The organism is Cellulomonas sp. T2.31MG-18, from assembly GCF_964266755.1.
GTDB lineage: Bacteria > Actinomycetota > Actinomycetes > Actinomycetales > Cellulomonadaceae > Cellulomonas.
In genome coordinates this window covers 448,497-505,641 of sequence record NZ_CAXWGW010000002.1, presented here as the reverse complement: position 1 = coordinate 505,641, position 57,145 = coordinate 448,497, and the positions used below count along the sequence as shown (strand labels likewise).

The 57,145-nt window shown below is 72.1% G+C and carries 49 protein-coding genes (1 of these 49 running past the window's edge); 18 read left to right on the top strand and 31 right to left on the bottom strand.

The features are described 5' to 3' along the window. On the bottom strand, positions 1-764 hold the 5' portion of the coding sequence (locus tag ACFQTY_RS10205) for a siderophore-interacting protein (RefSeq protein ID WP_378100000.1). Its footprint begins 16 nt before the window's first position; the window shows 764 of its 780 coding nt (coding positions 1-764); its start codon is at positions 762-764; its stop codon lies beyond the left edge, outside the window. A 265-nt stretch (positions 765-1,029) separates the two neighbouring features. Between ACFQTY_RS10205 and ACFQTY_RS10200 the strand changes: the two genes are divergently transcribed. Next, complete coding sequence (locus ACFQTY_RS10200; RefSeq protein WP_378099998.1) at positions 1,030-1,350, top strand: DUF6966 domain-containing protein; 321 nt, start codon at positions 1,030-1,032, stop codon at positions 1,348-1,350. Between the two features lie 76 nt (positions 1,351-1,426). On the opposite strand, the gene ACFQTY_RS10195 is transcribed toward ACFQTY_RS10200, so the two are convergent. Next, on the bottom strand, positions 1,427-2,143 hold the full coding sequence (locus ACFQTY_RS10195) for an SDR family NAD(P)-dependent oxidoreductase (protein ID WP_378099996.1): 717 nt from the start codon (positions 2,141-2,143) through the stop codon (positions 1,427-1,429). 101 nt (positions 2,144-2,244) lie between these two features. Here ACFQTY_RS10195 and ACFQTY_RS10190 point away from each other — a divergent pair, with 101 nt between their 5' ends. Continuing rightward, entirely contained in the window at positions 2,245-3,087 is an 843-nt protein-coding gene (locus ACFQTY_RS10190; protein WP_378099994.1) for a helix-turn-helix transcriptional regulator, read from the top strand. Here ACFQTY_RS10190 and ACFQTY_RS10185 read toward each other — a convergent pair. Next, positions 3,084-3,677 carry a TetR/AcrR family transcriptional regulator gene (locus ACFQTY_RS10185; protein ID WP_378100721.1) on the bottom strand — a complete coding sequence of 198 codons (594 nt, stop codon included), beginning with the start codon at positions 3,675-3,677 and terminating at the stop codon, positions 3,084-3,086. The genes ACFQTY_RS10190 and ACFQTY_RS10185 overlap by 4 nt on opposite strands. A 96-nt stretch (positions 3,678-3,773) precedes the next feature. Between ACFQTY_RS10185 and ACFQTY_RS10180 the strand changes: the two genes are divergently transcribed. Next, on the top strand, positions 3,774-4,934 hold the full coding sequence (locus tag ACFQTY_RS10180; RefSeq protein ID WP_378099992.1) for an epoxide hydrolase family protein: 1,161 nt from the start codon (positions 3,774-3,776) through the stop codon (positions 4,932-4,934). Between the two features lie 54 nt (positions 4,935-4,988). On the opposite strand, the gene ACFQTY_RS10175 is transcribed toward ACFQTY_RS10180, so the two are convergent. The 7 genes from ACFQTY_RS10175 to ACFQTY_RS10145 form a co-directional block, all read right to left on the bottom strand. After that, positions 4,989-6,023 carry an RDD family protein gene (locus ACFQTY_RS10175; RefSeq protein WP_378099990.1) on the bottom strand — a complete coding sequence of 345 codons (1,035 nt, stop codon included), beginning with the start codon at positions 6,021-6,023 and terminating at the stop codon, positions 4,989-4,991. Between the two features lie 101 nt (positions 6,024-6,124). Then, on the bottom strand, positions 6,125-7,006 hold the full coding sequence (fdhD, locus tag ACFQTY_RS10170) for a formate dehydrogenase accessory sulfurtransferase FdhD (protein WP_378099988.1): 882 nt from the start codon (positions 7,004-7,006) through the stop codon (positions 6,125-6,127). Further along, the gene (nrfD, locus tag ACFQTY_RS10165) at positions 6,994-8,259 is read right to left on the bottom strand and encodes an NrfD/PsrC family molybdoenzyme membrane anchor subunit (RefSeq protein WP_378099986.1); all 1,266 of its coding nucleotides are present in this window, start codon (positions 8,257-8,259) and stop codon (positions 6,994-6,996) included. The genes fdhD and nrfD overlap by 13 nt, the downstream gene beginning before the upstream one ends. Beyond that, positions 8,256-9,218 (bottom strand): 4Fe-4S dicluster domain-containing protein, encoded by a 963-nt coding sequence (locus ACFQTY_RS10160; protein WP_378099984.1) that lies wholly within the window; start codon positions 9,216-9,218, stop codon positions 8,256-8,258. The genes nrfD and ACFQTY_RS10160 overlap by 4 nt, the downstream gene beginning before the upstream one ends. A 1-nt stretch (position 9,219) precedes the next feature. Beyond that, positions 9,220-12,483, bottom strand: a complete 3,264-nt coding sequence (fdh, locus tag ACFQTY_RS10155) for a formate dehydrogenase (protein ID WP_378099982.1) — start codon at positions 12,481-12,483, stop codon at positions 9,220-9,222. Positions 12,484-12,549: 66 nt separating this feature from the next. After that, positions 12,550-12,855 carry a hypothetical protein gene (locus ACFQTY_RS10150; protein WP_378099980.1) on the bottom strand — a complete coding sequence of 102 codons (306 nt, stop codon included), beginning with the start codon at positions 12,853-12,855 and terminating at the stop codon, positions 12,550-12,552. A gap of 154 nt (positions 12,856-13,009) precedes the next feature. Then, on the bottom strand, positions 13,010-13,939 hold the full coding sequence (locus ACFQTY_RS10145; protein ID WP_378099978.1) for an alpha/beta hydrolase family protein: 930 nt from the start codon (positions 13,937-13,939) through the stop codon (positions 13,010-13,012). 139 nt (positions 13,940-14,078) lie between these two features. On the opposite strand from ACFQTY_RS10145, the gene ACFQTY_RS10140 reads away from it, so the two are divergent. Both ACFQTY_RS10140 and ACFQTY_RS10135 read left to right on the top strand, forming a co-directional pair. Beyond that, positions 14,079-14,690: a TetR/AcrR family transcriptional regulator gene (locus ACFQTY_RS10140; RefSeq protein ID WP_378099976.1), complete on the top strand. Its 612-nt coding sequence runs from the start codon at positions 14,079-14,081 to the stop codon at positions 14,688-14,690. Positions 14,691-14,732: 42 nt separating this feature from the next. Beyond that, positions 14,733-15,641: an alpha/beta hydrolase gene (locus tag ACFQTY_RS10135; protein WP_378099974.1), complete on the top strand. Its 909-nt coding sequence runs from the start codon at positions 14,733-14,735 to the stop codon at positions 15,639-15,641. Here the strand turns inward: ACFQTY_RS10135 and ACFQTY_RS10130 are convergent. Then, the gene (locus ACFQTY_RS10130) at positions 15,584-16,807 is read right to left on the bottom strand and encodes a sensor histidine kinase (RefSeq protein WP_378099972.1); all 1,224 of its coding nucleotides are present in this window, start codon (positions 16,805-16,807) and stop codon (positions 15,584-15,586) included. The two genes, ACFQTY_RS10135 and ACFQTY_RS10130, sit on opposite strands and share 58 nt — an antisense overlap. Before the next feature lie 236 nt (positions 16,808-17,043). Further along, a complete protein-coding gene (locus ACFQTY_RS10125) occupies positions 17,044-17,730 on the bottom strand; it encodes a response regulator transcription factor (protein WP_378099970.1) in 687 nt (228 codons plus the stop codon). Between the two features lie 94 nt (positions 17,731-17,824). On the opposite strand from ACFQTY_RS10125, the gene ACFQTY_RS10120 reads away from it, so the two are divergent. Beyond that, positions 17,825-19,240, top strand: a complete 1,416-nt coding sequence (locus tag ACFQTY_RS10120) for a DUF2079 domain-containing protein (protein WP_378099968.1) — start codon at positions 17,825-17,827, stop codon at positions 19,238-19,240. Positions 19,241-19,280: 40 nt separating this feature from the next. On the opposite strand, the gene ACFQTY_RS10115 is transcribed toward ACFQTY_RS10120, so the two are convergent. Beyond that, on the bottom strand, positions 19,281-19,652 hold the full coding sequence (locus ACFQTY_RS10115) for a VOC family protein (RefSeq protein WP_378099966.1): 372 nt from the start codon (positions 19,650-19,652) through the stop codon (positions 19,281-19,283). Between the two features lie 114 nt (positions 19,653-19,766). Here ACFQTY_RS10115 and ACFQTY_RS10110 point away from each other — a divergent pair, with 114 nt between their 5' ends. The 3 genes from ACFQTY_RS10110 (at position 19,767) to ACFQTY_RS10100 (ending at position 22,667) form a co-directional block, all read left to right on the top strand. Further along, positions 19,767-21,266 carry an MFS transporter gene (locus ACFQTY_RS10110; RefSeq protein WP_378100719.1) on the top strand — a complete coding sequence of 500 codons (1,500 nt, stop codon included), beginning with the start codon at positions 19,767-19,769 and terminating at the stop codon, positions 21,264-21,266. A 75-nt stretch (positions 21,267-21,341) separates the two neighbouring features. Further along, complete coding sequence (locus ACFQTY_RS10105) at positions 21,342-22,157, top strand: isocitrate lyase/phosphoenolpyruvate mutase family protein (protein WP_378099964.1); 816 nt, start codon at positions 21,342-21,344, stop codon at positions 22,155-22,157. A 120-nt stretch (positions 22,158-22,277) separates the two neighbouring features. Beyond that, complete coding sequence (locus ACFQTY_RS10100) at positions 22,278-22,667, top strand: hypothetical protein (RefSeq protein WP_378099962.1); 390 nt, start codon at positions 22,278-22,280, stop codon at positions 22,665-22,667. A gap of 48 nt (positions 22,668-22,715) precedes the next feature. On the opposite strand, the gene ACFQTY_RS10095 is transcribed toward ACFQTY_RS10100, so the two are convergent. The 13 genes from ACFQTY_RS10095 to iolC all read right to left on the bottom strand — a co-directional run bounded on the left by ACFQTY_RS10095 (position 22,716) and on the right by iolC (position 40,026). Next, the gene (locus ACFQTY_RS10095) at positions 22,716-24,914 is read right to left on the bottom strand and encodes a DEAD/DEAH box helicase (RefSeq protein ID WP_378099960.1); all 2,199 of its coding nucleotides are present in this window, start codon (positions 24,912-24,914) and stop codon (positions 22,716-22,718) included. Between the two features lie 338 nt (positions 24,915-25,252). Then, positions 25,253-25,519: an HPr family phosphocarrier protein gene (locus tag ACFQTY_RS10090; RefSeq protein ID WP_378099958.1), complete on the bottom strand. Its 267-nt coding sequence runs from the start codon at positions 25,517-25,519 to the stop codon at positions 25,253-25,255. 60 nt (positions 25,520-25,579) lie between these two features. Further along, positions 25,580-26,473: a PRD domain-containing protein gene (locus ACFQTY_RS10085; protein WP_378099956.1), complete on the bottom strand. Its 894-nt coding sequence runs from the start codon at positions 26,471-26,473 to the stop codon at positions 25,580-25,582. Between the two features lie 11 nt (positions 26,474-26,484). After that, complete coding sequence (locus ACFQTY_RS10080) at positions 26,485-27,942, bottom strand: glycoside hydrolase family 1 protein (RefSeq protein WP_378099954.1); 1,458 nt, start codon at positions 27,940-27,942, stop codon at positions 26,485-26,487. Further along, complete coding sequence (locus tag ACFQTY_RS10075; RefSeq protein WP_378099952.1) at positions 27,932-29,935, bottom strand: beta-glucoside-specific PTS transporter subunit IIABC; 2,004 nt, start codon at positions 29,933-29,935, stop codon at positions 27,932-27,934. The genes ACFQTY_RS10080 and ACFQTY_RS10075 overlap by 11 nt, the downstream gene beginning before the upstream one ends. 124 nt (positions 29,936-30,059) lie before the next feature. After that, positions 30,060-31,613, bottom strand: coding sequence for an alpha-L-fucosidase (locus ACFQTY_RS10070; RefSeq protein WP_378099950.1), 1,554 nt, complete (start codon positions 31,611-31,613; stop codon positions 30,060-30,062). A 44-nt stretch (positions 31,614-31,657) separates the two neighbouring features. Continuing rightward, positions 31,658-32,647 carry an inositol 2-dehydrogenase gene (gene iolG / locus ACFQTY_RS10065; protein ID WP_378099948.1) on the bottom strand — a complete coding sequence of 330 codons (990 nt, stop codon included), beginning with the start codon at positions 32,645-32,647 and terminating at the stop codon, positions 31,658-31,660. Between the two features lie 28 nt (positions 32,648-32,675). Further along, entirely contained in the window at positions 32,676-33,602 is a 927-nt protein-coding gene (locus tag ACFQTY_RS10060) for a TIM barrel protein (protein ID WP_378099946.1), read from the bottom strand. Positions 33,603-33,728: 126 nt separating this feature from the next. Next, the gene (locus ACFQTY_RS10055; protein ID WP_378099944.1) at positions 33,729-35,228 is read right to left on the bottom strand and encodes a CoA-acylating methylmalonate-semialdehyde dehydrogenase; all 1,500 of its coding nucleotides are present in this window, start codon (positions 35,226-35,228) and stop codon (positions 33,729-33,731) included. Between the two features lie 34 nt (positions 35,229-35,262). Beyond that, a complete protein-coding gene (gene iolD, locus ACFQTY_RS10050) occupies positions 35,263-37,218 on the bottom strand; it encodes a 3D-(3,5/4)-trihydroxycyclohexane-1,2-dione acylhydrolase (decyclizing) (RefSeq protein ID WP_378099942.1) in 1,956 nt (651 codons plus the stop codon). Then, entirely contained in the window at positions 37,215-38,162 is a 948-nt protein-coding gene (iolB, locus tag ACFQTY_RS10045; RefSeq protein WP_378099940.1) for a 5-deoxy-glucuronate isomerase, read from the bottom strand. Before iolB ends, iolD begins: the two co-directional genes overlap by 4 nt. Next, positions 38,159-39,055, bottom strand: coding sequence for a deoxyribose-phosphate aldolase (locus ACFQTY_RS10040; RefSeq protein ID WP_378099937.1), 897 nt, complete (start codon positions 39,053-39,055; stop codon positions 38,159-38,161). The genes iolB and ACFQTY_RS10040 overlap by 4 nt, the downstream gene beginning before the upstream one ends. Then, a complete protein-coding gene (gene iolC, locus ACFQTY_RS10035) occupies positions 39,052-40,026 on the bottom strand; it encodes a 5-dehydro-2-deoxygluconokinase (RefSeq protein WP_378099935.1) in 975 nt (324 codons plus the stop codon). Before iolC ends, ACFQTY_RS10040 begins: the two co-directional genes overlap by 4 nt. Before the next feature lie 232 nt (positions 40,027-40,258). On the opposite strand from iolC, the gene ACFQTY_RS10030 reads away from it, so the two are divergent. The 3 genes from ACFQTY_RS10030 (at position 40,259) to ACFQTY_RS10020 (ending at position 43,572) form a co-directional block, all read left to right on the top strand. Then, positions 40,259-40,996, top strand: a complete 738-nt coding sequence (locus ACFQTY_RS10030; RefSeq protein WP_378099933.1) for a GntR family transcriptional regulator — start codon at positions 40,259-40,261, stop codon at positions 40,994-40,996. 381 nt (positions 40,997-41,377) lie between these two features. Then, positions 41,378-42,427, top strand: a complete 1,050-nt coding sequence (locus ACFQTY_RS10025) for a transaldolase family protein (protein ID WP_378099931.1) — start codon at positions 41,378-41,380, stop codon at positions 42,425-42,427. Positions 42,428-42,543: 116 nt separating this feature from the next. Continuing rightward, the gene (locus ACFQTY_RS10020) at positions 42,544-43,572 is read left to right on the top strand and encodes an SIS domain-containing protein (RefSeq protein WP_378099929.1); all 1,029 of its coding nucleotides are present in this window, start codon (positions 42,544-42,546) and stop codon (positions 43,570-43,572) included. A 66-nt stretch (positions 43,573-43,638) separates the two neighbouring features. Here ACFQTY_RS10020 and kduI read toward each other — a convergent pair whose 3' ends face one another. Genes kduI through ACFQTY_RS10000 form a run of 4 tightly spaced genes read right to left on the bottom strand, consistent with a single transcriptional unit; the run spans position 43,639 to position 47,324 of the window. Beyond that, positions 43,639-44,466 carry a 5-dehydro-4-deoxy-D-glucuronate isomerase gene (gene kduI / locus ACFQTY_RS10015; protein WP_378099927.1) on the bottom strand — a complete coding sequence of 276 codons (828 nt, stop codon included), beginning with the start codon at positions 44,464-44,466 and terminating at the stop codon, positions 43,639-43,641. Between the two features lie 47 nt (positions 44,467-44,513). Then, positions 44,514-45,278 carry a 2-dehydro-3-deoxy-D-gluconate 5-dehydrogenase KduD gene (gene kduD / locus ACFQTY_RS10010; protein ID WP_378099924.1) on the bottom strand — a complete coding sequence of 255 codons (765 nt, stop codon included), beginning with the start codon at positions 45,276-45,278 and terminating at the stop codon, positions 44,514-44,516. Further along, positions 45,278-46,168, bottom strand: a complete 891-nt coding sequence (locus ACFQTY_RS10005) for a fumarylacetoacetate hydrolase family protein (protein ID WP_378099922.1) — start codon at positions 46,166-46,168, stop codon at positions 45,278-45,280. The genes kduD and ACFQTY_RS10005 overlap by 1 nt, the downstream gene beginning before the upstream one ends. Before the next feature lie 13 nt (positions 46,169-46,181). After that, positions 46,182-47,324 (bottom strand): glycoside hydrolase family 105 protein, encoded by a 1,143-nt coding sequence (locus ACFQTY_RS10000; protein ID WP_378099920.1) that lies wholly within the window; start codon positions 47,322-47,324, stop codon positions 46,182-46,184. A gap of 118 nt (positions 47,325-47,442) precedes the next feature. On the opposite strand from ACFQTY_RS10000, the gene ACFQTY_RS09995 reads away from it, so the two are divergent. From ACFQTY_RS09995 to ACFQTY_RS09985, 3 genes are all read left to right on the top strand, one after another. Next, a complete protein-coding gene (locus ACFQTY_RS09995) occupies positions 47,443-48,276 on the top strand; it encodes an IclR family transcriptional regulator (protein ID WP_378099918.1) in 834 nt (277 codons plus the stop codon). A 116-nt stretch (positions 48,277-48,392) separates the two neighbouring features. Beyond that, on the top strand, positions 48,393-51,482 hold the full coding sequence (locus tag ACFQTY_RS09990; RefSeq protein WP_378099916.1) for an alpha-mannosidase: 3,090 nt from the start codon (positions 48,393-48,395) through the stop codon (positions 51,480-51,482). Positions 51,483-51,585: 103 nt separating this feature from the next. Beyond that, positions 51,586-52,683 carry an ROK family protein gene (locus tag ACFQTY_RS09985; protein WP_378099914.1) on the top strand — a complete coding sequence of 366 codons (1,098 nt, stop codon included), beginning with the start codon at positions 51,586-51,588 and terminating at the stop codon, positions 52,681-52,683. Here ACFQTY_RS09985 and ACFQTY_RS09980 read toward each other — a convergent pair. Next, on the bottom strand, positions 52,676-53,620 hold the full coding sequence (locus ACFQTY_RS09980; protein ID WP_378099912.1) for a BadF/BadG/BcrA/BcrD ATPase family protein: 945 nt from the start codon (positions 53,618-53,620) through the stop codon (positions 52,676-52,678). The two genes, ACFQTY_RS09985 and ACFQTY_RS09980, sit on opposite strands and share 8 nt — an antisense overlap. 286 nt (positions 53,621-53,906) lie before the next feature. On the opposite strand from ACFQTY_RS09980, the gene ACFQTY_RS09975 reads away from it, so the two are divergent. The 3 genes from ACFQTY_RS09975 (at position 53,907) to ACFQTY_RS09965 (ending at position 57,145) form a co-directional block, all read left to right on the top strand. Further along, positions 53,907-55,187: an ABC transporter substrate-binding protein gene (locus ACFQTY_RS09975; protein WP_378099910.1), complete on the top strand. Its 1,281-nt coding sequence runs from the start codon at positions 53,907-53,909 to the stop codon at positions 55,185-55,187. Between the two features lie 138 nt (positions 55,188-55,325). Next, complete coding sequence (locus ACFQTY_RS09970; protein ID WP_378099908.1) at positions 55,326-56,258, top strand: carbohydrate ABC transporter permease; 933 nt, start codon at positions 55,326-55,328, stop codon at positions 56,256-56,258. Further along, on the top strand, positions 56,255-57,145 hold the full coding sequence (locus ACFQTY_RS09965; protein ID WP_378099906.1) for a carbohydrate ABC transporter permease: 891 nt from the start codon (positions 56,255-56,257) through the stop codon (positions 57,143-57,145). Before ACFQTY_RS09970 ends, ACFQTY_RS09965 begins: the two co-directional genes overlap by 4 nt.

Sequence of the window (57,145 nt, the reverse complement as noted above, 5' to 3'; positions counted from 1 at the left end):
TCCGCCTCGACGTCGGCCTTCCACTGCGGCTTCTCGGCCCGCCAGCCCTCGTCGTCCCGGCCCAGCCGCCAGTAGCCGGAGATCGACGCCGCCCGGTCGCGCGGCACCTGCCGGTCGGCCAGCAGGTGCCGGCGCAGGGTGCGGACGAAGCCCGCCTCGCCGTGCAGGAACACCTGGGGATCACCGGACGGGAACGCCATCGCGGTCACGGTCTCCACCAGGAGCTCGCCACGCGGGCGGCCGTCCCGGTGCAGCCAGACGACCTGCGCGGACGGCGGCGCCTGGATCGCCACCTCGTCGTCCGGCCCCTCGACTTCGATTACCGCCCGTGCCGCCGCCCCGGCCGCCAGCCGCTCGACCGCGACGGCGATCGCCGGCAGCGAGCTCTCGTCGCCGACCAGCAGGTGCCAGGCGGCCGCGGGATCAGGCTCGTACCCACCGCCCGGCCCGATGAGCTGCACCTGGTCACCGGCCTGCGCGGCCTGCGCCCACGGTCCGGCCAGCCCCTCCGCACCGTGCACCGCGACGTCGATCGTCAGCTCCCGCGCCGCGGCGTCCCACACGCGCACGGTGTATGTACGGCGCGCCGGCCGGTCCTGCTCCGGACGCGGGAAGACGAGCTTCACGTACTGGTCGGCGAGCCCGTTGGCGGTGAACCCGGCCAGCCCGGGACCGCCGAGCACCACCCGGACCATCGAGCAACTCAGCTGCTCCTTGCGAAGGACGGTCGCGACGAACGGTTCGGGACGCTCAGCAGACGGCACCCCGCGAATCTACGTGGCCGCCCTGTGTCGACTTCTCCTTCATGACGCCTCGGAAAGGCGAACGCGCGACGGCGCATCGCCGCACAAGGGCGCCCGCGATCGAGGTGGAGACTCAGGCCCGCGTGAATCCGCGAGGTCGCCGGGCTGCCTCTTCCAGCGCCGGCGCTCGGCGCGGCGCGGAGTCCAGCTCCGCCAGCAGCCAGTCGAACTGCTCGGCGGGCATCACGGTCACATCCGGGTCAACAAGCTCGCTAGCGTCTGGGATGTGCCCGATCCGGTCGACTCGCTCGTCGACTCGCTCATGGAGTCCATGACCGCGCTGATCGAGGTTCTCCGGCTTCACGACGAGCCATTCTGGGCGAAATGGATGTCCGACGACATGCGGGCAGTCGATCGCGGTGACGCGCGAGCGCTCGACCACATCCTCGCGGCGTACGGCGGCATGGGGAGCGTGAACGACCTGATCCTGGACCGGATCAGCGGCCGCATCCTCACTGGAGACGAGCGAGTCGCTGCCAACGAGAACCTCAGGGCTTTGCTCTCCCGCGTCTACGACCTTGCGCGCTCGCTACGCAGAGAGGTGTAGCCCGGTCCGGCTGCGGGTCGACGACTGATGTCTCGCGCGGCGACCCGCGGCTGGTGTTCCCCGCTTTCGCCGTCGGCTACCAGCCGAGCTCGCCGAGGTCCTCCTGGAAGGTGCCCGTAGGCCCGTCGGCACCGATCATCGCCAGGCGCGCCACCACCGCGGCGCTCTCGGCCGCCGGCCGTCCCGGGTGGTCCTTGACGCTGCCTCCACCGAGCTCCGTCGCCGTGATGCCCGGCTCCACGGCGTTCACCTTGATGTCCGGGTACGCCATCGCGTACTGGACGGTGAGCATCGAGACGGCCGCCTTGCTCGAGCCGTAGGCGATCGAGACGAAGTGCGAGGCCGGCCGGGACGGCTCGTGCGTCGCCCAGAAGGAGCCGAGCGCGCTCGACACGTTGACGACGACCGGGTTCGCGGACTGCTGCAGGAGCGGGAGCGCGGCCTGCGTCACCCGGACGATGCCGACGGCGTTGGTGGCGAACACCTCGAGCACGCTCGGGCCGTCCAGCGCCTCCTCCATCGGGTTGCCGGGCACGCGCTTGGCGATGCCCGCGTTGTTCACCAGCACGTCGAGGCCGGTGCCGGACTTCGCGATCGTCGTGAACGCCGCGGCGACCGAGGCGTCGTCGGTGACGTCGAGCTGGACGTACCGCGCGCCGAGCTCGTCGGCCGCGGCGCGGCCGCGACCCTCGTCGCGGGAGCCGATCCACACGGTGTGGCCCGCGTCGAGCAGGATGCGGGCGGTCTCCTTGCCGAGGCTCTTGTTGGCCCCGGTGATGAGCGTTGTTGTCATGCCCCGAGCCTGCGGCGGCCGCGTGCCGGTAGGCAGTCGCCTGGCGTTCGTAGGACTGCCAGGGCCACGACAGGACGACGACGCGGGCCCAGACTCGCACCGTGGAGGAGTGGGAGTTCGGCCGGACGGTGCGTCGGTGGCGCGAGCGGGTCGCACCCGAGTCGGTCGGTGTGCGGCTCGGCGGTCGGCGCCGTGCACCGGGGCTGCGCCGCGAGGAGCTCGCCGGGCTGGCCGGCATCTCCGTCGACTACCTCACCCGCCTCGAGCAGGGCCGGGCCACGTCGCCGTCATCCCAGGTGGTCGAGGCCCTGGCCCGCAGCCTGCGGCTGTCCGACGCCGAGCGGGAGCTGCTGTTCCGGCTGGCCGGCCTGTCGGCGCCCGGCCCGGGCATCGTCCCGACGCGCATCACCGCCAGCGTGCAGCGGCTGCTCGACCGCTTCGTCGGGATCCCGCTGGTGGTGTACGACGCCGCGTGGAACCTGGTCGTCGCGAACGCCCCCTACGACGCGCTGATGGGCGAGACGTCCGCGCTGCGCGGCAACGAGCGGAACGGCGTGTGGCGCAACGTCATGGGACCCGCATCGCGCGCCCGGCAGACGCCCGCCGAGCACGACGAGCAGGTCGCCGGCCTCGTCGCCGACCTGCGCATGACCGCCGCTCGGTACCTCGCCGACCAGGGACTTCGCCGGCTGGTGGCCGACCTGCGCGCCGCGAGCCCCTGGTTCGTCGAGCTGTGGGAGACGGCACCCGACCCGGCACCGGCCGAGCCCTCCCGGCACAAGGTGATCGACCACCCGACGGTCGGGCCGATCACCGTGGACTGCGACACCCTGGTGGTGGCCGGCGACGACCTGCGGATCATGGCCTACACGGCCGAGCCGGGGTCGGAGGACGCCGAGCGGCTGGAGCTGGCGATCGTGCTGGGGACCCAGGCTCTCGCCTAGCGACCCGATCCCTGGGCCAGCGCCTTCGCGCGTGACTCCGGGACTCCCAGCAGCAGCAGGGTGGCCACGGCGACCGAGGCGGCGTCGACCTCTGTCGGGGACGACGCGTCGTCGGCGATGGTGAAGACGGCGGACCAGGCGGTCTGGCTGAGGACGCCGGCCGGCAGGTGCCGCCCGATGACACCGGCGTCCTGACCTCGTCGGACCAGGTCGGCGAGGGCGTGCTCGACCTGCCCGAGCAGGGCGTGGATGTCCTCCCCGAACTCGCCGCGCCGGAGCACCACCATCACGCGGTAGCGGTGCACCAACGGCCAGAGGCGGGCGACGAAGTCCGCCCACGCCACGTCGGCCGCCTTGTCTGTGGGGGCCTCCTCGGCCAGGACCGCCTCGATCTCGCTCACCGCACGCCGCGCGAGTGCCAGCACCAGGTCCGACCGGGACGGGAAGTAGCCGTAGACCGTCCGCCGGACCACACCGGCGGCCGAGGCGACCTCGCCCATCCCGGCGTCCGGCGTCGTGCCGAGCACCTCGACCGCCGCGGCGAGGATCCGGTCCCGTGTGTCACGACGGCCCGAGGACTGGTTCTGCACGCTCAAGGATTGCACACCCGTGTGCAATCGACCTACTCTGCACACCGGTGTGCAACGCCGATCACGGCATGCACGGAAGTCGAGGAGAACCGCGAGATGACCACAACCCCTGCCGCACCGGCGGACGTCCGCCCGTTCCGTGTCGCCGTCCCGGACGCCGAGCTCGACGACCTCCGCGAGCGACTGGCCAGGACCCGCTGGCCCGACCGGGAGACCGTCGCCGACTGGTCGCAGGGTGTCCGCCTGGACAACGCCCGATCGCTCGTCGCGTCCTGGCAGCACGACTACGACTGGCGCCGGTTCGAGTCCGCGCTCAACGCCTACCCGCAGTTCCTGACGACGATCGACGGGCTCGACATCCATTTCCTCCACGTCCGGTCGAAGAACCCAGGAGCACTGCCTCTGCTGCTGACGCACGGCTGGCCGAGCACTGTCGCCGACTTCCTGGGCCTGATCGGACCGCTGACGGACCCCGTCGCGTTCGGTGGGGACGTCGCCGACTCCTTCGACGTCGTCATCCCCTCGCTCCCGGGATTCGGGTTCTCCGGAAAGCCGACCGAGCCGGGCTGGAACGCGTCCCGGATCGCCCGCGCGTGGACGGAGCTGATGCGCCGGCTCGGCTACTCACGCTGGGCGGCGCACGGCGGCGACTGGGGCGCGGTGGTCACCACCGAGCTCGGTGTGATGCAGCCCGACGGCCTGCTCGGGATCCACCTGAGCACGCCGTACGCCTTCCCCGACCCGATTCCCGAGACACTGACCCCCGAGGAACGGCGCGCGGTGGACGGCCTCGCGTTCTACGGCGGCCCGCTCGGCGGGTCCAACCACGTGCAGGGCACCAAGCCGGAGACCGTGGGCTTCGCGCTGGCGGACTCACCAGCCGGTCAGGCGGCGTGGATCTACGAGAAGTTCCAGTCCAAGACGGACAACCAGGGGCTCGCCGAGGACGCGCTCAGCACCGACGCCATCCTCGACACGATCTCGCTCTACTGGTTCACCAACAGCGCCGCGTCATCGGCGCGCATCTACTGGGAGAACCGGACGGCCACGATGGCCGGCCCCAAGCTGACGCTGCCGGTCGCGGTCACCGTCTTCCCGAGGGACATCCCGCTCCTGCCGAGGACCTGGATCGAGGACACCTACAGCAACCTGATCCACTTCGGCGAGGCCGAGCGGGGCGGCCACTTCGCTGCGCTCGAGCAGCCGGAGATCCTGGTCGACGAGCTCCGCACCGGCCTGCGAAGCCTCCGGGCGTAGGAGCTCTCTCGTTCGCACTCGCCTGCACCGCGATGTGCCGAGGCTGGCGAGGCGTCAGCTCGCCGCCGCGGACCAGTCCTCGGCGCGGACGGTGCAGGACGCCACGGTTCTCTCCCGAACAACGATCGCCGACCGGGCGGTCCAGCTCTGGCCCGCGTTCGCCAGGTCCGACGTGGACAGCGTCGCGGGACCCAGCTCGAGGGGACCGGCGGCCCCGACCCCCTCCCCCATCTCCTGGTTCACGGTCGTGACCACCACGCCCGACGCGTCGAGCAGCTCGGTGCGGATGCCGGTCGGGGACGACAGGTCGCCGGCCGGACCGTCCCAGCGCCAGGTGATGCTGAGGCGGTCTTCCGCGTGGCGTGCCGCCGGGCGGGTGACCCAGAGCCGGCGCTCCTGTGACCACGAGATGTCCCGGGACGCGGTCGCGGTCGCCACATCCAGGCCTGTCTGCGCCGCGCAAGGGAACACGGCGGTGCCTATCCAGCCGGTCGACGTCGTCGTGATCGCGAAGCCCACGCCGAGCGTGCACACCGCGACCGACCCGGCCGTCACGAGAGCCGATCCCGTCCGGGTGGGGCGGGCATGGCCGACGAACCACGGGTGCGGGGGCGTGTCCCTGGTCTGCAGCACCAGCGTGCCGAGGAGCGAGTCGGCGAAGGTCCTGCGCTGCGGGTCCCACAGCGGCCGCAGGTAGCCGATCAGCAGGATGGCGTCGAGCAGGTGCGCGACCACCCGCAGAGCCGAGGTGACCAGTCCGACCGGTCTGCCGGTCGACGCGCTCACGACCGCGATCCCGACGACCCGCTTGCCCGGCGTGGCGCCGGTGTACCCCTGCAACGCCATGAGCGCGACGACGAGCGCGACCAGGATCGGGCTGCTGACCCACGAGACGCCCTCGGCGACCGACGACCCAGGCGGCACGGGCGTGAGCGACGGCGCCTCGCTGCCGCTGCCGAGCACCAGCCAGGTGGCACCCGTGAGCACGGCGCCGTCGAGCAGCGCCGCGACGACGCGCCGTCCCCAGTCCGCGTACGGCGGGACCAGGGCGCCGGCGAGCGGCAGCTCCAGCGCCGGGGCCAGGCTCACACCCGGATCCTGACAGAGTCCGCCCCGGCGCCGTGGCGGTCTGCGCGGGGAACCTCAGCCCGACGTCGCGCCCCGCACGCGCGGTCGACGAAGCGCTCAGGTCAGGGCACCGGCGTGAGGCCGTCGGCCGCCGCGGCTCGGTCCGGCGAGCGGACCCGCTCGGCGCCCGTGTAGACGTTGAACGTCGGCGGCCGGACGAACCCCAGCAGCGTCATCCCGACCTCGTCGGCCAGCTCCACCGCCAGGCTCGACGGCGCGCTCACCGCGCTCAGCACCGGGATGCCGGCGAGGTGCGCCTTCTGCACCAGCTCGAACGACGCACGGCCGCTGACCTGCAGCACCGTGTCGCGCAGCGGCAGCCGTCCCTCGAGCAGGGCCCAGCCGACCACCTTGTCGACGGCGTTGTGCCGGCCGACGTCCTCCCGCACGCACAGCAGGTTGCCGTCCAGGTCGAACAGGCCCGCGGCGTGCAGGCCGCCGGTGTCGTCGAACAGGCGCTGGGCGGCGCGCAGGCGGTCGGGCAGGGTGACGACGAGGGCCGGGTCCAGGGGTGCACCCTCGGACGGGGACACCCGCGGGAATGCCGACCGGGCGCGGATCGCGTCGATGCTCGCCTTGCCGCAGATGCCGCACGAGCTCGTCGTGTAGAAGGAGCGCGCGACGTCCCGCGGGACGACCGGCACCGTGACGGAGACGTCCACCACGTTGTAGGTGTTCACGCCCTCGTCGGTCGCGCCGGCGCAGTAGCGCTGGGTCCGGATGTGCTCGACGGAGCTGATGATCCCCTCGGTGACCAGGAAGCCCGCGACCAGCTCGAAGTCGTGGCCGGGGGTCCGCATGGTCACCGAGATCGCCTCGCCGCCGACGCGGATCTCCAGCGGCTCCTCCGCCACCACCGTGTCGGGCCGGCCGAGGGTGGTCGCGGTGCCGTCGTCCGCCACCGTCACGCGGACCAGGGGGACGCGGGAGGTCAGGCGGCCCACTCGTCGGCCCTCCCCTGCGCGCCGCCGGACGACGAGCCCGACGACGACGCCCGCTTCTCCAGCCGTTCCCGCTGCGGCTGCACCACGTACTTCGGGTCCTGGGTCGAGGCGACTCCCGCCTCGAAGATGCCGAACCGCGTGCACGCCGAGCCGGCCATCGCCGCCAGCCCGCCGACCACCGCGGCGGCCCGCGACCAGCGCCCGCCGATCCCGCCGACCACGGCGCCACCCAGGCTCAACGCCTCGGCCGCGCGCATCAGCGTCCCGGCCTTGCCCTGCCGCAACGTCTCTCCCGGCAGTCCCATGCGCCGCTCCATGTAGCGGGTGATGGCCACCTCGGTCAGGCCTCCGACCAGGGCGGCTCGACGAGCAGGGCCCGCCTGGGACACCGGCGCAGCCAGCATGCCGAGGCCACCGGCCGCGGTGGCGCCGGAGCTGACGAACAGGAACGGCAGCTCGGCGTGGCCGGCGTGCCAGGTCGGCACCGCCGTGTCGGCGATCAGCGGTGCGGTGTAGGCCGCAACCGCGGGACCGGTGGCCGCCGCGGCGAACGTCGCGAGCTTCCCGATCCGCGGGAACCAGCCCGTGACGCTGGTGACCGCGGCGATCCCGGCCGCCGGGCCGTAGGCGGACAGGATCCACGAGCCGACGCTCATGGGCGACGAAGGCTTGATGGTGCGCAGCATGTTGGCGAACCGGTCAGGCCGGCCCAGGTCGTGCACCAGCGCCACCACCGACCCGGAGATGGCCACCAGCGACCCCACCTTGCAGGCCCGCGCCAGCGCCGGGCGGCCCGTCGCGGTGGCCCCCGCGGCGAGCACCGACGCGCTGCCCGCCAGCCCGCCGAGGAACAGGTACCCGGCGATGTCGAGCGTCTCCCACTTGGGCTTGTGCAGGATCGGCTTGCCGTAGTACGAGGTGAACTCGGCCTCCGGCACCATCAGCTGCTCGCCGCCACGGCCGCCGCCGCGCCGCTTGCGGCGCCCACCGCCGCCACCCGAACCGGAGCCGCCGAACCGCCCGCCGAACCCGCCGCTGCCGAAGCCTTCGTCGCCGGCCCCTGGCGCCGCCCCCGGCTCCGCGCCACCGGTCAGCCCCAGCGGCACCGCGTCGTGGTCGGGCGCCGCGTGCGAGGCGTGCCGCACGTCGATGCCGTCGTCCCCCTGGCCGGTAGCAGCGTGCCGCCCGTTGCCACCGCCGTTGCCGACGGCCCCGTTGGCGCTGCTCCGGTCGTCGCCGTGCTGGCCGCTCATCGCTTCCTCCCCAGGAACGTCACCGCGAGGCCGGTCAGCAGCGCCCCGGCCGCGAGCGCGGCGTTGCGCCACATCACCGGCAGGTCCCGCGTGGTGACCACCGGGTCCGGCGGCAGCCCGTACACCTCGGGCTCGTCGAGCAGCAGGAAGAACGCGCCGTCGCCGCCGACGCCGTCGTCAGGGTCGGCCCCGTACAGCCGCGCCTCCGGGACGCCGGCCTCGTGCAGCTGCTCCACGCGGGCCTGCGCCCGGACGCGCAGCTCGTCGAGGTTGCCGAACTGGATGGAGTCCGTCGGGCACGCCTTGGCGCACGCCGGTTCCTGGCCGGCGCCGAGCCGGTCGTAGCACATGGTGCACTTCCAGGCCCGGCCGTCGTCCTTGCGGGTCTCGATCACGCCGTAGGGACAGGCCGAGACGCAGTACCCACAGCCGTTGCACACGTCCTCCTGCACGACGACCGTGCCGAACTCCGTGCGGAACAGCGCTCCGGTGGGGCACACGTCCAGGCAGGCGGCGTGCGTGCAGTGCTTGCAGACGTCGGACGCCATCAGCCAGCGCAGCCCGGTGCGGTCGCCGGACCCGTCGTCGGCCGCAGCCGGTGCCCCCGCCCCGCCCGGCATCGCCGGCATGCCGAGGTTGACCGGTCCCCCACTGCCCCCAGCCGCGGGCGCGGCCGACGACGGCGCGCCCATCGGCCGCTGCTGCTCGATGAACGCGACGTGCCTCCAGGTGCTCGCGCCCAGGTGCTCGGAGTTGTCGTAGGACATGCCGGTGAACGTCAGCCCGTCCTCCGGGATCGCGTTCCACTCCTTGCACGCCACCTCGCAGGCCTTGCAGCCGATGCAGACGGAGGTGTCGGTGAAGAAGCCGACGCGCGGTGCCGGGTCCTCGTACCCCCCGGACGTCGGCGGGTCGTCGCTGCGCAGGAAGCTGCCGAGCGCGGACAGGTCGAACGCCATGTCAGATCTCCGTCCCGGTCGAGGCGGTGACGCCCGCCCGCTCCTGGTACTCGCGCACCAGCGCCGGCCGTCCGGCGCCCTGCGGTCGTCGTCCCGGCCGGATGTCCGCCGCGAACGCCTTGACCTCCTGGATGTGCGAGCTGGGGTCCAGCACGATCGCCGACAGCTCGTTGACGGCGTCCCCGGCCACCAGCCCGTTGGGGCCGAAGTGGTACGGGATGCCGATCTGGTCGACCATCCGGCCCTGGATCTTCAGCGGCCGCATCCGGTGGGTGACCATCACACGGGCCTCGATCGCACCGCGTGCGGTGACCAGCGTCGCCCAGCCGCCGTGGGTCAGCCCGCGCTCAGCGGCCAGCTCCGGCGACACCTCGCAGAACAGCTCCGGCTGCAGCTCGGCCAGGTACGGCTGCCAGCGGCTCATCCCGCCCGCGGTGAAGTGCTCCGTGAGCCGATAGGTGGTGACCAGGAACGGGTACACCTCCGACCCGGCCGTGTCACCGGACGGCTGGTAGAAGTTGTGCTCGGCGGGGAAGACGATCCGCGCGGGGTTCCGCTGCTGCCCGTACAGCGCGTTCTGCACCGGTGAGTCCTGCGGCTCGTAGTGGGCGGGCATCGGACCGTCCACCACCCCGGCGGGGGCGTACAGCCAGCCCTTGCCGTCGGCCTGCATGATGAACGGGTCGATGCCGGTCAGCGCCTCGACGCCCTGGGCACCCTCGGGCGGCCGGTAGTCCGGCGCCTTCTTCAGCTCGAAGTCCGGCACGTCGAACCCCGACCACTTCCCGGCGTCCGGGTCCCACCACACCAGCTTCTTGCGCTCGCTCCACGGCTTGCCGTCCGGGTCGGCGGAGGCGCGGTTGTAGAGGATGTGGCGGTTCAGCGGCCAGGTCCAGCCCCACTCGGCCGCGACCCAGTTCTGCTCGGTCCCGGGCTTGCGTCGGGCGGCCTGGTTGACCCCGTCGGCGTAGACGCCGCAGTAGATCCAGCAGCCGCACGCCGTCGAGCCGTCGTCCTTCAGGTCGAGGTACGTCGACAGCTGCTTGCCCGTGGAGTCCCAGCCGTTGATCTCGGCCAGCACGGCCTCGCCCATCGGCTCGGCGGTCGGGCCCTCGGTCGGGTAGTCCCAGGTCAGGTCGAGGATCGGCCGGTCGCGCTCCTCGGTGGAGCCCGCGAGCATCTCCCGGATGATCCGGCCCAGGTGGAACATGAACCACAGGTCGCTGCGGGCGTCGCCCTCGGGCTCGACGGCCTTGTGCCGCCACTGCAGCATCCGGTTGGTGTTGGTGAAGCTGCCGGCCTTCTCGGTGTGCGCGGCGGCGGGGAAGACGAACACCTCGGTGGCGATGTCCGTCGTCCTCATCTCGCCCGAGGCGATCTCCGGCCCGTCCTTCCACCAGGTCGCGCTCTCGATCAGCGAGAAGTCGCGCACCACCAGCCAGTCGAGGTTGGCCATGCCCAGGCGCTGCATCGTCGCGTTGGCCGAGCCGACCGCCGGGTTCTCCCCGAGCAGGAAGTACCCCTTGCACCGTCCGGCGATCTGCTCCATCACCGTGTCGTAGGTGGAGTGGCTGCCGGTCAGCCGGGGCAGGTAGCCGAAGCAGAAGTCGTTCGACGGTGTCGCCGCCGGCCCCCACCACGCCTTGAGCAGGCTGATCATGTAGGCCGGCATGTTCGCCCAGAAGCCCTTCCGGGCGGCGTCGGCCTGGAAGAAGCTCTCGAGGTCGGTCTGGTGGTGCGCGTACGGCATCGGCAGGTAGCCGGGCAGCAGGTTGAACAGCGTCGGGATGTCGCTGGACCCCTGGATGGACGCGTGCCCGCGCAGTGCCATGATGCCGCCGCCCGGCCGGCCGACGTTGCCCAGCAGCAGCTGCAGCACGCACGCCGCCCGGATGAACTGCGAGCCGGCGCTGTGCTGCGTCCACCCGACCGCGTACGCGAACGAGCTGGTGCGCTCCGGCCCGGAGTTGTCGATCAGCGCCTGCGCCACCTCGAAGAACGTCTCCTTGGGGATGCCGCACACCTCCTCGACCATCTCGGGGGTGTACCGGGCGTAGTGCCGCCGCAGCACGTTGATCACGCACCGCGGGTTCTGCAGGGTCGGGTCGGTGTGCGGCTGACCCTCCATGGCGGTGCCGCCGGACCCGTGCTGCTCGCCGCGGCCGGCGTGCTGGATGCCCTCCGGGCCGGACTCCTCGGCCTCCGCCTGACCCGGCGTCTGGTCACGCTGCCCTGACGCAGGGGCTGCGGGCGCGCCCTCGTAGCTCCAGCTGCGGAAGTCGTAGGCGCGCTTCTCGGCGTCGAACCCCGAGAACAGCCCGTCCAGGTCCTCGGTGTCCTGGAAGTCCTCGCTGACCAGGGTCGACGCGTTGGTGTAGTTCTGCACGTACTCCTTGAAGTAGGAGTCGGTGGACAGCACGTGGTTGATCAGCGCGCCGATGAAGGCGATGTCCGTGCCCACCCGCAGCGGCACGTGCAGGTCCGCGAGCGCCGACGTCCGCGTGAACCGCGGGTCGATGTGGATGATCCTGGCGCCGCGCGCCTTGGCCTCCACCACCCACTGGAAGCCCACCGGGTGCGCCTCGGCGAAGTTGGACCCCTCGATGACGATGCAGTCCGCGTGCTGCAGGTCCTGCAGGAACATCGTCGAGCCGCCGCGCCCGAAGCTGGTGCCCAGCCCGACGACCGTCGAGCTGTGGCACACCCGCGCCTGGTTCTCCACCTGCACGATGCCGAGGGAGGTGAACAGCTTCTTGATGAGGTAGTTCTCCTCGTTGTCCAGCGTCGCGCCGCCGAGGCTGGCGATCCCCATCGTCCGGCGGGTCGTCCTGCCGTCCTTCTCGTCCTCCCAGGTCTCGGCCCGGGTCTTGACCACGCGCTCGGCGACCATGCGCATCGCCTCGTCGAGCGACAGCTCCTGCCAGTCCGTGCCGTACGGAGGCCGGTACTTGACCGTGTGCAGGCGGGCGTCGCCGGTGGTCAGCTGCAGGCTCGCGGACCCCTTGGGACAGAGCCGGCCGCGGCTGACGGGCGAGTCGGGGTCGCCCTCGATCTGGATGACCTTGCCGTCCTTGACGAACACGTTCTGCCCGCAGCCCACCGCGCAGTAGGGGCAGACGGACTTCACGACGCGGTCAGCCGTCTGCGTGCGCGCCTTGAGGTTCGCGGTGCGAGCCGACTTCGCGGCCGACGCCTTGCCGGCGCGGTCGTCACCGGTGAGCTGCCGGACCACCGGCCAGGACTGGATCAGCGGGAGTTGCTTCACTGCGGTCTCCTTCTGGTTCCCGCCCTGGCGCCCGCCGCTGCCGGCCGACGTCGTCGGGCCGTGCTGTCAGCTGTGCGTGCCGTGCGCCGCGCTGCGCATCTGCGCGTCCGCGGCAACCCGCTCCTTGATCCAGCTCTCCACCTCGGGCTTCTCGGTGGGGTTCTCCTCCGCCGGGTGCACCAGCAGCTGGCTGCGCGACTGGAACGCCCCCGGCCGCTGGCGCATCTCCCGCGTGTACGAGTCGCCGCCGTCGGCCGGCATGCCCGTCGCGATCAGGTACGCCGTCCCCGCCGAGATGCCGGTGCGCGCCGCGATCTGGTGGTAGTCGAGGCCCTTGTCCAGCAGGTCGAGGACCGTCTGCTTGGAGACCACGGCACACCTACCCGTCCTGTGAGGGCCCGTCCTGCGAGGGGACGACGGCCCGACTCGTCGCGACCGTCGCTGGCCAGTCTCGGAGGGGTGAAGGGAGGCCGCAACAGGAGGAGCGACCCGCCGGTGCGGCTCGCCGACGCGGCCTCCCCGCCTGCTACTTGGACTCGATGCGACCCACCGGCTCCACCTCTGCGGCGAGCGCCTCAACCTCCGTGTCCCACGCCGCGGGGTCCAGGCCGAGGGCCGTCTTCAGGAACGCCGCCGACGAGCGCGCGACCAGGGAGACCATCGCCGGGTTCTCGTCCGTCGTGTCCGACGCCCGGTAGCCGTGGATGCCCCCGAGGGAGTGCTCGGCACCGAACAGCGTGAGCAGGCTCCGTGCGCCGGGGCTCAGCCGGTACACGTCCGTGAACCAGTCCGGACCGCGGGAAGACAGCGCCGACTGGTCGTGGTCGCCCCAGACGACGAGCGACGGGGTGTCCAGCCCGCTGAAGTCCGGGCTCATGAACGAGAAGTGCTCCTGAGCGAACGGGCTCAGGTCGTCACCGCCGAGGCCTGTGGTGGCCAGCAGCACACCGGCCTTGACGCGCGGGTCGGTGCGGTCCTCGCCGGGCTGCCCGTCGGCCCCGAGCACCCGCGCGCCGAGCAGCATGCCGACGCTCTGCCCGCCCCACGAGTGGCCGGCCGCGGCAAGGCGGTCGGTGTCGACGCGCTCCGGCAGCCCGGGCACGGCGGCGAGCAGGGTGTCGAGGTGGTCGATCACGCGCTCGAGGTCGTCGACCCGGATCCGCCAGATGTCGGGGTAGCGGGCGTCGTCGGGCGTGACGGCGAGCGTGGCGGAGTCGAGGAACGTCGGCTGGACGACGACGAAGCCGTTCGCGGTCCAGTGGTCGACCAGCGGGTCGTAGAAGGTCATCGAGCCGCCGAACCCGTGCGCGAGGACGATCACCGGCAGGTCCGTGCCGGTCACGGGTGCGCAGACGCGCACCTGCAGGTCGTCCCCACGGTCGGGCGCGGGCAGGACGACGGGCTTGACGGAGATGGTCTGGGCCGCGGGGCTGATGGCGGCAGAAGCAGCGGACATGAGCGTTCCTCCGAGCTGATCGGGGTGGCGACGACGAAGTGGAACGTCGCTCCGCTCACGTTACGGAGCGTCGCTCCGCTTTGCAAGCCGATCCGGAGCGTCGCTCCGCTCAGGCTCCGCGCCGTGGGACGATGACCCCGTGACCGACCCGACACCCGAGCCCGCGGCCCCTCGCCGCCGCGCCGACGTGGAGCGCAACGAGCGCGCCATCGTCGACGCCGCCTCCCGCGTGTTCAGCGCCTCCGGTGTCGACGCCCCCGTCCGCGAGGTCGCCGCTGCGGCCGGCGTCGGCATGGGGACCCTGTACCGGCACTTCCCCACCCGGGCGGACCTGATGGTCGCGGTCTACCGGCACCAGATCGACGAGTGCGCGGAGGCCGGTCCGGCGCTGCTGGCGTCGGCGCCGTCGCCGTTCGTCGCGCTGCTGGCGTGGGTGCACCGGTACGTCAACTTCCTGGGCACCAAGCACGGCCTGGGCAACGTGTGGCAGGGCGACGCCCCCGGGCTGACCGCCCTGCACCAGCTGTTCCTCGACCGCCTGCTGCCGGTGCTGTCGTCCCTGCTCGACGCGGCTCGCGAGTCCGGCGAGGTGGTGGCCGACGTCCGTCCGTACGAGCTGCTGCGGGCCGTCGGGGACCTCGTCGCCTGGACCGTCCACGACCCCGACTACGACGTCCGACGGATCGTCACGCTGCTGCTCACCGGCCTGCGCCAGGAGCAGCCAGACTGGGAGTCGACGGACGCCGACTGACGTCCGCGGCAGGCCCTGGACGTCCGGAGGCCGGTGGGTCGGATGGGCATCGAGTCCGCGAGCGGCGCGGCGCGGCGGCGGTCGCCCGTGCGCGCGTCGCACGGGAGCGGCATCGGTCACCGCGCGGCGGGAGCGTTGCTGGCATTGGCGCTGGTGGCAGCGGGCGTGGCGGCGTGCAGCCCGTCCGACGACGGCTCCGGGCCTGCCGGTCCCCCGACCCCGACGGTGTCCTTCGACCCGGCGCGGTCCTCGCACTACTTTCCGCCCGCGAGCCCCCGACCAGGGAAGACGCCGCTGATCGTGATCGTCCCGGGCGGCGGCTGGACGTCCGCCGACCCCACCGGGCTGACCGGCCTGGCCACCTGGCTCGCGCAGCGCGGTGCGGCGGTGGTGACCGTGACCTACCGGACGTCGTCGGACGGCGCCTACTTCCCTGTGCCGGCGCAGGACGTGGCGTGCGGCGTGGCGGATGCCGTGGCCCGCAGCCGAGGCGCCGGGGTGGACGTCGGAGAGGTGACGATCGTCGGGCACTCGGCGGGCGCGCAGCTTGCGGCGGTCGTCGCCCTGACGCCGAACGCGTTCGGCACCGGTTGCGCCGACCCGCCGGTCGCCCCGGACCGTCTCGTCGGGCTGGCGGGACCGTACGACGTCGCCCACCTCGGCAGCCTCGCGTCCGCCCTGCTGGGTCCCGGCCGCCACACCGCCGCGCAGGTCGACGCCGCCAACCCTGTCGCGCTCGCCACGCAGCGTCCCCGGCTGCCGGTGCTGCTGATCCACGGCACGGCGGACACCACCGTCCCAGCCACCTCCACCGAGCAGCTCGCCGCGGCACTGACCGCCGGCGGCCACCAGGTGACCACCGACTACCCGAACGGCGTCGGCCACCAGAGCGTCTACTCGGCGCCCGTCGCCGGGCCGCTGATCGCCGACTGGCTCGGCCTGGCCGGCTGACTGCGCGTCGCCCCCTCCGGCGAGCCGTCCGAGGCGAGCGGCAGCTGGACGGTGAAGGTGGTGGGCGAAACCCGGCTCAGCTCCAGGGTTCCCCCGGCATTCGTCGCGAGCTCGCGGGCAATGGTCAGGCCCAGACCCGTGCCCCCGGTGTCGCGCGAGCGCGATGCATCAAGGCGCACGAACGGTTCGAATATCCGCTCGGCGTCGGCGTCGGAAAGGGATTCGCCGTCGTTCGTGACGGAGATGCGAACGGAATCGTCGACGGTCAGGGCTATCTCGACGCAGGTGGCGGCGTGGCGCAGCGCGTTGTCGAGAAGGTTTCCGACAATGCGGGTCAGGGTGCCGGGAGCGATGCGCACGGGTGCCGTTTCCGGTGCGGATACCTCGACGGGAACGCGCAGCGTCCGTCCGGCGACGACCTCGCGAAGGACGTCCGTGGCGTCGCAGATCTCGCCGCCGCCGCGTGCCCCGCTGCCCGCCGATGCGAGGTCGAGGAGCTCCTCCGCGAGTCCGGCAAGGCGGCGGGCCTCCGTCTCGACGCGGTCGAGCGCGCGTTCGGGCGGGAGGGCGTCAGGGTGGGCACGCCCGACGTCGATCGCCGCAAGGAGAGAGGCGAGGGGGCTGCGCAGCTCGTGCGCGGCGTCCGCGATGAAGCGCTTCTGCCGGACGCTCGCGTCGTCGATGCGGGTCAGCATCGCGTTCAGGGTGGTGGCGAGGGCGCGGAGCTCGTCGGGCGCCTCGGGCTCGGTGAGGCGAGTGCCGTCCGGGGCGCCGGCGATGCCCTCGGCGACGACGCGCATCTGCTCCACCGGGCGCAGGGCCCGTGCGGTCGCGGCTGCCGCGGTCGCCGCGATGAGCGCCACCGCGAGGGCGACGCCGCCCCAGAGGAAGGGGTCGAGCGAGGCGACGACGCGGTCCGCGGCCGTCGGCGTCACCAGGACGTAGGCCCGGTACACCGTGGCGCTCCTGTCGCTGGCCCCGCCGGGCAGATCCGCGTCGGCGACGCCGGTCATGCTCGAGGCGCGCAGCGTGCTGCTGACGGCGACGCGGGCACCGGCTGCCGTCGCCGGGTCGAGGTGCCACACCTCTCCCGCCGTCTGTGACGCCTCGGTGGACGGAGGCGGGACGACGGCGGTCTCGGCCTCCGGAGCTGCGGCGATGACCACCCCGTCATCGCGGACCAGCTGGTACGGCAGGGAGCCGAACTCGCCGTACAGGCGGACACCGGCGCGGGTGGCGTCCGTGATCTGCCACGCCTCCACCCCCGCCAGTTGCTGTGTCGCACGCAGCTGCGCCGAGTGGATCGCGGCCCGCACCGCGAGCGCTCCCGCGGTCAGCAGGACCGCCGCGAGCAGCCCGGCCGCCAGTGCGATCCGGGCGGCGATCGGCAGACGGAGCCGCGTCACCGGTCGGCCTGCGCCCGGTCGTCGACGAGCCGGTAGCCCGCCCCCCGCACCGTCTGCAGCGACCGGCGCCCGAACGGGGTGTCGATCTTGCGGCGCAGCGAGCTCACGCGCGCTTCCACGAGGTTGACGTCATCGGCCTCGCCCGGCCAGGCCTCGAGCAGCAGCTCCTCCTTCGACACCACCGTGCCGGCGGCCCGCGCGAGCGTCTCGAGGATGGTCCACTCGCGGCCGCCGACCTCGATGGCGTGCGGGCCCCGGCTCACCCGGCGGCGACCGGCATCCACGACGAGGTCGCCCACCGTCACGATCCCGTCGGCGATCGCGGCCGGGCGCCGCAGCAGGGCCTGCAACCGGGCGACGAGAACGGGATAGCGGAAAGGCTTGCGCAGGTAGTCGTCGGCGCCGCTCTGCAACGCCTCGACCTCGTCGTACTCCCCCTGTTTCGCGGTCAGCACGATCACCGGTGTCGCGATTCCTTCGGCGCGCAGCCGCGCGCACACGGCGAAACCGTTCATCTGCGGCATCATCAGATCGAGCACAATGGCGGCGTACGCCCCCGTCGCTGCCAGGAGATATCCGCTGCGCCCGTCGTATGCGGTGTCCACCGTGAAACCCTCGGCGGTGAGGCCGGTCGCGAGGATGTCGGCAAACGCCCGCTCATCGTCGACGACCAGAATGCGCACAGCCGAAGTCTTGCACCGCGTCGACCGGCGATCCTGACGCCGACGTCAGGGTCCGTCAGCCGCGCACCAGTGGACCGGCCGGAACGTGCACCTCATGGCGTCCACCCTGTCGGTCGCGTCCCACGTGCAGCGGTCGCTCCGCGCGCCGGTGCTCCTCGCCTGGGCGAGCGCGGCCGTTCTCGCCGTCCTCTTCTCGACGCTGTCGCTGCTGCGGCATGCGCGGCTGCGGACCAGCGGCTACGACCTCGGCATCTTCGAGCAGGGCGTGCGCTCCTATGCCGAGGGACGGCTTCCCACGTCGCTGCTCAAGGGCGTGGACTACTCGCTGCTCGGTGACCACTTCTCACCGATCCTCGCCCTGCTCGCTCCGGTGTATGCCGTGGTGCCTCGCGCCGAGACCCTGCTCGTCGCGCAGGCCGCGCTGCTCGCCGTCGGCGTGGTGCCACTCGCGCTCTGGACGACGCGCGCCCTCGGTGCTCCGGCCGCGATCGTCGTGTCGTCGAGCTACGGGCTGGCGGGGGGCCTCTGGCACGCGGACGCGTTCGACTTCCACGAGATCACCTTCGCCGTGCCCCTGCTCGCCTTCGCCATGACCGCCCTCGGACGTCGCCGCTGGCGGACGGCAGCGCTCTGGGCAGCACCTCTCGTGCTGGTCAAGGAAGACCTCGGGCTCACCGTCGCGGCAATCGGACTCCTGATCGCCGTCGCCGGACGCGCGACGAGCGATCGTCGGCTCGGCATCGGAACGGCGTTGTTCGGCGTGGCGTCCACGGCGCTGGAGACCCTCGTCCTCATCCCGGCGATGAACCCGGCGGGCGTGAATCAGTACACCGGCCAGATGGACCTCGACACCGTGATCACCCAGGCCGGCACGGTGCTGACCAACCACCTCAAGCTCACGACGGTGGTGCTCCTTCTGCTGCCCACCGCGTTCGTCGCCCTGCGCTCACCGCTGGTGCTGATCGCGGTGCCGACGCTGGCGTGGCGGTTTCTCTCCGACAATCCCCAGTACTGGGGGACGGCCTTCCACTACGACGCGGTACTGGTGCCCGTCGTGACCGCGGCCTTCGTCGACGGGCTCGTCCGACTGCGACGCGGTGCCGGGTGGACGGCCGCGCACCAGCGGGGCCTGCTGTCGGCGAGCGTCGTCGCGACGGCGGCGCTGCTCACGGTGTCGCCGCTGATGCAGCTCGCCACCCCCGGCCTGTGGCGGCCGAGCGTCCATGAACGCGCCGCCCGTGAGGTGCTCGCGCGCATTCCCGACGACGTGACGGTGGCGGCGTCGAACTCGCTGGCCCCCCAGCTCACCGACCGTGCGGACGTGAGCCTGCTCGGCATCGTTCCGCTCGACCGGTCACGGGCCCGGTTCGTCGTGGCCGACACGTCGATCGTTCGCCAGTACCCCGTCGATGGTGCGGGGCTCGTCGAGCTGATCGCCTCAGCGCGCGCGCATGGCTATCGCACCGTCGAGGCCGCAGACGGAGTGGTGCTGCTCGAGCGCGAGGAATGAGGCCGATGCGAGTCCCGGCTCGGCTCTGCTCGGAGAGGCGTCAGCTGAGCCGTTGGCGCAGCAGGCAGAACTCGTTGCCCTCCGGGTCCTGCAGCACGTGCCAGGACTCCTCGCCCGTCTGGCCGACGTCCGCCGGGCGCGCGCCGAGCGCCAGCAGCCGCTCCAGCTCCGCGTCCTGGTCGGCGCCGACGGGGTTGATGTCGATGTGCAGCCGCAGCTTGGTGGTCTTCGGCTCCGTCGTCGGGCTGAAGATCAGGGTCGGCTGCAGACCGCCGAACCCCTCCTCCGGCCCGATCTCGAGGTAGCCGTCCTCCTCCCCGAGAACCGTGAAGCCCAGCACCTGGCACCAGAAGTCGGCCAGCAGCTTGGGGTCGTGGCAGTCGATGACCAGCTCAGAGATGCGAGATGCCATGTGCCGCACCCTATGACGAGCCGACTAAGGATTGCCTTCCCATTTGCTGCCGATCGTCGCGCCCGTCACGCACCATGGGACCGACCGTCGTCGGGAGGAGCTCGCACCGTGCCCATGGACAAGCCCGCCGGCGCACGTCTGACGCTCACCGCGCCGGCCGGCCGCTGGGTGCTGGTCGCCACGGTGCTCGGCTCGGCACTGGCCGGGATCGACGCGACAGTGGTCAACGTCGCGCTGCCGCGGATGGGCCGGGACCTGGGTGCGGGGTTCAGCGGTCTGCAGTGGACCGTCAACGCCTACACGCTGACCCTGGCGGCGCTGATCCTGCTGGCCGGCTCGCTCGGCGACCGGTTCGGACGGCGGCGCGTCTTCCTGGTCGGCGTCGTCTGGTTCGCGGTGGCGTCGATGCTGTGCGCGCTGGCGCCGACCATCGGGGTGCTGGTGGCGGTGCGGGCGCTGCAGGGCGTCGGAGCGGCGCTGCTCACGCCGGGCAGCCTGTCGCTGATCTCGTCGTCCTTCGTGCCGGACGACCGCGCCAAGGCGATCGGCGTCTGGTCCGGGTTCAGCGGGGTGGCGGCCGCGCTGGCGCCGTTCGTCGGCGGCTACCTGGTGGCCGGGCCGGGGTGGCGGTGGATCTTCCTGATCAACGTGCCGCTCGCCGCGGCTGTGGTGGTGATCGCGCGACGGCACGTGCCGGAGTCGCGCGACCCCGACGCCGACACCCGGCTCGACGCGCAGGGCGCGGTGCTCGTCGCCGTCGGGCTGGGGGCGCTGACGTACGCCCTGACCGGCGCCGCGGCTGGCTGGTCCGTCGGCGTGCAGCTGCTCGGCGCGGCCGGACTGGTGGCCCTGGTCGGCTTCTGGCTGACCGAACGACGCAGCAGGCACCCGATGCTGCCGCCCCGGCTCTTCGCCAACCGGCAGTTCACCGCCGCCAACCTGGTGACCTTCGCCGTGTACGCCGCACTGGGCGGCGTGTTCTTCCTGCTGGTGGTCAACCTGCAGGTGGTGTCCGGCTTCTCCCCGCTGCTGGCCGGTGCCGCGCTCCTACCGGTGACCGCGCTGATGCTGCTGCTCTCGGCGCGCTCCGGGGCGGTGGCGACGAGGATCGGCCCCCGGCTGCAGATGACCGCCGGGCCGCTGGTCGCGGCCGCCGGCGTACTGCTGATGCTGCGCCTCGGCCTGCACAGCGCCTACCTCACCGAGGTGCTGCCAGCGGTGACGCTGCTGGGCCTCGGCCTGGCCGTGATGGTGGCGCCCCTGACCGCCACCGTCCTGGCCGCGGCCGCGGACCGCGACGCAGGCGTCGCGTCCGGTGTGAACAATGCGGTCGCCCGCACCGGCGGCCTGCTGGCGATCGCCGTGCTGCCGGCACTGGCCGGCATCTCCGGTGCCGACTACCAGAACCCGGCGTCGTTCCACCAGGGATTCCGGGTCGCGATGACCATCTGCGCCTGCCTGCTCGTCGTCGGCGGCGCGATCGCCGCGCTGACCATCCGGAACCCCCGCGCCGGTGCGGCGCCGCCCGCCCCTCACGAGCGGTACAGCTGCGACGTGGGCGGTCCGCCCATCCATGAGACCTCCGGGCCGGCGGTCACCGCCGACGAGTCGTAACCGCCGACGAGGAGACCACCTGGTCACGACCGTGCGGGACTACCGCGGCGAGCCGCCGACGCGGACGATGGCGCGATGACCGCCCACAGCTCCGCCGAGAAGGCCGCCGCGTTCCTCGCCCTGCACACGGGCCCGGGCTTCGTGCTCCCGAACGCCTGGGACGGCGGCTCTGCGCGCATCCTCGAGCAGGTGGGCTTCCCCGCCATCGCGACGACGAGCGCGGGGATCGCCTGGTCGCTCGGGGTGCCCGACGGCGGCGGGGTCGACCGCGAAACGATGCTCGAGCACGTCGCCCGCATCGTCGCTGCCGTCTCGGTGCCGGTCACCGCCGACCTGGAGTCCGGCTACGGCCCGACGCCCGACGACGTGGCCGCCACGGTGGCCCGTGCCGTGGAGCTCGGGGCTGTGGGCGGCAACCTGGAGGACGCCGCCGACGGACGCCTGTTCGACCTCGAACCCGCCGTGGAGCGGATCGTCGCCGCCCGTGCCGCCGCACCCCGCGGCACCTTCGTGCTGAACGCCCGGACCGACACGTACTTCGTCGGCGCGACCGACGACCCGTTCGACCGGACCGTGGAGCGCGCCCACCGGTACATCGATGCGGGCGCCGACTGCATCTTCGTGCCGGGTGTCGTCGAGGCGGAGACCATCCGCCGGCTGGCCGCGGCCATCCCGGCACCGCTCAACGTGGTGGCCGGCCTGGCCAGCACCATCGACGCGCCGACCCTCTTCTCGCTCGGCGTGAAGCGGATCAGCCTCGGCGGCAGCCTGGCCCGCGCGGCCTACGGCGCGCTGGAGCGGGCCGGGCACGAGCTCCTCGACACCGGTACCCTCGGCTTCCTGAACGGCGCCCTCGGCTACGCCGACCTCCAGCGGCGGTTCAGCTTCTGATCGAGGCGCGTCCGCCCGGCGGGGGCGTCGCCGGCTGTCGGCATGCGGTCAGTACTGTGCCCTCGTGGCCCAAGTAGTTGTCTACGGCCGAAAAGGCGTGCGGACGACGGTGTCGATCGCATGAGCTTCGACGTCCACGTCCAGCGATTCGTCGACGGCGAGGCAGCTCGCGCCGACGGAACGTTCGTCGGGGCTCTGCTTGCGCCGCACGTCGCCCGGACGGACCCCAACTTCGACTTCGCCGAGCTCCGCTTTGATGACGGGACCGCCGACCTCTACGGCATCGATGATCCGGGCGGTGGCTTCATGGTGAACCACGTCAGCAGTCAGCAGGCATGGGCCCTGCTGGCAGACGTGGCTGTCCGAGCCGGCATGACAGTCATGCCGGCGGGCGCTGCCCCGATGATCGCGACCGAGGCGATGCGGATGCACCTGCCGGACGGCCTCGCCCATCAAGCCGTCGTCGTCACATCCGCCACGGACATCCTGCGGTGCCTCGCGGAAGGGTGAGGCGCACACCTCGACGCCACCCCACCGCGATGGCGACCGCCCATCGCGTCAGGCAACGCCCTCCGCCGCCAGCGCGTCCGTCAGCAGGCTGACCAGGGCCTCCAGCTGCACGTCGGCCGACGCCGAGCCCTCCTGCTCCCCCGCCCCGTCCAGCGCCCGCGCCGCGAGGCCGGACTTCTGGTCGATCAGCTCGGCGATCTTCGCGTCGATGGTCTGCGCGGCGATGATGCGCCAGGCGGTGACCGGTTCGGCCTGGCCGATGCGGTGGATGCGGTCGATGGCCTGCGTCTGCTCGGCGTCGGTCCAGGACAGCTCGGCGAGCACCATGTTGGACGCCACCTGCAGGTTGATCCCCACGCCGGCGGCCGTCAGCGAGCAGACCACCACCTGCACCTCGGGGTCCTCGGTGAACGCCTTGATGTTCTTCGCCCGCACCCGTGGCGTCTGCTCACCGCGGATGGACGCGTACTTGATCCCGCGGTCGGCAAAGGTCTGCTCGGCCTGGTCCATCACGTCGATGTGCTTGGCGAAGAAGACGACCTTGCCGACGTTGCGGGCCAGCTGGGCGGTGTAGTCGGCGGCCAGCCCGGCCTTCGCCTGGCCGATGCGCCGCACCATGCTGAACACGTTGTCGCCGGTGGACTTCTCGCTGGAGTCCTTGAGCTCGGCGGCGGCCACGCGGCGCACCAGCTCCAGGTCGAGGCCCTCCACGGTGCGTCCCGGATGCCCGACGGTGCGCGACGCCACCGCCGACCGGTAGTGCGCCACCATGCGCTGGGCGAGTGCGGCCTCGGCGGCGCGGATGGAGCGTCCGATGGCCCCGTCGAGCTCTACCGGCAGGTCGGCCACCCGACGGGCGGGGATGTCCGCCACCACGTCGACCTTGCGGCGTCGGACGATGCCCTGCTCGATCACGGCGGTCCGGGCGGCGGACGAGAACCCGCGGTCGGCCGGCGTCAGCTCGGTCTCCTCGAGCGCGGCCATCAGCGACCCGAGCGGCTTGGTGTCGTCGATCCAGCCGAGGAACTGCCAGATGGCCCGGAAGTCCTCGATGTCGTTGATCAGCGGGGTGCCGGTGAGGGCCATCAGCAGCGGCCGGGCGATGCGTTCACGGATGCGCTGCGACACCGCCAGCACGTTCTGGGAGCGCTGCGAGCCCTTGTTCTTGATGAAGTGGGCCTCGTCGACGATCATCCCGCGGAAGCCGAAGTCGCCCATCCAGCCGACGTGCCGGTCGAGGATCTCGTAGTTGACGATCACCACGTCGGCGAAGGCGTCCACCGTGTCACCGTCGCCGTGGACCACGGTCGCGCGGCGCAGCGGGGTCCACATGCCCACCTCGTGGGCCCAGTTCGTCTTCACGACGTTGGGCACCACCACCAGCAGCGGGTAGGAGTTGGTCACCTGCGCGGCGACCAGCGCCTGCGCCGTCTTGCCCAGACCGGGCTCGTCGGCCAGCAGGAAGGTGCGGTGCCCGCCGGCGGCGGCCGCGACCACGCCGGCCTGGTGCGGCATCAGCTGCCGACCGGGGGGAAGCGGCACGAACCGTGGCTCGGGCAGCGGCATGCACGCCGGGGCGCCGGCCGACGCCTCCTCGAACGAGCGGAACAGCGGCTCCAGCAGCTCCCACCCGGCCAGCCGGCGCGGCTTGACGGCGATGCGCTGGGCGGCCGCCGAGTAGTCGGGCGCGAGGAACGGGTTGGACAGCTGGTGGGACAGCACCGACTGCGGGATCACCCGCTTCTCGACGGTCGGCGCCGGGGTGGGCGGCGGTGTCGGCTCGGGCTCGTCGGGCACTTCGAGGCCACCGGCCCGCATCAGCTGCGCCTTGTAGGCGCGGGCGCCGTCGGAGACGCGGGCGTCGTCGTCCAGCAGGTGCAGCAGGGAGGTGTCCCGCGCGGCGATGCGGGCCAGCATCGTCGCCACCCCGTCCAGACGCTTGAGCTGCTCGCCGCGTCGCGACGGGCCCAGGCTCGCGTCGGCCATGGTGCGGGCGCGCTCCTCGCGCACCAGCAGCGCCACCACCTGGAACTTGGTGCGGGTCGACGGGCGGATCGGCGGCCGCTGCACGGCGCGCTCCACCTCACCGGCCACCTCCGCCAGCACCGGGATGATCCCCTGCTGGTCGGGGCGCGGGCTGCGGCGTCGTGGCGCCCCGGAGTCGGTCCGGGGACGACCGGAGTCGTTGCGGGTGCGTCCGGAGTCGCTCCGGGTGGTGCCCTGACCGCGCTGGCCTGCTCGGGCCACATCTCCTCCTTCGCGGAGCACCCACACGTGGGTCAACGGGCCGACCCGACGCGGACCCACGGCGCCCGACGATCGCCGCGCAGGTGTGCGCCGCTGCCACCGAGGGACTCGGTGACCGGCGCCGACAGCTCGGGCAGATCAGAACCGCGGGCACTGGCGCGGAGAGCGAGGCGCAGTCCGGTGATGCCAGGCGCGGACGGTGGGGCCGTACGGGTCACGTTGGTCGGTGCTGACGCGCACCACGGTGGCGTGAACCTGGCGGAAGCCTATCCGAGCAAACGCGAACGGTACGGAATTGAGTCCGACCGACACGTCGGCGTCCCGCCGGGCCGAGAGGGTCAGGCGTCGAGGTCGGTGACCAGAAGCTCGGCGAGCCGGTCCAGCACGTCCCCGGCTGCCTCGTCGGGCGAGGCCAGCACCACCTCGTCGCCATGCCCGGCTCCGAGGGCCATCACCGAGAGCAGGCTCGCGGCGTCGACCGGGTCACCGCCCGGCTTGCTGATCAGCACGGGGACACCGGCCTCGGCGGCGGCCTTGGAGAAGAGGGCCGCGGGCCGGGCGTGCAGCCCGGACGCCGATCCGACGGTCACGGTCCTGTGCAGCATGGTGGATCTCCTGGTCAGGTAGGGGTGCGGAGTGGCGGGCAGCGGTGCGCGCCGCGGATGTCAGTCGGCGTTCGGCCCGCCCGGCGGCCGTGGCTCTGCGTCGGTGGACTCCGCGCTGAGGAGCCGTTGAACGTGCAGGCCCAGGTAGCCGAGCTCCTCGGACGGCAGGTCGACGTCGTACCGGCTCCGCACGTGCTCGCCGAGCAGCAGCGCCGTCTCGAGCGCCTGGGGGTACTTGGTGCGCATCTGCTCGTACAGGAACCCGTCGTCCCGGTCGAGCAGCCGCCCTGTCAGCAGCCGGTCGGCGAAGAACTGCAGGTGCACGACGAAGCGTCGGTGGTCCTGGTCCTGCGGCGCCAGGGTGCGGCCCGTCCGATAGGAGACGATCGCGACCATCTCCGAGATCAGGGTGGCCGCCCGGAGCGCGTCGAACGCCGACGCGCTGTCGTTGCGGGCGTTGACCAGGTGGAACGCGATGTTCGTCGCCTCGTCCTCGGGGAGGTCGAGAGTCAGCCGCTCGTTGACCAGCTGCAGCGCGTCGAGTCCCACCGCGTACTCGTCGGGGTAGTACGTGCGCATCTCCCAGCTCAGCCGGTTCACCACCCGCATGCCCTGCGCATGCCGCTCGGCGGCGAAGTGCAGGTGGTCGGTCAGCACCAGCAGCAGGTGTGGATGCAGGTCCACCTTGAGGCCCGTCCGGGCGAGCGCGATCACGTCCCGAGCCAGCAGCGCGTACGTCGCCGGGATCGTGTCGAGCAGGTCGACCAGTGCGCGCGAGTCGGGATCGTCGACCGGGAGGAACACCCGGTCCACCACGCCGGCGTCGACCGTCTCACCGGGTTTGTGCCCGTAGCCGATGCCGCGACCCAGCAGGATGCACTCGCGCCCGTTCTCGTCCGTCGCGAGCACGACGCTGGAGTTCAGCACCTTCGTGATCCGCTGGGGCTCGGACATCAGGGGCCCACTCAGCCGATCGGTGCCAGGTCGGCGCCGTTGGTGGCGATCACGTGCTGCATCCAGGTGAAGGAGTCCTTGCGTGACCGGGCGAGCGTGCCGCGCCCCAGGTCGTCCTGGTCGACGTAGATGAACCCGTACCGCTTGGACATCTGCGACGACGACGCGCTGATCAGGTCGATCGGCGCCCAGGAGGTGTAGCCGCGCAGGTCCACGCCGGCCTCGATGGCCAGCGCCATCTGCTCGATGTGGGCGCGGAAGTAGTCCACCCGGTACGGGTCGCGGATGCGACCGTCGGTGTCGACCGAGTCGGCGTAGCCCAGACCGTTCTCGACGACGAACAGCGGCTTCCGGTAGCGGTCGTAGAGGTCGATGAGTGAGATGCGGAGCCCGACGGGGTCGATCTGCCACCCCCAGTCGTTGCTCGGCAGGTACGGGTTCTTCACGCCCATGATCGTGTTGCCGGGCGTGCGGTCCGCATCCGGGTCGACCGACTCCGTCATCGACATGTAGTAGCTGAACGAGACGAAGTCGACGGTGTGCTCGCGCAGCAGCGCGTCGTCGCCCGCCTCCCACGGCACCGACAGGCCCTTGCGCCTCATGGCGGCGAGCTCGATCGGCGGGTACTCCCCGGACACCTGCACGTCGGCGAAGAAGTGGTTGTGCAGGTTCTTCGCCTGGGTGGCCGCCACGTCGTCCGGATGGCACGTGCGCGGGTAGGTGGTGAGCATCGTGAGCATGCAGCCCATCTGCGCTCCGGGCACCAGCGCATGCAGGTCCCGGGTCGCGATGGCGGAGGCGACGAACTGGTGGTGCGCAGCGCGGTAGCACGCCACCTCGAGACCGTCCTCGCAGAGCTCCTCGATGACCCCACCCGAGGTGAAGGGGTGCCGGATGATCGAGTCGATCTCGTTGAAGGTCAGCCAGAGGCTCACCAGGTCGCCGTACTCGGTGAAGCACGTGCGGGCGAACCGCGCGAACAGCGCGATCACCTCCCGGTTCGCCCACCCGTTCAGCCGGGTGGCCAGCTCGAGCGGCATCTCGTAGTGCGACAGCGTCACCAGTGGCTGGATCCCCCGCGCGCGCATCCCCTCGAACAGCCGCCGGTAGAACGCGACGCCCGCCTGGTTCGGCTCGTTCTCGAAACCCGTCGGGTAGAGCCGGCTCCAGGCGATCGAGACCCGCAGGACGGTGAAGCCGAGCTCGGCGAAGAGGTCCAGGTCGCCCTCCCACCGGTGGTACAGGTCGATGCCACGCCGCTTGGGGAAGTACGTGACGTCCGCCGTCGCCATCGCCTCGGCGATCGAGGCGAGGGTCACGGCGTGGTGGGCGGCGTACTCGGTGTTGGCGAGCGCGGGCTTGTAGGTGGCGACGTCGGCTACCGAGGGCCCACGGCCGTCGGCATCCCAGGCGCCCTCGCACTGGTTGGCTGCGAGGGCGCCGCCCCAGAGGAACCCGTCAGGAAACATCGGCGGTCGCCCTGGTCGAGACGGGGAACAGCGGGGCGCCGGCCGTCACCTGAGCACCCGCACGGACCAGGCCCACGTGGACGGCTGCGCCGTTGGTCACCACGACCGGCGTGGTGGTGTCGTACCCGTCCGCGCGGATCGCGTCCAGATCGGCGGTGATCAGCAGCTGCCCCACCTCGACCCGATCGCCCTTCGTCACGTGCGCGGTGAAGTGCGTGCCGTTCAGCCGGACGGTGTCCAGCCCCACGTGGATCAGCAGGTCGACCCCGTCGTCGGAGCTCACGGCGACGGCGTGGTGGGTGTCGAAGAGCATCGACACCACGCCTGCCGCCGGGCTCCGGAACTCGCCGGACGTGGGCCGGACGGCGCACCCGTCGCCCAGCACGCCACCGGCGAACACGCGGTCGGAGACCTCGGCGAGAGGTACGACGGTGCCGTCCGTCGGGCTGAGGACGTCGTGCGGGCTCAGCGCCTGGTCCGGGTCCACGGGAGCCTTCGCGGCGACGACGCCGCGCACCTTGAGCGTGGCCGAGGCGGCGTCGCTCCAGGTCAGCATCGCGACGACGAACGCGGTGACGAAGGCGATCGCGGCGCCGACGATCGCGTTGACGATGTTGCGCGGGTCGTTGGCGTTGATGAACATCGACATGCTCGCGAGGCCGGGGCCGACGGCCACGTACGAGGTCACGTGGGTCACGCCGAGCCACGTGGCCCCAGCGGCGGCGCCGGACAGGACGCTGATCAGGGCTCGCTTGTTCTGGATGGTGATGCCGTAGAGCGCCGGCTCGGTGATGCCGAACAGTGCCGACAGGCCGGCCGAGACCCCGGTGGAGCGCATCTCGGTGTCCTTGGTCCGCAGCGCCACGCCGAAGCTGGCGCCGGACTCCGCGATGTTGTGTGCCAGCGAGACCGGGTTGTACAGAGGCTCGTAGCCGGCGGTGCTCAGCTGGTTGACCACGTACGGGATGAACGCCTTGTGCATGCCGACGGAGATGATGAACGGCAGTGCCACGGCCAGCAGCGGGAACGCCACCCAGCCGAGCGTGTGGAACACCCACAGCACGCCGGTGGTGAACCCGGTGCCCAGCCGGAAACCGAGCGGGCCGAGGAACAGCAGCGTCACGGGCACTGTCACCAGCAGCCCGACCATCGGCACGAAGAAGATGCGGATGGGCTTCGGCGTCACCCGTGTGAGGAACCGTTCGACGACGGCGAGCAGCAGCACTGCGAGGACGGCGGGGAACACCTGCGAGGAGTAGGTGACGTTCGGGATCGCCAGCCCGAACACCGAGGTGCCGTCGGCCATCCGCTTGGTCATCGACGGCAGCACCAGCACGGACACGGCCGCGACCGCCACCAGCCGGTTGGTGTTCAGCTTGGTGGCCGTGGTCACTGCCACCAGCAACGGCAGGAAGAAGAAGGTCGCGTCGCTGATGGCGACCAGCGTGGTGTAGGTCGCCCCGTTCTTGGACAGGCCGAACATCGTCGCCAGCAGCATCAACGACTTCAGCACGCCGGCACCGGCGATCGCGGGGATCAGGGGTTGGAACACCCCGACGATGAAGTCGAGGATCCGCGCACCCCAGCCGCCCTGGGACGCCTCGGCCGGTGTCCCGCCCGCCACGGCCGTCCCCGCTGCGTGCCCGGCCCCGGCGCCGGCGCCGCCCATCCCGCTCAGCCTGGACAGTGCGGCGTGCACCTCGACGACGTCGTTGCCGATGACCACCTGGGGCTGGATGCCGACGACGCCCATCACGCCGGGCACCGCCTTCAGGCGGGCGTGGTCGACCTTCTTCGTGTCCGCGACGGTGAATCGCAGGCGCGTCGAGCAGTGCTCGAGGTGAGTCACGTTGCCCGGCCCGCCGACGGCGTCCAGGATGCCGCCGGCCGTCTTCGCGTAGTCCACGGTGAACTCCTTCGTTCCGTGCGTGGCCGCGTTCGGGCAACAAAAAAAGGACCTGACGGCGGCGGCACCGCGAGGTGCCACGACCATCAGATCCTGCCCGGAAACCGGTCACATGTCTGGTGTGGCGCCGAGCCTGGCACCGACCCTGCGCGCTGTCAACCCGTCCATCGACGTCCCGAGGCGCCGGCCCGGCGGGCCGCGAACGGCGCCGTCAGCCGTGGACCACGTCGGTGCGCTGACGCGTCGCTTCGGCGTCGAGCGAGACCTTGACCACCACGCCGACATCCGTCCCACCGTCAGGGGCAGGGCCCAGCTCCACGGTCAGCGCCGCATGGTCCTGCCGCCACTGCGGCGCGTCCGCCTGACCCAGCACGCTCACCGCGCGGATCCCCCGGGTCAGCAGTCCCCGACCTGACCCGAACGACTCGATCCGCGCCGTCCCGTCCGCGGGCCGCCGCAGCACGATGGCGTAGACGTGGTCACCCGTGACGTCCGTGCGTGACGTGAACCGCACGTCCGCCGAGGTGTAGGCCGTGGCCTCGTGGTCGACGAACGACCCGACGGCCACCGCCGTCGGCCCCTCGCCCGCCACCGCCCACGGGCGTGTGCCGTAGATCGCCTCCCCGTTGCGCGACAACCAGGCGCCGATGCCTTTGAGGAGCTCCTGCTCGGCCGCGGGGATGGTGCCCTCAGGGGTGGGCCCCACGTTCAGCAGCAGGACCCCGTTCTTCGCCACGACGTCCACGAGCTCGCCCACCAGGTCGGCCACCGACTTGTAGTCGTGGCCCTCGACCCAGCCCCAGGAGCTGCGCGAGACCGACGTGTCGTTCTGCCACACCTGCGGACGGATCCCGGCGATCGACCCCCGCTCGACGTCGTACACCGCACTTCCGTCCGCGAAGGACGTCCACTTGTAGTTGATGACGACCTCGCGCCCCCACTGGGCAGCACGGTTGTAGTAGTACGCCGCCAGCTTGCGCACGTAGGGCTCGAACGCCGGCTGCTCGATCCACCAGTCGAACCAGAGCACCTGCGGCCGGTACCGGTCGACGATCTCGACCGTCCGCAGCAGCCAGTCCTCGAGGAACTGCTCGTTCGGCGCGGTCTCCTCCCGCTGGGCCGGGCCGTAGAAGTCCACGAAGGCCGGGTCCAGCACGTCGGAGTCGAACCGGGCGCCGCCGTTCATGAAGAACCAGTGCTCGGCACGGTGCGACGACGCCCCGGCCACCAGCCAGGCACGCCGCGTGGCATCGAGCAGGTCGCCGAGCACGTCCCGGCGCGGACCCATCACGGTGGCCTTCCACCGGGACCGGTCCGTGTCGTACATCGCGAACCCGTCGTGGTGCTCCGCCACCGGCACCACGAACTGCGCGCCGGCACGGCGGAACAGCGCCGCCCACGCATCGGGGTCGAACTGCTCCATGGTGAACGACGGGATGAAGTCCTTGTACCCGAACTCGTCCTGCGGCCCGTACGTCGCCACGTGGTGCTCGAACTCCGGCGTGCCGGCGCGGTACATCTCCCGCGAGTACCACTCGTTGTGGAAGGCGGGGACCGAGAAGACGCCCCAGTGCAGGAAGACGCCGAACTTCGCGTCCAGGTACCACCGCGGCGGCTGGTAGGCGGCCAGCGACTCCCAGCTGTCCCGGAACGGCCCGGCCGCGATCACCGCGTCCACCGCCGACAGTCCCGCCGAGTTGTCCGCCACGTCCACCGCCGGCGGCAACGCGGTCCAGTCGGCACCGCGCCGAACGACCTCACTCACGTCGACTCCCTTCCAGCCGGGCGCCCGGCCGCAGCCGGATGCACTCAGTCGATCCTGACCGGCTGCCCCTTGGTGGCGCTCAACGTGGCCGCGTCGGCGAGCACCAGCGCCTCGCGCCCGTCGAGCAGCGACGGGGAGGGGCGGGTGCCCTGCACGACGGACTTCACGAAGTGGTCGAGCTCGGCCCGGTACGCCTGGGCGTACCGCTGCAGGAAGAAGTCCAGGTAGGGCCCCGCGGCATCGGAGGTCCGGGAGCCGAAGTACCGCACCTGGGTCGCCGTGTGGTTCTCGGCACGCAACGACCCGTACGGCCCGAACGCCTCCAGGCGCTGGTCGTACCCGGTGGCGCAGTGCCTGCTGTTGATGATGGTGGCGAGGGCGCCGGACGCGGCGCGAAGCGTGAGGACCGCCCCGTCGAAGTCGCCCGCGGCCTGGATCTCGGGATCGATGTTCTGGCCTGCGGCGGAGACCTCGACGACGTCGCCGAGCATGAACCGTGCCATGTCGAGGTCGTGGATCGTCATGTCGCGGAAGATCCCGCCCGACTGCGCGACGTACGACGCCGGCGGGGCCTGCGGGTCGCGGCTGATGATCGTCAGCTGCTCGAGCGGCCCGATCTCGCCGCGCTCGATCCGAGCCTTGACCTCCGCGAAGCCGGGGTCGAACCGTCGGTTGAAGCCCACCATGACGCGATCGGCGCGGTCACCGACCGCGGCCAGGCAGCGGTCGACGCGCTCGATGTCCAGGTCGACCGGCTTCTCGGCGAGCACCGCCTTGCCCGCCTCGACGCCCGCGACGATCTGCTCGACGTGGAAGGGGGTCGGGGACCCGACGATGAGGGCGTCGACGTCGTCGGCGGCGAAGACGTCGTCGACGACGGTCGTGGATCGCGCGCCGTGCGCAGCGGCGAGCCGGGCGGCCGCGTCGCCGACCGGGTCGGCGACCAGCACCAGCTCGGCGTCGGGGTGCGAGGCGATGGCCTGCGCGTGCACGACGCCGATCCGACCCGCGCCGATGATCGCGAACCTGAGCATGTTCGTGTCCTTCTCGGTGGTGGACGGCTCAGAGCAGACCGAGGCCGCAGGAGGCGAGGAACTGGCGGGTCATCACGGCGTTGGGCAGCGGGAGGCGCGGGTCGCAGGGGTACAGGTCCTGCTCGCAGATGACGTACAGCTCCTTGTCGAGGCCGGCGAGGGCGTCGACCAGGCTCTTCATGTCCGGGGCGCCAGCCGGCGGCCGGACCGAGAGGCCGCGTGCGACGGCCTCGCCGAAGGGCCAGTCCTTCTCGTGCGACTCGCGCGTGAGGTCCACGTCGAACGCCTTGATGTGCACGTAGGAGATGCGCTCGGGGTACTTCTTGATCATCTCCAGCGGGTCGCCACCGCCGTAGACGATGTGACCGGTGTCCAGGCACAGGTTCACGTAGGTCGGGTCCGTCGCCTCGAACACCCGGTGGATGTCGTCCGGCGTCTCGATGTGGCTGTCGCCGTGGGGGTGCAGCACCATCTTCAGGCCGTACTCGTCCTTGAGGATCTGGCCCAGCCTGTTGGCGTTCTCGACGTACAGGCTCCACGCCTCGGGCGAGAGCACGCGGTCGTCGGTGAACTCCCACGTCTTCTCGTCCCGGAACATCGGGGGCAGGTGCACGATGTACTCCGCGCCGACCGCGGCGTGGGTCTCGGCGATCGCGCGGAAGGTCTTCTCGGTCTCGGCCCAGGCGTCGGCCTTGTGCAGGATCCCCCAGCCGGTGCCCGCGACGACGGTGAAGCCGTTGTCGTCCATCACCTTCTGCAGGTGCCGGGCGTCCTTGGGGAAGTAGCCGTACGGCCCGGTCTCCATGTACTCGAAGCCGGCCTCGGCCATCTCGGCCAGCGCCTTCTCCCAGGGGATCTGCTTCTCGTCGTCCGGGAACCACACACCCCACTGGTCGGGGCAGACGCCGATCGTCAGCTTGCTGTACCGCGGATCGGTGTTGCGGGCCTTGCTCATGACGGCTCCAAGACGTGCGTGGGGGTGGGTGCGGGTCGGGGCGACGCGTCCTGCACGGCGCCCATCGTGGCGCCGGCGGACATGACCTGTCAAGCAATTGTCCTTACATTTAGGTCTGCACCCGCGCTACTTCTGCGCATCTCCCGAGAAGTGGAACGACACCGCGTCGGGCTGCGGCAGCCAGCGCTCGGTGACCACCTTGGCGCGTGTGAAGAACCGGACGCCCTCCGGCCCGTACATGTGGCTCTCGCCGATCAGCGAGTCCTTCCAGCCGCCGAACGAGTGCCAGGCGACGGGCACCGGGATCGGCACGTTGATCCCCACCATGCCCACCTGCACCGCTCGCTTGAAGGTCCTGGCCGCCTCGCCCGACGACGTGAACAGCGCAGTGCCGTTGCCGTACGGGTTCGCGTTGATCAGCGCGATGCCCTCCTCCAGACCCGAGATCCGGATCACCTCCAGGACCGGCCCGAAGACCTCCTGCCGGTTGATCGTCATCTCCGGGTGGACGCCGTCGATCACCGTCGGGCCGAGGAACCAGCCGCCCTCGGACCCGGGGACGACCGTGTCCCGGCCGTCGACCAGGATCTTCGCCCCCTCGGCCTCGGCCGAGTCGATCAGCGACGTGATCCGGGCCTTGGACTGCGCGGAGATGATCGGCCCCATGTCGGAGTCGGGGTGGTCGCCCGGGAGCACCCGGACCGCTCGGGCGCGGTCGGCCACCAGGGCGATCAGCTCGTCGGCGACCTCCTGCTGCACCAGCGCGACGGGCAGCGCCATGCACCGTTCACCGGCGGCGCCGAACGCGGCGGCGACCAGGCTGTTCGCCGCGTTCTCCAGGTCGGCGTCGGCGAGCACGATGCCGTGGTTCTTCGCCGCGCCGAGCGCCTGGCACCGCTTGCCGTGCTCGATCGCGGTCTTGTAGATGTGCTTCGCCGTCGGCGTCGAGCCGACGAACGACACCGCGGCCACGTCGGGGTGGGTCAGCAGGCGGCCGACCACGTCCGGGGTGCCGTGCACCACGCTGAAGACGCCGTCCGGCAGACCCGCCTCCTTCCACAGCTCGGCGATGAGCATGGCGGCGCTCGGGTCACGGTCCGGCGGCTTGAGGATGAACGTGTTGCCGGTCGCGATCGCGACGGGGCTCATCCACAGCGGGATCATCACCGGGAAGTTGAACGGCGTGATCCCCGCGACCACGCCGACGGGCTGGCGGAAGGAGTACACGTCGATGCCGGTCGCCGCCTGCTCCGAGAACTCGCCCTTGAGCAGCTGCGGGATGCCGCACGCGAACTCGACGACCTCCAGGCCGCGGGCGATCTCGCCCTTGGCGTCCGAGATCACCTTCCCGTGCTCACGGGTGACGATTGCCGCCAGCTCGTCGGTGTGCTCGACGAGGAGCTCGCGGAAGCGGAACAGGATCGCGCTGCGCTTGCCGAGGGGCACCTGCGACCAGGCCGTGAACGCGGCGGCGGCGCTCGCGACGACGCGGTCGACGTCCGCCGGGGTGGCGAGCGCCAGCTCGGCGACGACGTCACCGGTCGCGGGGTTGTAGACCGGCGACGCCGTCGCGTTGTCACCCACGAAGGGCGCTCCGTCGATCCAGTGCGGGATGGTGGTCGTCATCAGGGCTCACTCCTCGGAACTGCCGTCGAGAGGGTCACAGGTAGCGGCGTTGCGGGACGCGCGCCTCGTCGTACTCGGCCCGCGCGCGCTGCGTGCTGGCCAGGGTGGAGACCGCCGCGACCGGCACGTCCCACCACGCCGTGCCGGGAGGGTTGGGACCCAGCAGGTCGGTCTCGATGTGGATCACCGTGGTGACGTCGCAGGCGACGGCCTCGGCGTACGCGCGCCGGAAGTCGTCGATGCCGTGCGCGACGAGCACCCGGGCGCCGAGGCTCTCGGCGTTCTTGACGAGGTCCACCGGAACCGGGTCACCGTCGAGCAGCCCGGTCTGCGGGTTCCGCATCCGGTACCGGGTGCCGAACCGCTGCGAGCCACGCGACTCCGACAGCGCCCCGATGGACGCGAAGCCATGGTTCTGCAGCAGGACGAGGATCACCTTGACCCGCTCGGACACCAACGTCGCGATCTCGGTCGGCATCATCTGGTAGCCGCCGTCGCCGACGATCGCCACGACCTCCGACTCGGGACGCGCCAGCTTGGCGCCGAGCGCGGCCGGCACCTCGTAGCCCATGCACGAGTAGCCGTACTCCAGGTGGTACCCGACCGGTGTCCTGGCCCGCCACAGGCACTGCAGGTCACCGGGCATCGACCCGGCCGCGTTGATCAGGATGTCGTCGTCGCCCATCAGCTCGTTGAGCGCGCCGAACACCTCGGTCTGGGCCGGCAGCGGCCCGTGGCCGAGGTGGTAGCACTCGTCGGTCACCTGCTGCCACGCCGCCACCTCGGCGGCGGCCCGGGCCTGGTAGGCGTCCGTCGTCCGGTAGCCCGCCAGGGCGGCGGTCAGCTCGACCAGCGCCTCGCGGGCGTCGGCGACGACCATCGTCGCGGCGTGCTTGGCCGCGTCGAACGCGGCCACGTTGAGGTTCACGAACCGGACGCCCGGGTTGCCGAAGACGGTGTGGCTGGCCGTCGTGAAGTCGGTGTACCGCGTGCCGATGCCGATCACCACGTCGGCGTCGAGGGCGAGCGCGTTGGCGGATGCCGCGCCGGTGGCGCCCACGCCGCCCACCGCCTGCGGGTGGTCCCAGCTGATCGCACCCTTGCCGGCCTGGGTGTCGGCGACCGGGATGCCGGTCGCGGTCGCGAAGGCGCGCAGCTGCTCCGAGGCGCCGGAGTAGACGACCCCGCCCCCCGCCACGACCAGGGGCCGCTCGGCCGACCTGATCACCTCGGCGGCGCGGGCGACCGCCGACGCGTCCGGGCGTTGCCGTGCGACGTACCAGACCCGGTCGGCGAAGAACTCCTCCGGCCAGTCGAACGCCTCCGCCTGCACGTCCTGCGGCAGCGCGAGCGTGACGGCCCCGGTCTCGGCCGGGTCGGTGAGCACGCGCATCGCCTGGGGTGCGGAGGCGAGCAGCTGCTCGGGGCGCGAGATCCTGTCGAAGAACCGCGAGACCGGGCGGAACGCGTCGTTGACCGTGACGTCCGGACCGAGCGGGTGCTCGAGCTGCTGGAGGACCGGGTCCGGGATCCGGTTGGCGAACACGTCCGAGGGCAGCAGCAGCACCGGGATGTGGTCCACGGTGGCGAGGGCGGCACCTGTGATCATGTTGGTCGAGCCGGGACCGATCGACGCGGTGACGGCGAACGTCTGCAGGCGCTCCCGGGTGCGGGCGTAGGCGACCGCGGTGTGCACCATCGCCTGCTCGTTGCGGCCGAGCAGGTAGGGCAGCTCGTCGGGCCCGTGCTCGCCCAGCGCCGAACCCGGGCCGTAGCCGGCGTCGGCAGCCTCGGCGTGCGCCTGCAGCAGGCCCTGGCCCAGCCCGGCGACGTTGCCGTGCCCGAAGATGCCCAGGCACCCGGCGAACAGCTTCTGGCGGTGGCCGTCCCGCTCGCTCCACTGGTGCGCCAGGAAGCGGACGAGTGCCTGCCCGACGGTGAGCCGGACCGTGCCGGGCCGCGGGCTCGGTGGATCGGCGGTCGCGTTCATCGGCGGTCCTCGTGGATCGGGGCGTCGGCGTGGACGCCGTGGACGGGGCTGGGCGCGGGGCTGGTGGTGGCACGCGGCAGCCGGGGGTCGACGGCCTGGTCCGCCCAGGTGCTGCGGACCCACGCCATCGCGGGGTCGTCGACGGCTAGCCACCGACCGTCGGTGGACGGACCGGCCATCACGTTGAGGTAGTACAGGTCGTAGCCGGGGGCGGCCATGCACGGACCGTGGAAGCCGTGCGGCACCAGCGCGGTGTCGCCCGTCCGCACCTCGGCGAGGACGTCGATCGGGCGGTCGGGCGTGCCGTAGGTGCGGTGGTAGCCCACCCCGGGCCCGTCGGGTCCGTCGGCGACCTCGAAGTAGTAGATCTCCTCGAGGACCCGCTCGGACTCGGAGTGCTCGTCGTGCTTGTGCGGCGGGTAGGACGACCAGTTCCCGCCGGGGGTGACCACCTCGCAGACCAGCAGGTGGTCGACGTCCACATCGGTCGCGAGCGTGTAGTTGTTCACCTGGCGGCTGCACGACCCGGCACCGCGAAGGTCGATCCGCACCTCGTCGCGCGGCACGACGCGCAACGGTCGCACGCGCTCGGCCCGCGACGAGGCCACGGCGACCCGTGCCCCGCCGGGACCGGCGGTGACGGTCAGGCGCGAGCCGACCGGGACGTAGGCGAAGTCGGAGGGACCGGCGAAGACGCCGGCACGGCCGGCCAGGTCCACCTCGCCCGGCTCCGGCCCGGTGACCAGCAGGTGCACACCGCCGCGCAGCGGCAGGACCACCGCCTCCTCGCCGGCGAGCTCACGGCTCCACGCCGCACCGGCGCCCAGCTCGCGCACCTCGAGGCCGCTGTACCCCCAGCCGGCGGACTCCGGGGTGACGGCGGTGATCGGCGCACCGCCCGAGGGGTCTGCCGCGCGGCGCACGTAGCGGTCGGTGTCGGTCATCGCGTCGACGCCTCCTGGGACGGGGTGGCGAGCAGGGAGACCGCGGCGTCGACGGCGGCGGCGACGTCGCCCCCGGCGGGGTACAGCAGGGACCGACCGATCGCCAGGCCACGGACCGACGGCTGCTGCAGCGCCGCCGCCCAGCCGGCCACCGCGGCGTCGGCGTCCTCGGCGACCTCGCCGCCCAGCACGAGCGCGGGCAGGGTCGACGCCGCGGCAACCCGCGCCATGTCGGCCACCACCGGCAGCTTGAGCCAGGTGTACGCCGACGTCCTGCCGAGGCCCGAGGCGATGGTGATCGCACGGACGACGTGGTCGGGATCCAGCCGGTTGCGCACCTTCCCGTCGACGCGGGTCGACCAGAACGGCTCCACCAGCGCGATCAGCTGCCGTTCGGCGAGGTCGTCCACGGCGCGCGCGCAGGCCTCGAGGGTGTCGACCGACGCCGGGTCGTCGGGGTCGATCCGGAGCAGCATCTTGCCGCCGTCGAGGCCCGCCTCGGCGATCCCGCGCGCGTCGTAGCCGGTGAACCGGTCGTCCAGCTCGAAAGCCGTCCCGGCCAGCCCGCCGCGGTTCATCGACCCGAGCACCAGCTTGCCCTCGAGGGCGCCGAGCACGGTGAGGTCCTCGACGAGGTCCGCTGTCCCCAGGAACCCGTGCACCCCCGGCCGGCCGAGCGCGACGACGATCCGCTGCAGCAGGTCCCAGCGGTCGGCCATCGCGGCCGGGTCCCGCCCCGCCGCGAGCGCACCCCGGGCGGGGTGGTCGGCCGCGATGATCAGCAGCCGCTCCCCCGGCGCGAGCCCGGCGAACCTCGTCCTGCTCGCCAGGCGTGCCGCGATCCGAGCCGGGTCGGACATGCGGACCGAGACGAGCTCGTCGAGGGACGTCACCGGTCCGCCTCCGCCGCACGGGCCTGCGCGACAAGCGCGTCGACCTCCGCCTCGGTCGGCATCGCGCTCGAGCACTCCAGCCGGGACGCGACGATCGCCCCGGCGGCGGAGGCGAACTCGAGGGTGCGCCGCAGCGGCCACCCCTCGAGCAGCCCGTGGCACAGCGCCCCGCCGAAGCCGTCGCCCGCACCCAGACCGTTCACCACCCGCACCGGCGTCGGCGCGACGACGACCCGTTCGCTTCGCGTCTTGCCGAGCACGCCACCCGGACCCTGCTTGACGACGGCGAGCTCGACACCGGTGTCCAGCAGAGCGTCGGCGGCCCGGTCGGGGTCGGTCTCGCCGACCGCGACGCGGCACTCCTCGAGGTTGCCGACCGCCACCGTGACGCGTCCGAGCACCTCGCGGACCGCCTCGTGGGCGGACTGCTCGCCCGGCCAGAAGGACGGGCGGTAGTCCAGGTCGAGCGCAGTGAACCGGCGACCGGCCCTGGCGTCCAGCGCCGTCAGGTGCGCCGAGCGACTGGGCTCCTCCGCCAGCCCGGTCGCCGTGATCCACAGCAGCGTGGCGTCCCGGACCGCGTCGAGCGGGACGTCCTCCGGGCGCAGCTGCAGGTCCGGCGCGGTGGGCGCGCGGTAGAACCACAGCGGGAAGTGGTCGGGCGGGAAGATCTCGCAGAACGTCACCGGGGTGTGCAGGTCGGGCACCACCACGACGTGGCTGTCGTCGATCCCGAACTCCCGTATCGCACGCCGGACGAAGCGGCCGAACGGGTCCTCCCCGACGCCTGTCAGCACGGCCACGCGGTGGCCGAGGCGGGCGGCCGCGACCGCGACGTTGGTGGGGCTGCCGCCGAGGAACTTGCCGAAGGTGGTGACGTCCTCCAGACCGACGCCGGTCTGGAGCGGGTACAGGTCGACACCGCTCCGCCCGATCGTGAGGACGTCCAGCGGGGGCTCGCTGTGCGCCACCCGTCCTCCTCGCACTCACCGGACCGTCGGGTTCCGTCCCGCCCCCGTGCGACCGCCCACGCCGTGCGGACCGATCGCCACGACGATGCACCCGTGCCGGTCGCATCGTCAAGTCTTTGTCCGGACATATCGTCGTCTGAACGTTCGATCATCGAGCCGCTATCCTGACCGAGAGCCACCGGCCGCGCGTCGGTGCGAGCTCTCCCTGGGCCCGGGCGAGGAGGAGCACACCGTGCCGCAGCCGCTGCGCATCGACCTCGACCGGAGCAGCCCGGTCCCGCTGTACCACCAGGTCGCGCAGACTCTCCAGGCCGCGATCGACGACGGCCGGCTGGTTCCCGGGGAGCTCCTCGAGAACGAGATCTCCCTGGCCAACCGGCTCGGCATCTCGCGCCCGACCGCCCGGCAGGCGCTGCGCGAGCTGGTCGACAAGGGCCAGCTCGTCCGCAGGCGAGGGGCCGGCACCCACGTCGCGCCCGCGACGATCCGCCGGCCGGTCGACCTGACCAGCCTGTACGACGACCTCTCCAAGAGCGGGAAGTCGCCGACCACCGAGGTGCTGGAGCACGAGGTGGTGCCCGCGTCACCGGAGGTGGCGGCGGCGCTGGGCCTGGCCGAGGGGACCGACGTGCTGCGCGTGCGTCGGCTCCGCCGCGCCGACGACGAGCCGCTCGCCCTGCTGACGAACTTCCTGCCGATGGCCATCGCGCCGACCCGTGCCGAGCTCGAGGCCGAGGGGCTCTACGACTGCCTGCGCGCCCGCGGGGTCAAGCCGCAGGTCGCCCGCCAGCGCATCGGCGCGCGGGCCGCCACCGCCGCCGAGGCCCGGGCGCTGGAAGAGACGCCCCGCGCCGCGCTGCTCACCATGGAGCGGACCGCGTTCGACGAGTCCGGTGCCGCCGTCGAGTTCGGTCAGCACATCTACCGCGCGTCGCGGTACTCGTTCGAGACCACGCTCTTCGCCCGCTGAGCGTCTCGGCACCCTTCCCCGGTCGGGCCTGATCCGGCTCAGCTTGACCCTGCGCCCGTGGCCGTCCGGGCCTGCGCCCGTCGCCGTCCGGTCGCCGTCCGGTCCGGCGCACCCACGTCCGTGGAACCAGGTTGTCTGTTTGTCCGGACATATGCTTGACAGGCCTCGCCGGGATGGCATGAGATGAGGCCGCGCACGAGGCCCGCGACCGGGATGCCGCGAGACGCCCGCGCCGACCAGCCGACAAGCGCACCGGAGGACTCGATGGCCCAGCTCGTCCGTGACTGGACCGACCCCGACCGAACCGCCCCTGACCGGACCGACGCTGACCGAACCGCCCCCGACCGGATCGCGGTCGACACCAGCACTCCCCTGGGTCGCATGACGCAGACGTTCCCGCAGACGGCGCTCTGGAACGACTCGGCCGACCCCGAGCAGCTGCGCCGCTCGATGACCTTCGGTGCGGTGGGGGCGACGTGCAACCCGGTGATCGCCCTGGCCGCGATCAAGGCGGACCTGCCGCGGTGGACCGCCCGCATCGGCGAGCTCGCCGACGAACGCCCGACCGCCGGCGAGTCGGAGATCGGCTGGCGCGTCGTCGAGGAGCTCTCCATCGACGCCGCGCACCTGCTCGAGCCCGTCTTCGAGGAGCACGGGGGTCGCAACGGCCGGCTCTCGATCCAGACCGACCCGCGGCTGCACCGTGACGCCGTGGCGCTCGCCGACCAGGCCGACCACTTCTCCGCCCTGGCGCCCAACATCATCGTCAAGCTGCCCGCCACCGCGGCCGGCATCGAGGCGATGGAGGAGGTCACCTTCCGAGGGGTCAGCATCAACGCGACGCTGTCCTTCACCGTGGCGCAGGTGGTCGCCGTGGCGGAGGCCGTCGAGCGGGGGCTGGCGCGGCGCGAGGCCGCAGGCCTGCCGACCGAGCAGATGGGACCGGTCGCCACCATCATGGTCGGGCGGCTGGACGACTGGCTCAAGCACACGGCGAGCAGGGCGGGCACGCTCGTCGGCCCCGGAACGCTGGACTGGGCGGGAGTGGCCGCGTTCAAGCGGGCCCACGCGATCTTCACCGAACGCGGCTACCGCACCCGGCTGCTCTCCGCCGCGTTCCGGAACCACCTGCACCTCTCCGAGCTGGTCGGTGGGGACGTCGTGATCTCCCCGCCGTTCGACTGGCAGACGCGCATCAACGCGAACGGTCTCGACCTGCCCTCGCGGATCGACGCGCCCGTGGACCCCGCGATCGTCGACGAGCTGCGACGGCTCCTCCCTGACTTCCGCCGCGCCTACGACGCGGACGGCATGACCGTCGAGGAGTTCGCCGAGTTCGGGGCCACCCGCCGCACGCTGCGGCAGTTCCTGGCCGCGGACGCCGGGCTGGCGACGCTGGTCCGCGACGTCCTGGTGGCGGACCCCGACTGACGACCCCCGCGACCCCGTCCACGACGACCACCGAAGCGAGCCGCCCCATGGACCGCACGCCCTCAGCATCATCAGGCACCGCCGACCCGGTGCCGTCCACGGGACCGGGCGCGCTGATGCGCACCGAGATCGCCGAGCAGCCGGGACGGTGGTCGGACCTTCTCACCTCCGGGCACGACGCCCTCGAGCAGGCGAGCACTCTGCTGCGCGACGCGCGGCCCGAGCTGATCGTGCTCGCGGCGCGCGGGTCCAGCGACCACGCGGCCCAGTACGCGCAGTACCTGGTGCACCACCGCCTGGGCATCCCCGCGATGCTGGCGACCCCGTCGTCCATCAGCCAGGACGCCGGGCACCTCACCTACCCACGGGCCGTGATGGTGGCGGTGTCGCAGAGCGGTCAGTCGCCGGACCTGCTGGCGACGGTGGAGGACGCGCGCGCCGGTGGCGTCCCGGTGATCGCGGTGAGCAACGACGCGTCGTCGGCGCTCGCGGGGTTGGCGGACGTGCACGTCGACGTCGGCGCCGGACCGGAGCGGTCGGTGGCGGCGACGAAGACCTACACCGGCGAGGTGCTCGCGCTGCGCCAGCTGGTGATGGGAGCGAGCAGGGGGCCGGAGCTCGACGTCGACGCGCTCGTCGCCTCCGCCCGCGCCGTCCTGGCGGCCATGGACGAGCAGGCGGTCGCGGCCGCGGCGGCGCTCGACCGGGCCGACCGCGTGCTGGTCGTCGGTCGCGGCCTGTCGATGGGCTCCGCCAAGGAAGGCGCGCTCAAGCTCATGGAGACCTGCGCCCTCGCGGCGTCCGGGTGGAGCGCGGCGGACGCGACCCACGGCCCCCTCGGCCAGGTGGTGGAGGGGACCACCGTGCTGGCGCTGACCGCCGGCGCGCGGTCGCGGGACTCGGTGCTCGAGTTCGCGCGCGCCGCCGCAGCCCAGGGTGGCCGCGTGGTGACCGTCCTCGACGACGCCCGCCTCGACGGTGTGGACGACGGCTGGGCCCGTGGCGTCGTGCCACGCCCCGCCGACGATCTCGCACCCCTGCTCGAGATCCTGCCGATCCAGCGGGTCGCCCTCGAGCTGGCCCTGCGGCGCGGGCTGGACCCGGACCACCCGCGCGGGCTGCAGAAGGTCACGCTCACCCGATGAGTGCGGGGCGGGGCGGGTGGGAGACGAGCTCGTCGACCCACCCACCACCGCCGACCGCAGCAGCGCTCAGCGCAGGGCGGTCGGCGGCACCGCGTCCATGTCGTCGAAGGACTTGTTCTCCCCCGCCATGGCCCAGACGAACGAGTACGCCGCCGTGCCGACGCCCGAGTGCAGCGACCACGACGGGGAGATGACGGCCTGGCGGTCGGCGACCACCAGGTGACGCGTCTCGGTCGGCTCGCCCATGAGGTGGATCACGCGCGCGTCGGCGGGCACGTCGAGGTACAGGTAGCACTCGGTGCGCCGGTCGTGGGTGTGCGCCGGCATGGTGTTCCACATCGAGCCGGGGTGCAGGCGGGTGACCCCCATCACCACCTGGCAGGACTGGATGCCGTTCTCGTGGATGTACTGGGTGAGCGTGCGCCGGTTGCTGGTGGCCTGGTCGCCGAGCTCGCGCACCGTCCCGTCCTCGGGCAGGGCCAGGCGGTTGGGGTAGGTGGTGTGCGCGGGCGCGCTGAACAGGTAGAGCTGCGCCCCTTCCTCGCCGGCGTCCTCGAACACGACGTCGCGGGTGCCTCGGCCCAGGTAGAGGCAGGCGCCCGGCGTCAGCTCGTAGACCTCGCCGTCGGCCGTCACCCTGCCGGGGCCGCCGACGTTGACGACGCCCAGCTCCCGGTTGGCCAGGAAGTACTCGGCGCGGAGCTCGGGGAAGGCGGGCAGCGGCAGCCGCTGACCGGCCGGGACGGCTCCGCCGAGGACGATCCGGTCGTGGTGGGTGTAGACCGCGGTGACCTGCCCGGGGACGAACACCTGCTCGATCAGGAACCGCTCGCGCAGCTCGTCGGTGGTGAGCCCAGGGAGCTGGTCGGGGCTCGTCGCGTAGCGCTGTTCCATGTCTGCGTCCTCCGGTTGCTGGTGCGGGGTCGACGGGGTCGACGGGGTCAACGGACGAGCCAGCCGCCGTCGACCGGGATGATGGCGCCGTTCAGGTAGTCCGACGCGGCCGAGGCGAGAAACACGAACGCCCCCTGCAGGTCGGCCGGGGTGCCCCACCGTCCGGCGGGGATCCGATCGGCGATCGAGCGCTCGCGCGCCTCGTCGGCCCGGAGCTGCGCGGTGTTGTCGGTGGCCATGTAGCCCGGGGCGACGGCGTTGACGTTCACGCCGCGCGCCGCGAGCTCGTTGGCGAACGCCTTGGTGAGGCCCGCGACCGCGTGCTTGCTGGCGGTGTACCCGGGCACCAGGATCCCGCCCTGGAACGACAGCATCGAGGCGACGTTGATGATCTTCCCGCCACCCTGCGCGACGAACCTGCGGCTGGCCGCCCGTGACAGGTGGAACACCGCGTCGAGGTTGACCGTCAGGACGTCGTCCCAGTCGGAGGCCGGGTGCTCCAGCAGCGGCGCCCGCCGGATGATGCCCGCGTTGTTCACCAGGATGTCGATGCGGCCAAGGGCGTCGACCACGGACTGGACCGCGGCGTCGAGCTCCTCGGGCTTCGCGGCGACGAGGTCGAGACGGACCAGGTGCACGCGCCGGCCGAGAGCCGTGATCTTCTCCGCGGTCTCCTGCGCGAGGCTGCGGTCCAGGAGCGCGACATCCGCTCCCGCCTCCGCGAGCGCCACGGCGGCAGCCTGACCCAGTCCGCGTGACGTGCCGGTCACCAGCGCGACCTTGCCGTCCAGGCGGAACGTGTCGAGGATCATCAGCTCTCCTTCGCCGTGACGAACGTGGTCGTGAGCTCACCGAGGCCGGTGACCCGCACGGTCACCGTGTCCCCGTCGGTCAGGGCGGTGTGGGCGGCCTGGGCCTCGTCCGACCGGGCCGGCGTGCCGGTCGAGATGACGTCGCCGGGCTCGAGGGTCATCACCTGGGACAGGTGGTGCACCAGGAACGCCACGGGGAACACCATCGCGTCGGTGCTGGCCCGCACGGTCACCACACCGTTGCGCTCGACCACCACGTCGCGGCCGCCCAGGTCCGGCACCTCGTCCGTGGTGACGACCCAGGGGCCGAGGGGGCCGAACCCGTCGACGCACTTGCCGAGGGTCCACTGGGAGGACCGACGCTGCCAGTCGCGGTCGGACACGTCGTCGAACAGCGTGTACCCGGCCACGTGCGCCATCGCGTCCGCCTCGGCGACCTGGTACGCCCGCCGGCCGATCACGACGGCGATCTCACCCTCGTAGTCCGGCTCGGTCGCCGCGCGGGGCAGCACGACGGCCTCCGCCGGGCCGCGCAGCACGTTCGGCGTCTTGACGAACACGTTCGGGTGCGCCGGCCGCTCTCCCACGCCTGCCTCGGCGTGCCCGGCGTAGTTGTAGCCCAGGCACAGGATCTTCGAGGGGCGCACGGGCGGTGCCAGGCGCTCACGGTCCAGCACGGGCAGCGTCGCGGGGTCCGCGGCCGCGACAGCGGAGCGGACGGCGGCGAGGGCGTCGTCGTCGGCGAGCACCTGCGCGAGCGTCGCGCCGGCGGTCGCCTCTGCGAGGTCGAGGAGCCGGTCGGTTCCGTCCGGCGCGACGACGACGGCGCCGGGGTGCTCCGCAGTTCCCGCGCCGTGCCGGGCGTCGAAGAAGAAGGTCACGAGTCTCATCGGGTGCGGCCGCTCAGTAGTAGGTGCGCAGGTACTCCGCCAGGCACAAGATCGCCATGGCCTGCCCGTAGGGCATCGAGGTGCGCGGGATGGTGCGGTAGAAGTCCAGGTCCGGGCCCATGCCGGTGCCGAACGACACCTGCTGGAGCTCGCCGTCCGCGGAGACGTTCCCGATGACCGCCCGGACGGCCCGCTCCGCCACGGCGCCGTGCTCGCGCGGCAGGTAGCCCTTGCGGACCGCCTTGAGGATCCCGTAGGCGAACCCGGCGCTCGCGGACGCCTCCAGGTACGAGCCGGGGTCGTCGAGGAGGGTGTGCCAGAGGCCCGACTCGTCCTGCAGCTCGGCGAGGGCGGCCACCTGGGCCGCCAGCACCTCGACGAGGAAGCGGCGTACCGGATCGCCGGTGGGCAGGTCGACCAGGTCGAGGAAGTCCGGGATCGCCATCGTCAGCCAGGAGTTGCCGCGCGCCCAGCGGGCCCGGGCGAAGCTGTGCCGGCCCTCGAAGGTCCAGCCGTGGAACCAGAGCCCGGTCTCCCGGTCGAAGAGGTGGGCGACGTGGGTGAGGAACTGGAACGTGGCCTCGTCGACGTAGTCACGACGACCCAGCAGCAGGCCGATCTTCGTCAGCGGCAGCACGGTCATCATCAGGGTGTCGTCCCACAGCTGCCAGTGGTTCTCCACGGACAGCGTGACGTGCTGCATCCCGCCGTGCGGGGTCCGCGGCATCTCCCGCATCGCCCACTCGGCCCAGGACTCCAGCCACGGCAGCAGGGTGCGGTCGCCGGACTCCTCGTACCGGTAGGCCAAGGTGAGGAACGGCGCCATCGTGTTGACGTTCTTGGTGGTGCCCTCCGCGAGCCGCGCCGCGAACCAGTCGTCGATCACGTCCCGCATCGCCGGGTCGCCCGTCTGGTCGTAGTACTGCCACATGCCGTAGAGGCCGATGCCGTGGGTCCAGTCCCAGCCGGCCCAGCCCTTGGTGTCGATCGCACGGCCGTCGTCGAGGCGGAGCAGGAACTCACCGGTCTCGTCCGTGATGCTCACCAGGTTCGCGGTGAGCCGTCGCACCAGCTCGTGGAGCTCGTCCCGGGACACCAGGCGCTCGGGGGCGCGCAGCAGGGGGCTGTGCCGGACCGGCCAGATCTCCTGGTCCATCGGGGTCTCCAGACGTCTCGCAGCATCGCGTTTCACTGAGAAAAACGTTATGTTTCACTCTGCCCCATTAGTCTGGTGGGGTGGTGCTCGACTTGGCAAGCCGGCGCAGGCCGGCCTCGTGCCACGTCCCACCGGGGAGCAGCGAGCCGACGAGCGGGAGACGACCATGGCGCAGAAGCCGGTGATCGAGGCGGTCGACCGGGCACTGGCCCTGCTCGACGCGCTGGCCGGCGTCGGTCCCGCCGGTGCGTCCCTGGCCGACCTGGCGGAGCAGGCCGACGTCAACAAGTCGACGGCGTACCGGGCCCTCTCGACGCTGCGGCTGCGCGGGTTCGCCGACCAGGACGACGCCACCGGGTTCTACCGGCTGGGTACCGCCGCCTACGAGCTGGGCGACCGCAGCTACTCCCCGCAGAACCTCACGCAGGCGCTGCACCCGGCGCTGGTGACCCTGTCCCGTGCCGCGCAGGAGCTGGTGCACCTCGGCGTGGTCTCCGGCGACCAGGTGCTCTACGTCGACAAGGTCGAGCCGGAGCGGTCCATCCGGGTGTCGTCGTCCGTCGGTCAGCTGGTGCCCGTCGCGTCCACCGCGATGGGACGGGCGCTGCTCGCGGCGCGGAACGTTCCCGACGAGCTCCTCGGCGGCTACCTGAACGAGCTGCCGGCCAGCCGCCGCGTGAGCCTCGAGCGGCTGCGCACGGCGGTGCACCAGGCTCGCGGACGCGGCTATGCGGTCGAGCTGGGCGAGAACGAGCCCGACGTGGCGTGCATCGGCACCGCGATCATGCGGGGCACGGTCGCCGTGGCGGCACTGTCGGTCACCGCGTTGGAGGCCCGCATGACGGACGCCAGGCAGCAGGAGCTCGCGGGGCTGGTCGTGCGTGAGGTCGAGCCCCTGCTGCCGCAGGGGCTCTCGCTGCTGCCGTCGCTCCACGGCTCCGCCGGAGGCTGAGACCCCCCGGCTTCCTTCCCCTCGGCCCGGACGTGGACCAGACGTCGGTACGGGCCCCACGCTCCTCGGCAGCTCGACGAACCCGCCGGCCCCGCCCGACCACGACTGGAGACCCGATGCACCCGACCACCGAGTCCACCTTGGCGCGGGTCGACCGCCTGCTGCGCGACTGGGTCGCTCCTGCGGCGCACCGGGCGCGGCACCCGCTCTCCGCCGAGAGCTGGACGGCGCCCGGCGAGCCGGTCCCCTTCGCCCGGGCCCGCGCCGAGGAGTACGTGCCACACCCCGTCGGGGCTCCGTGGGGCCGCGCGTGGAGCACCGTCTGGTTCCACGTGACCGGACGTGTCCCGGCGGACTGGCCGGAGCCGGGCACCCGCCTCGAGCTCGTCGTGGACCTCGGCTTCAACGACCAGATGCCGGGCTTCCAGGCCGAGGGCGCCGTCTGGTCGCCGGACGGCCGGCTGCTCAAGGGCATCTCGCCGCGCAACGCCTGGCTCCCGCTGCCGCAGCAGGGCGGGTCGGAGGTGGACCTGTACCTGGAGGCCGCGGCGAACCCCGATGCCTACCGCGGCAGCTGGACCACCCCGACCGCGATGGGCGACCTGGCGACGGTCCCCGGCACCGAGCTCTACCGGCTGCTCGCGCTCGACGTGGCGCTGGTCGACACCGAGGTCGAGGGGCTGGTGGCGGACCTCAAGACGCTGCGCGGGCTGGCGGAGGTGCTGCCTGCCGAGTCGCCGCGTCGCGCCCAGCTGGTGGAGGCGCTGGCCCGGGCGTGCGACGCCCTCGATCCTCAGGACGTGTCCGGGTCGGCAGGCCTGGCACGAGAGGTGCTGGCCCCGGCGCTCGCCGCTCCGGCACCGGCCAGTGCGCACCGCGTCCACGCCGTCGGGCACGCGCACATCGACTCGGCGTGGCTGTGGCCCACCAGGGAGACCGCCCGCAAGGTGGCCCGGACGGTGGCGAACGTGCTGGCGCTGATGGAGACCGACCCGGACGTCACCTTCGCCTTCTCCTCCGCCCAGCACTACGCCTGGCTGCAGGAGTCGGCCCCGGAGCTGTTCGAGCGGATGGCCCAGCGGGTGCGCGAGGGCCGGATCGTGCCGGTCGGCGGGATGTGGGTCGAGTCGGACACGAACCTGGTGGGCGGCGAGGCGCTGGTGCGCCAGTTCGTCGAGGGCATGCGGTACTTCCGCGAGCAGCTCGGGGTGGTCCCCACCACCGCCTGGCTGCCGGACTCGTTCGGGTACACCGCCGCGCTGCCGCAGATCGCCCGCCTCGCAGGGTTCAGCGACCTGTTCGCCCAGAAGATGTGCTGGAACGACACCAACCCGTTCCCGCACCACACCTTCTGGTGGGAGGGGCTGGACGGGTCCCGGCTGTTCACGCACTTCACGCCGATGGACACCTACAACGCGCGCCTGGTGGCCGCCCAGCTCGACCGCGCCTCCCGCCAGTTCGCCGACAAGCAGGGGTCCAGCACCTCGCTCGCCGCGTTCGGCTTCGGTGACGGCGGGGGCGGCCCCACCCGCGAGATGGTCGCGCAGGCCCGCCGCACGGCCGACCTCGACGGGTCGCCACGCGTCGAGCTGAGCACGCCGGAGAGGTTCTTCGCCACGGCCCGCGCCGAGTACGCCGACCGGGCGCCGACCTGGGTCGGGGAGATGTACCTGGAGTTCCACCGCGGCACCTACACCTCCCAGGCCCGCACCAAGCAGGGCAACCGCCGCAGCGAGCACCTGCTCCGCGAGGCCGAGCTGTGGGCCACCACCGCGACGGTGCTGACAGGTGCGCCCTACCCGCACCAGGCGCTGCGGCGGATCTGGCGGCTGGCGCTGCTGCAGCAGTTCCACGACATCCTGCCGGGCTCGTCCATCGCGTGGGTGCACCGCGAGGCCGAGGCGGCCTACGCCGCGATCGCCGCCGAGCTCGAGCAGCTGATCGGCGCCGCGACGACCGCCCTGGCCGGGCGTGCCGGAGAGGCCGGAGAGGCCGCAGAGCCGGTGCCCGGCGTTGCGCGGCGTCGGGTGGCCAACGCGTCGCCGTACCCCGTCCTCGGGGTGCCCGCGGGCGGCATCGGGGTGCCGGCCGAGCCGTCCCCGGCGACCCTGGAGCCCGACGGAACCGGCTGGCTGCTGAGCAACGAGGCCCTGCAGGTCCGCGTGGACGCCCGCGGTCTGGTGACGTCAGCCGTGCACCTGGCGACCGGCCGCGAGGTGGTCCCGCCGGGTGATATCGGCAACCTGCTGCAGACGTTCCGGGACATCCCCAACGACTTCGAGGCGTGGAACCTCGACGAGCACTACCAGCGGGTCGGTCGCGACCTGGTCGACGTGGTGTCGATGGAGGTCGACCACGACGGCCCGGTGCCGGGACTGCGGATCGAGCGGAGCTTCGGGGCCAGCCGGGTGGTGCAGCGCCTCCACCTGGCCCCCGGTGACGACCCGACGCTGCACGTCGAGACCCGGGTGGACTGGCACGAGCGGCACACCCTGCTCAAGCTCGGCTTCGCGCTCGACGTGCAGACCACGGACGCCGCCGCGGAGACCCAGTTCGGCTACGTCCGTCGTCCCACCCACGCCAACACCTCGTGGGACGCGGCGAAGTTCGAGGTTCCGGCGCACCGGTGGGTCCAGGTGGGCGAGCCGGACTTCGGCGTCGCGGTGACCAACGACGCCACCTACGGCCACGACATCGCCCGCGTGCGGCACGCCGGTGGGGTCGGCACCCGCGTCCGGCTCTCGCTGCTGCGAGCGCCGAGGTACCCCGATCCCGACGCGGACCTCGGCCAGCACACCTTCCGCGTGGCCGTGACATTCGGCGCGGACCTCCTCCGGGCCGGGGCTCAGGGCTGGGCGCTCAACCTGCCGCTGCGCGAGGTCGGCGCCGCACCGGCCGCCGGTGCGGACGAGGTGGCACCGCTGGTGACCTGCGACAACCCGTGCGTCGTCGTCTCCGCCGTGAAGCTGGCGGACGACGGCGGGCCGGACGTGGTCGTACGCGTCCACGAGGCCCTCGGCACGCGGGCGCGGGCGGGCCTGCAGGTCCGCTTCCCCTTCCGCGCGGTGACCGTGACCGACCTCCTCGAGGAGCCGATGCCGGACCACCCCGAGGCCGCGGCACTGGCCGCGCTGGAGGCGGGAGCCGGCGAGGTCCCGCTCACGCTGCGTCCGTTCGAGATCCGTACGCTGCGGTTCAGGCGATGAGGCATCGATGCCCCTTTCCCCTCATGCCGTAGGGTTTTCGGTCGTGGCGCCGAATCGCAACGGGGCAGCGCCTGGGGCTCCGAAGACCGCCACGACCCGGGTCGTGACCAAGATCAACCGGACCGCGGTGCTCGACGCCATCCGCGCCTCGGGCCCGATGACGCGCCGCGACATCCAGGAGCACACCGGGCTCAGCTCGGCCACCGTGGAGCGGCTCTGCTCGTCGCTCGTCGCAGAGGGCCTGATCGTGGCGGACGGGAGCGAGCGCTCCGCGCGCGGACGTCCCGCCGTGCTCTACCGGCACGCGGGTGAGGGTCGCGTGGTCGCCGCGGTCGAGGTCTCCGCCTCCGGCGTGCGTGGCCGGCTGGTCGACCTGGACGGTCGCGTGGTCTACGTGGCGCCGGAGGTGCCGTGCGGCGACGGCGAGGCCCCCCGTGGCGTGCAGGCGACGCTGCGGGTGACGGAGGACCTGCTCGAGGAGGCGCGGACGCTGAACAAGCCGTGCCTCGCCGTCGGGGTCTCGGTGCCGGGGGCGGTGTCGACCCCCGAGGGCCGGGTGCGCAACGCGGTCGAGCTCGGGTGGTACGACCTTCCGCTCGGCGACATCCTGCGCGCGCGGCACGAGCTGCCGATCGTGATCGAGAACGACGCGAACGCCGTCGGCTACGGCGAGTGGTCCCGCGGCGCCGGTGTCGGGTCGGAGCACCTGGTCGCCTTCGTGCTCGGCAACGGCGCCGGCGCGGGCATCGTCTCCGGCGGCAAGATCCTGCGCGGCAACCGTTCCGCCGCCGGAGAGATCGGGTTCCTGCTGGCCGACCGGTCGGCCTTCGACGCCCTGTACACCCTCCAGGGCGACCTGGAGACGCGGATCGCCACGGCCAGCGGCCCCTCGGTCGGCGCGCTGCTCGACGCCGCGGTGGCGGGAGAGGCCGACGCGGTCCGGGCGGCGGCCGAGGTCTTCGACTACGTCGGCATCGCGTGCGCAGCCCTCAGCGCGGTCCTCGACCCCGAGGTGATCGTGCTCGCCGGACAGCTGGCACGGCAGCCGCAGTACTCGGTGAAGCAGGTCCGGCAGCGCCTGGTCGGCCGGATCACGTTCCTGCCGAACCTGATCGCGTCCCAGCTCGGCGACGAGGCCGCGCTGACCGGGGTCGCGCAGATCGCGATCGACCGCGCTCGCGAGTCGATCTACCTCACCTGACGGAGCGGACCCCGACCTGCGGGTCCTGACCGGCGAGCTCTCGGGCGAGGGCGAGCGCCCCGGCGGCCGGAGGCGTCCGGGCCACCACCACGTCGATCGTCGGCTCGAGCTCGGCGAGGTGGGCGCGCAGCGCAGCCTCGTAGCCGGACTGGCCCACCATGACGCCGCCGCCGACGACGACCGTGGTCCCCGTCGCGCCGCGGCCCCGCAGCCCCACGACCTCCTCGGCCAGCGTCTGGGCGGCCTCGTCGACGATCGCTCGTGCCGTCGCCGACCCGTCCTCCAGCGCCGCGAACACCTCGCGCGCGTGGCGGCCCCAGACGGCCGGACTCAGGTCGGCACGGGCCTGGGCGGCGAGCTCGGCGGCGCCCGCCACCCCGAAGGCGTCACGGACCCGCCGGTAGAGCACGTCGCCGTCGTCCTCACCGCGATCGGCGGCCTCCAGCGTCGCGCGAACCGCGCTGTGCACCAGGTCCGGCGCACTGCCGCGGTCGCCGACGGGCCAGCCGTGCCCGTCCGCGGTGATGCGGCGCCCGTCCGCGGTCGTGCCGCTGACGATGGCGCCCGTCCCGACGATCATCTCGATCGTCGCGCGGTGGTGCGTGGCGTAGCGGAGCAGGTAGGCGTCGTTCACCACGGTCACCCGGCACCCGAGGCCGGTGCGGAGCACCTCGGAGACGTGGCGCATCTGCTCGTCGGTGTCGCAGTCGTGGATGCCGGCCACGAGCACCGAGTGGGGGGTCACCTGGCCGCAGCCCTGGACCAGCTCGACCAGGCGGTGCAGGTTGTCCGGGTCGGAGAACAGGGCGCCGGATCGCCAGCGCGCGGACGGGACGACGAGGTCGGCGCAGGCTCCGGCGGAGTCCTCGGTGATCACCTGGGTCTTCGTCCCGCCGACGTCGACGCCGATGGCCACCAGGGGGTGCGAATCGCCCATGGACCTGCTCTCTCGCCTCGTGGGGTGCCGTGATGACGCTGCCATCGCTGCACATAACTACCAGACTGAGGCTAATCGCGCCAGCACAGGTCGGAGGGCCAAACTGACCCGATTCACCCATGTATCGGCGGCCTAGGGGGCCCCGGGCGCGCCGGCGCCGGCGTTACCGATTCGTTGCGACCCGGATGCTTGACCACTTTTTCGTGGTAGTGATACAAAAGGCGTCACCCGCTCGGCGCCGACGGATGTGCGACGCCGCTCCACTCCGTGAAAGAGGGGTCCGCACATGAAGCAACACGCCCGCACCGCGACCGCCGTCGTCGCCGGTGCCCTGCTCATCTCCCTGTCGGCCTGCTCCAGCGGCAACGGGAGCTCCGCCAGCTCGGCGACGTCCGCGGCGAAGAACGTCACGCTCAAGCTGGTCCAGTCCGGCGACGCCAACCAGGGCGGCGCCTTCCAGAAGCTCGCCGACGAGTACAAGGCGGAGACCGGCACCACCGTCCAGATCGTCGAGGTGCCCAGCGACAACCTGGCCACCCAGCTCCGGACCAGCGCGCAGGCCAACGACCTGCCCGACCTGGCGGCCGCCCCCAACGTGGACCCCGTCTGGAAGGACCGGATCCTCGACCTCAGCGACATCGCCAAGGCGGCGAAGGTGAAGCCGACGCTGCTGGTGCAGGACCCCGGGGACAAGAAGGTCAAGGCGCTGCCGACGACGCTGACCGCGGTCGGCATGTTCATCAACAAGACCCTCTGGGACAAGGCCGGCGTCACGTACCCGAAGGACATCTCCGGCTCCTGGACCTGGGACGACTTCCAGGCCAAGGCGGACCAGGTGCGGACCGCGACGGGCGCCAAGTACGGTGCCGTGATGGACGCCTCGGCGCACCGCATGCGCGCGTTCCTGTACCAGTTCGGCAGCGAGGGCGTCGTCGAGAGCAGCCCGGGCAACTTCACCACCAACGACAAGACGGCCCCCGCGCTGGAGTACTTCAAGAAGATGAACGACTCCGGCTTCATGCCGAAGTCGGTGTGGACCTCGGGTGACGACGCGAGCGCGGCCTTCAAGAGCGGCCAGGTGACGGCCTACATGTCCGGCGTCTGGCAGATCGCGGACTTCCAGGCCAACATCACCAACTTCGAGTGGGCGTCGGTCCCGATGCCGCAGCAGCCCGTCCGGGCCACGAACTACGGCTCGGCGTCCTGGATGGTGGCCTTCAAGGGCACCGGCCACGAGCAGCAGACGCTCGACTTCATCAAGTGGCTGTACTCGCCCGCGCACTACACCGAGTACTGCAACATCCAGGGCTGCCTGCCGGCGCTGGACGGCATCACGCCGACGTACAAGGCCAACGCCGACGCGTTCAAGCTGTACAACGACGAGATCTCCGCCTCCCCCGCCGTCTCGGCCAACCAGACCACGGACCAGCTCCGCAACGCCTACCTCGGCCGCGCGCTGACCTCCGAGCCGCTGAAGGACGAGACCATCAAGTACCTCAACGGTCAGCAGACCCTCGACCAGACGATCAAGGCGATCCTCGACTCGACCAAGAAGCAGCTGAGCTGACCCGGGCGGGGGGGGGGGGGGGCGCCCGCGAGCGCCNGGGCCCCGGGGGGGGGGGGGGGGGCCCCCGGGGGGCCCCCCCCCCGCCCTCCCGCACCCCCGGCGGCCCGCCGTACGCGCAGTCCGAGCAGAGGAGGAACGATGGACCGACCAGCGGCCACCCTGATCCGTCCGCGCGCCGGCGCGCCGGCCCGGGTCAAGCCACGCGCGACCCCCCGGTACACCGGCCCCGCGCTCGTCCTGACGGGCGGCGTCATCGCGCTGTACGCCCTGTTCTTCCTCTGGCCCGGTGTGCTGGGCCTCCTCTACAGCTTCACCAGCTACCACGGCTACGGACCGCTGCGGTTCATCGGCCTGGAGAACTACACGTCGCTGGCGACCGACCCCACGTTCTACGCCGCCCTCGGCCGCACGTTCGTCTACACCGTGTTCTCGGTGCCGCTGGGGTACGTGCTCTCCCTGACCATGGCGGTCGCCCTGACCAACGCGACCGCCAAGGGGAAGTCGGCGGCGCGGGTCATCTTCTTCCTGCCCTGGCTGGTCTCGCCGATCGTCACCGGGGTGATCTGGCGCTGGCTGTTCGGCGAGAACTTCGGCTTCGTCAACTTCGTCATCGGTGAGCTCGGCGGCCACCCGGCGCCGTGGGCCACCAACGCGAGCCTCTCCCTGCTGGTGGTGATCTTCGCCTCGGCGTGGGCAGGCGCCGCGTTCAACATGCTCCTGTTCATCTCGGCGCTGAGGAACGTGCCGGTCTCGCTGTACGAGGCCGCACAGCTCGACGGCGCGAACGCCTGGCAGCGGTTCGCCCGGATCACCATCCCGGCGATCAGGCCCACCTCGCTGCTGGTGATCCTGCTGCTGACGATGGGGCAGATGAAGGAGTTCGCCCTGATCCAGGCGCTGAACAACGGTGGACCGGGCACCCAGAACCAGCTGATCGTCCAGTACATCTACACGACGGGCTTCGCGAAGTCCCAGGTCGGGTACGCCAGCGCCGCCTCGATGGTGCTGCTGGTGATCCTGATGGCGATCGCCCTGGTCCAGATCGCCATCAGCAGGAGGAGCGAGTCATGACGACGGCGACGCAGCTCTCCCGGACCGGCGAGCAGTCCGCGACCCGCGCCACCCTCTCCCGCCGCCGGGCCTCGGCGACACGCGCCATCCCGGCCACCACGATGCTGTGGGTCCTCGCGATCCTGATGGCGTTCCCGCTGCTGTGGTTCCTGCTGTCCTCGTTCAAGGGCGGCGGTGAGCTGTTCAGCTACCCGCTCAGCTTCCTGCCACGGAAGTGGACGGTGGACGGGTACGTCCGCGCCTGGGCGCGCGTCGACTTCCTCCGCTACTTCTCCAACACCCTCGTCGTCGCCACGATCACCACGGCGCTCACGGTGTTCTTCTGCGCGACGGCCGGGTACGCGCTCGCCAAGTACCGGGCGAGGTGGCTGTCGGTGCTGTCGCTCTTCGTGCTGTCGATGACCATGCTGCCCGGCGAGGTCATCCTGAACCCGACCTTCAGCGTGGTGCTGCACCTGCACCTGTACAACAACCTGTTCGGCGTGATCCTGCCGTCGATCCTCACGCCGACCGGCGTGTTCATGTTCCGCCAGTTCTTCGTGTCGGTGCCGGACGAGCTGCTCGACGCGGCGCGGATCGACGGCTCCAGCGAGCTGTCGACGTTCTTCCGGATCATGGTCCCGCTGGCGCGGCCGATCATGCTGACGCTGGCGATCATCTCGTTCCAGTGGCGCTGGAACGACTACATCTTCCCGTTGATCATCCTGAACGACCCGCAGAAGTTCACGCTGCAGATCGCCCTGCGCTCCCTCATCGGCGCGCAGAACATCGACTGGGCGATCCTGCTCGCGGCCTCGGTGATCTCGATGGTGCCGCTGATGGTGCTGTACCTGGTGTTCCAGCGCTACATCACCAGCTCCGACATCGGCACCGGGCTGCGGGACTGA

What these genes read in the sequence shown, in the direction of transcription:
- ACFQTY_RS10195 (WP_378099996.1), bottom strand. Translation starts at nt 2,143, where the DNA reads ATGACAACAACGCTCATCACCGGGGCCAACAAGAGCCTCGGCAAGGAG.
- ACFQTY_RS10180 (WP_378099992.1), top strand. Translation starts at nt 3,774, where the DNA reads ATGACCACAACCCCTGCCGCACCGGCGGACGTCCGCCCGTTCCGTGTC.
- nrfD (WP_378099986.1), bottom strand. Translation starts at nt 8,259, where the DNA reads ATGAGCGGCCAGCACGGCGACGACCGGAGCAGCGCCAACGGGGCCGTC.
- ACFQTY_RS10160 (WP_378099984.1), bottom strand. Translation starts at nt 9,218, where the DNA reads ATGGCGTTCGACCTGTCCGCGCTCGGCAGCTTCCTGCGCAGCGACGAC.
- ACFQTY_RS10145 (WP_378099978.1), bottom strand. Translation starts at nt 13,939, where the DNA reads ATGTCCGCTGCTTCTGCCGCCATCAGCCCCGCGGCCCAGACCATCTCC.
- ACFQTY_RS10135 (WP_378099974.1), top strand. Translation starts at nt 14,733, where the DNA reads ATGGGCATCGAGTCCGCGAGCGGCGCGGCGCGGCGGCGGTCGCCCGTG.
- ACFQTY_RS10120 (WP_378099968.1), top strand. Translation starts at nt 17,825, where the DNA reads ATGGCGTCCACCCTGTCGGTCGCGTCCCACGTGCAGCGGTCGCTCCGC.
- ACFQTY_RS10115 (WP_378099966.1), bottom strand. Translation starts at nt 19,652, where the DNA reads ATGGCATCTCGCATCTCTGAGCTGGTCATCGACTGCCACGACCCCAAG.
- ACFQTY_RS10110 (WP_378100719.1), top strand. Translation starts at nt 19,767, where the DNA reads ATGGACAAGCCCGCCGGCGCACGTCTGACGCTCACCGCGCCGGCCGGC.
- ACFQTY_RS10105 (WP_378099964.1), top strand. Translation starts at nt 21,342, where the DNA reads ATGACCGCCCACAGCTCCGCCGAGAAGGCCGCCGCGTTCCTCGCCCTG.
- ACFQTY_RS10100 (WP_378099962.1), top strand. Translation starts at nt 22,278, where the DNA reads ATGAGCTTCGACGTCCACGTCCAGCGATTCGTCGACGGCGAGGCAGCT.
- ACFQTY_RS10090 (WP_378099958.1), bottom strand. Translation starts at nt 25,519, where the DNA reads ATGCTGCACAGGACCGTGACCGTCGGATCGGCGTCCGGGCTGCACGCC.
- ACFQTY_RS10085 (WP_378099956.1), bottom strand. Translation starts at nt 26,473, where the DNA reads ATGTCCGAGCCCCAGCGGATCACGAAGGTGCTGAACTCCAGCGTCGTG.
- ACFQTY_RS10080 (WP_378099954.1), bottom strand. Translation starts at nt 27,942, where the DNA reads ATGTTTCCTGACGGGTTCCTCTGGGGCGGCGCCCTCGCAGCCAACCAG.
- ACFQTY_RS10075 (WP_378099952.1), bottom strand. Translation starts at nt 29,935, where the DNA reads ATGGTCGTGGCACCTCGCGGTGCCGCCGCCGTCAGGTCCTTTTTTTGT.
- iolG (WP_378099948.1), bottom strand. Translation starts at nt 32,647, where the DNA reads ATGCTCAGGTTCGCGATCATCGGCGCGGGTCGGATCGGCGTCGTGCAC.
- ACFQTY_RS10060 (WP_378099946.1), bottom strand. Translation starts at nt 33,602, where the DNA reads ATGAGCAAGGCCCGCAACACCGATCCGCGGTACAGCAAGCTGACGATC.
- ACFQTY_RS10055 (WP_378099944.1), bottom strand. Translation starts at nt 35,228, where the DNA reads ATGACGACCACCATCCCGCACTGGATCGACGGAGCGCCCTTCGTGGGT.
- iolD (WP_378099942.1), bottom strand. Translation starts at nt 37,218, where the DNA reads ATGAACGCGACCGCCGATCCACCGAGCCCGCGGCCCGGCACGGTCCGG.
- iolB (WP_378099940.1), bottom strand. Translation starts at nt 38,162, where the DNA reads ATGACCGACACCGACCGCTACGTGCGCCGCGCGGCAGACCCCTCGGGC.
- ACFQTY_RS10025 (WP_378099931.1), top strand. Translation starts at nt 41,378, where the DNA reads ATGACGCAGACGTTCCCGCAGACGGCGCTCTGGAACGACTCGGCCGAC.
- ACFQTY_RS10020 (WP_378099929.1), top strand. Translation starts at nt 42,544, where the DNA reads ATGCGCACCGAGATCGCCGAGCAGCCGGGACGGTGGTCGGACCTTCTC.
- kduI (WP_378099927.1), bottom strand. Translation starts at nt 44,466, where the DNA reads ATGGAACAGCGCTACGCGACGAGCCCCGACCAGCTCCCTGGGCTCACC.
- kduD (WP_378099924.1), bottom strand. Translation starts at nt 45,278, where the DNA reads ATGATCCTCGACACGTTCCGCCTGGACGGCAAGGTCGCGCTGGTGACC.
- ACFQTY_RS10005 (WP_378099922.1), bottom strand. Translation starts at nt 46,168, where the DNA reads ATGAGACTCGTGACCTTCTTCTTCGACGCCCGGCACGGCGCGGGAACT.
- ACFQTY_RS10000 (WP_378099920.1), bottom strand. Translation starts at nt 47,324, where the DNA reads ATGGACCAGGAGATCTGGCCGGTCCGGCACAGCCCCCTGCTGCGCGCC.
- ACFQTY_RS09990 (WP_378099916.1), top strand. Translation starts at nt 48,393, where the DNA reads ATGCACCCGACCACCGAGTCCACCTTGGCGCGGGTCGACCGCCTGCTG.
- ACFQTY_RS09980 (WP_378099912.1), bottom strand. Translation starts at nt 53,620, where the DNA reads ATGGGCGATTCGCACCCCCTGGTGGCCATCGGCGTCGACGTCGGCGGG.
- ACFQTY_RS09975 (WP_378099910.1), top strand. Translation starts at nt 53,907, where the DNA reads ATGAAGCAACACGCCCGCACCGCGACCGCCGTCGTCGCCGGTGCCCTG.
- ACFQTY_RS09970 (WP_378099908.1), top strand. Translation starts at nt 55,326, where the DNA reads ATGGACCGACCAGCGGCCACCCTGATCCGTCCGCGCGCCGGCGCGCCG.
- ACFQTY_RS09965 (WP_378099906.1), top strand. Translation starts at nt 56,255, where the DNA reads ATGACGACGGCGACGCAGCTCTCCCGGACCGGCGAGCAGTCCGCGACC.